This window comes from Winogradskyella sp. MIT101101 (assembly GCF_047126865.1).
In the GTDB taxonomy this organism is placed as follows: domain Bacteria; phylum Bacteroidota; class Bacteroidia; order Flavobacteriales; family Flavobacteriaceae; genus Winogradskyella; species Winogradskyella ouciana.
Genome location: NZ_CP138982.1, coordinates 692,057 through 749,727, shown reverse-complemented (window position 1 = coordinate 749,727; position 57,671 = coordinate 692,057). Strand labels below are relative to the sequence as shown.

55 protein-coding genes (2 of these 55 running past the window's edge) are annotated in these 57,671 nt (G+C 34.5%); 31 read left to right on the top strand and 24 right to left on the bottom strand.

Annotated features, from left to right (window positions below):
* The 4 genes from SIB89_RS03445 to SIB89_RS03430 all read left to right on the top strand — a co-directional run.
* A protein-coding gene (locus SIB89_RS03445; RefSeq protein WP_273292610.1) for a GNAT family N-acetyltransferase crosses the window boundary here: on the top strand, positions 1-515 show its 3' portion. The gene continues 10 nt to the left of window position 1, outside the view; the window shows 515 of its 525 coding nt (coding positions 11-525); its start codon lies beyond the left edge, outside the window; its stop codon occupies positions 513-515.
* Positions 516-518: 3 nt separating this feature from the next.
* Positions 519-1,562, top strand: coding sequence for an endolytic transglycosylase MltG (mltG, locus tag SIB89_RS03440; protein WP_412561175.1), 1,044 nt, complete (start codon positions 519-521; stop codon positions 1,560-1,562).
* Positions 1,563-1,564: 2 nt separating this feature from the next.
* Entirely contained in the window at positions 1,565-2,470 is a 906-nt protein-coding gene (locus SIB89_RS03435; RefSeq protein ID WP_412561174.1) for a DUF2279 domain-containing protein, read from the top strand.
* A gap of 117 nt (positions 2,471-2,587) precedes the next feature.
* Positions 2,588-3,244, top strand: a complete 657-nt coding sequence (locus SIB89_RS03430) for a peptidoglycan-binding protein LysM (RefSeq protein WP_155087167.1) — start codon at positions 2,588-2,590, stop codon at positions 3,242-3,244.
* Here SIB89_RS03430 and SIB89_RS03425 read toward each other — a convergent pair.
* The 4 genes from SIB89_RS03425 to dnaA form a co-directional block, all read right to left on the bottom strand.
* On the bottom strand, positions 3,241-3,957 hold the full coding sequence (locus tag SIB89_RS03425; RefSeq protein ID WP_412561173.1) for an SAM-dependent methyltransferase: 717 nt from the start codon (positions 3,955-3,957) through the stop codon (positions 3,241-3,243). The genes SIB89_RS03430 and SIB89_RS03425 overlap by 4 nt on opposite strands.
* Positions 3,957-5,360, bottom strand: a complete 1,404-nt coding sequence (locus SIB89_RS03420; protein ID WP_412561172.1) for a PQQ-dependent sugar dehydrogenase — start codon at positions 5,358-5,360, stop codon at positions 3,957-3,959. Before SIB89_RS03420 ends, SIB89_RS03425 begins: the two co-directional genes overlap by 1 nt.
* A 73-nt stretch (positions 5,361-5,433) precedes the next feature.
* Complete coding sequence (locus SIB89_RS03415) at positions 5,434-5,889, bottom strand: low molecular weight protein-tyrosine-phosphatase (protein ID WP_412561171.1); 456 nt, start codon at positions 5,887-5,889, stop codon at positions 5,434-5,436.
* Between the two features lie 14 nt (positions 5,890-5,903).
* Positions 5,904-7,331 carry a chromosomal replication initiator protein DnaA gene (gene dnaA / locus SIB89_RS03410; protein WP_155087171.1) on the bottom strand — a complete coding sequence of 476 codons (1,428 nt, stop codon included), beginning with the start codon at positions 7,329-7,331 and terminating at the stop codon, positions 5,904-5,906.
* 198 nt (positions 7,332-7,529) lie between these two features.
* Between dnaA and SIB89_RS03405 the strand changes: the two genes are divergently transcribed.
* Positions 7,530-7,937: an acyl-CoA thioesterase gene (locus SIB89_RS03405; protein ID WP_412561170.1), complete on the top strand. Its 408-nt coding sequence runs from the start codon at positions 7,530-7,532 to the stop codon at positions 7,935-7,937.
* Here the strand turns inward: SIB89_RS03405 and SIB89_RS03400 are convergent.
* The gene (locus tag SIB89_RS03400) at positions 7,932-8,540 is read right to left on the bottom strand and encodes an IMPACT family protein (RefSeq protein ID WP_412561169.1); all 609 of its coding nucleotides are present in this window, start codon (positions 8,538-8,540) and stop codon (positions 7,932-7,934) included. The genes SIB89_RS03405 and SIB89_RS03400 overlap by 6 nt on opposite strands.
* 179 nt (positions 8,541-8,719) lie before the next feature.
* Between SIB89_RS03400 and SIB89_RS03395 the strand changes: the two genes are divergently transcribed.
* Positions 8,720-10,315 (top strand): aryl-sulfate sulfotransferase, encoded by a 1,596-nt coding sequence (locus SIB89_RS03395; RefSeq protein WP_412561168.1) that lies wholly within the window; start codon positions 8,720-8,722, stop codon positions 10,313-10,315.
* Positions 10,316-10,319: 4 nt separating this feature from the next.
* On the opposite strand, the gene SIB89_RS03390 is transcribed toward SIB89_RS03395, so the two are convergent.
* Genes SIB89_RS03390 through SIB89_RS03375 form a run of 4 tightly spaced genes read right to left on the bottom strand, consistent with a single transcriptional unit; the run spans position 10,320 to position 13,266 of the window.
* Positions 10,320-11,165 carry an EamA family transporter gene (locus SIB89_RS03390; RefSeq protein ID WP_412561167.1) on the bottom strand — a complete coding sequence of 282 codons (846 nt, stop codon included), beginning with the start codon at positions 11,163-11,165 and terminating at the stop codon, positions 10,320-10,322.
* Positions 11,162-11,779 carry an HAD family hydrolase gene (locus SIB89_RS03385; RefSeq protein WP_412561166.1) on the bottom strand — a complete coding sequence of 206 codons (618 nt, stop codon included), beginning with the start codon at positions 11,777-11,779 and terminating at the stop codon, positions 11,162-11,164. Before SIB89_RS03385 ends, SIB89_RS03390 begins: the two co-directional genes overlap by 4 nt.
* Before the next feature lie 23 nt (positions 11,780-11,802).
* Complete coding sequence (ribD, locus tag SIB89_RS03380; protein ID WP_412561165.1) at positions 11,803-12,807, bottom strand: bifunctional diaminohydroxyphosphoribosylaminopyrimidine deaminase/5-amino-6-(5-phosphoribosylamino)uracil reductase RibD; 1,005 nt, start codon at positions 12,805-12,807, stop codon at positions 11,803-11,805.
* Positions 12,808-13,266, bottom strand: coding sequence for an LEA type 2 family protein (locus SIB89_RS03375; protein WP_412561164.1), 459 nt, complete (start codon positions 13,264-13,266; stop codon positions 12,808-12,810). It abuts the gene before it with no gap.
* A gap of 61 nt (positions 13,267-13,327) precedes the next feature.
* Between SIB89_RS03375 and SIB89_RS03370 the strand changes: the two genes are divergently transcribed.
* From SIB89_RS03370 to SIB89_RS03345, 6 genes are all read left to right on the top strand, one after another.
* A complete protein-coding gene (locus tag SIB89_RS03370) occupies positions 13,328-13,819 on the top strand; it encodes a GNAT family N-acetyltransferase (RefSeq protein WP_412561163.1) in 492 nt (163 codons plus the stop codon).
* Positions 13,820-13,821: 2 nt separating this feature from the next.
* Positions 13,822-14,709, top strand: coding sequence for a peptide chain release factor N(5)-glutamine methyltransferase (gene prmC, locus SIB89_RS03365; protein ID WP_412561162.1), 888 nt, complete (start codon positions 13,822-13,824; stop codon positions 14,707-14,709).
* A 53-nt stretch (positions 14,710-14,762) separates the two neighbouring features.
* On the top strand, positions 14,763-15,344 hold the full coding sequence (locus SIB89_RS03360) for a TIGR00730 family Rossman fold protein (protein ID WP_412561161.1): 582 nt from the start codon (positions 14,763-14,765) through the stop codon (positions 15,342-15,344).
* Positions 15,345-15,378: 34 nt separating this feature from the next.
* Entirely contained in the window at positions 15,379-16,419 is a 1,041-nt protein-coding gene (locus tag SIB89_RS03355; protein ID WP_273292595.1) for a hypothetical protein, read from the top strand.
* 43 nt (positions 16,420-16,462) lie between these two features.
* Positions 16,463-18,457, top strand: a complete 1,995-nt coding sequence (gene ligA / locus SIB89_RS03350) for an NAD-dependent DNA ligase LigA (protein ID WP_412561160.1) — start codon at positions 16,463-16,465, stop codon at positions 18,455-18,457.
* A 100-nt stretch (positions 18,458-18,557) separates the two neighbouring features.
* Positions 18,558-19,295, top strand: coding sequence for a hypothetical protein (locus SIB89_RS03345; RefSeq protein ID WP_155087182.1), 738 nt, complete (start codon positions 18,558-18,560; stop codon positions 19,293-19,295).
* Here SIB89_RS03345 and SIB89_RS03340 read toward each other — a convergent pair.
* From SIB89_RS03340 to SIB89_RS03330, 3 genes are read right to left on the bottom strand one after another with little or no spacing between them, the layout of a single operon-like run.
* Positions 19,284-19,676, bottom strand: a complete 393-nt coding sequence (locus SIB89_RS03340) for a DoxX family protein (protein ID WP_155087183.1) — start codon at positions 19,674-19,676, stop codon at positions 19,284-19,286. The two genes, SIB89_RS03345 and SIB89_RS03340, sit on opposite strands and share 12 nt — an antisense overlap.
* 59 nt (positions 19,677-19,735) lie before the next feature.
* Entirely contained in the window at positions 19,736-20,647 is a 912-nt protein-coding gene (locus SIB89_RS03335) for a bifunctional metallophosphatase/5'-nucleotidase (protein WP_412561159.1), read from the bottom strand.
* 2 nt (positions 20,648-20,649) lie between these two features.
* A complete protein-coding gene (locus tag SIB89_RS03330; RefSeq protein WP_412561158.1) occupies positions 20,650-21,411 on the bottom strand; it encodes a 5'-nucleotidase C-terminal domain-containing protein in 762 nt (253 codons plus the stop codon).
* A gap of 71 nt (positions 21,412-21,482) precedes the next feature.
* Here SIB89_RS03330 and SIB89_RS03325 point away from each other — a divergent pair, with 71 nt between their 5' ends.
* The 18 genes from SIB89_RS03325 (at position 21,483) to SIB89_RS03240 (ending at position 43,381) form a co-directional block, all read left to right on the top strand.
* Positions 21,483-22,001, top strand: a complete 519-nt coding sequence (locus tag SIB89_RS03325; RefSeq protein ID WP_412561157.1) for a DUF6913 domain-containing protein — start codon at positions 21,483-21,485, stop codon at positions 21,999-22,001.
* A complete protein-coding gene (gene dapA / locus SIB89_RS03320; protein ID WP_412561156.1) occupies positions 22,001-22,885 on the top strand; it encodes a 4-hydroxy-tetrahydrodipicolinate synthase in 885 nt (294 codons plus the stop codon). The genes SIB89_RS03325 and dapA overlap by 1 nt, the downstream gene beginning before the upstream one ends.
* A gap of 108 nt (positions 22,886-22,993) precedes the next feature.
* A complete protein-coding gene (locus SIB89_RS03315; protein ID WP_412561155.1) occupies positions 22,994-23,794 on the top strand; it encodes an outer membrane protein assembly factor BamD in 801 nt (266 codons plus the stop codon).
* Between the two features lie 11 nt (positions 23,795-23,805).
* Positions 23,806-24,132 (top strand): DNA-directed RNA polymerase subunit omega, encoded by a 327-nt coding sequence (locus SIB89_RS03310; RefSeq protein ID WP_155087189.1) that lies wholly within the window; start codon positions 23,806-23,808, stop codon positions 24,130-24,132.
* Positions 24,133-24,138: 6 nt separating this feature from the next.
* Positions 24,139-25,350, top strand: coding sequence for a bifunctional phosphopantothenoylcysteine decarboxylase/phosphopantothenate--cysteine ligase CoaBC (gene coaBC / locus SIB89_RS03305; RefSeq protein WP_412561154.1), 1,212 nt, complete (start codon positions 24,139-24,141; stop codon positions 25,348-25,350).
* On the top strand, positions 25,343-26,233 hold the full coding sequence (locus SIB89_RS03300) for a DUF4835 family protein (protein ID WP_412561153.1): 891 nt from the start codon (positions 25,343-25,345) through the stop codon (positions 26,231-26,233). The genes coaBC and SIB89_RS03300 overlap by 8 nt, the downstream gene beginning before the upstream one ends.
* 85 nt (positions 26,234-26,318) lie before the next feature.
* Complete coding sequence (recN, locus tag SIB89_RS03295; protein WP_412561152.1) at positions 26,319-27,971, top strand: DNA repair protein RecN; 1,653 nt, start codon at positions 26,319-26,321, stop codon at positions 27,969-27,971.
* An 81-nt stretch (positions 27,972-28,052) separates the two neighbouring features.
* A complete protein-coding gene (locus tag SIB89_RS03290; protein ID WP_412561151.1) occupies positions 28,053-28,871 on the top strand; it encodes an enoyl-ACP reductase in 819 nt (272 codons plus the stop codon).
* Between the two features lie 201 nt (positions 28,872-29,072).
* A complete protein-coding gene (locus SIB89_RS03285) occupies positions 29,073-31,259 on the top strand; it encodes a T9SS type A sorting domain-containing protein (RefSeq protein ID WP_412561150.1) in 2,187 nt (728 codons plus the stop codon).
* Positions 31,260-31,327: 68 nt separating this feature from the next.
* The gene (locus SIB89_RS03280; protein WP_273289857.1) at positions 31,328-33,034 is read left to right on the top strand and encodes an FG-GAP-like repeat-containing protein; all 1,707 of its coding nucleotides are present in this window, start codon (positions 31,328-31,330) and stop codon (positions 33,032-33,034) included.
* A gap of 86 nt (positions 33,035-33,120) precedes the next feature.
* Positions 33,121-34,854, top strand: a complete 1,734-nt coding sequence (locus SIB89_RS03275) for an FG-GAP-like repeat-containing protein (protein WP_273289858.1) — start codon at positions 33,121-33,123, stop codon at positions 34,852-34,854.
* A gap of 22 nt (positions 34,855-34,876) precedes the next feature.
* A complete protein-coding gene (locus tag SIB89_RS03270) occupies positions 34,877-36,586 on the top strand; it encodes an FG-GAP-like repeat-containing protein (RefSeq protein WP_412561149.1) in 1,710 nt (569 codons plus the stop codon).
* Positions 36,587-36,651: 65 nt separating this feature from the next.
* Positions 36,652-38,391 carry an FG-GAP-like repeat-containing protein gene (locus tag SIB89_RS03265; protein WP_273289860.1) on the top strand — a complete coding sequence of 580 codons (1,740 nt, stop codon included), beginning with the start codon at positions 36,652-36,654 and terminating at the stop codon, positions 38,389-38,391.
* Between the two features lie 75 nt (positions 38,392-38,466).
* A complete protein-coding gene (locus tag SIB89_RS03260; RefSeq protein ID WP_412561148.1) occupies positions 38,467-39,459 on the top strand; it encodes a glycosyltransferase in 993 nt (330 codons plus the stop codon).
* A gap of 25 nt (positions 39,460-39,484) precedes the next feature.
* On the top strand, positions 39,485-40,423 hold the full coding sequence (locus tag SIB89_RS03255) for a hypothetical protein (RefSeq protein WP_412561147.1): 939 nt from the start codon (positions 39,485-39,487) through the stop codon (positions 40,421-40,423).
* Position 40,424: 1 nt separating this feature from the next.
* Positions 40,425-41,012 carry a dephospho-CoA kinase gene (coaE, locus tag SIB89_RS03250; protein ID WP_412561146.1) on the top strand — a complete coding sequence of 196 codons (588 nt, stop codon included), beginning with the start codon at positions 40,425-40,427 and terminating at the stop codon, positions 41,010-41,012.
* A 71-nt stretch (positions 41,013-41,083) separates the two neighbouring features.
* Positions 41,084-42,658: a sensor histidine kinase gene (locus SIB89_RS03245; RefSeq protein ID WP_235898257.1), complete on the top strand. Its 1,575-nt coding sequence runs from the start codon at positions 41,084-41,086 to the stop codon at positions 42,656-42,658.
* A gap of 9 nt (positions 42,659-42,667) precedes the next feature.
* Positions 42,668-43,381, top strand: coding sequence for a response regulator transcription factor (locus SIB89_RS03240; protein WP_155087202.1), 714 nt, complete (start codon positions 42,668-42,670; stop codon positions 43,379-43,381).
* 36 nt (positions 43,382-43,417) lie between these two features.
* Here the strand turns inward: SIB89_RS03240 and miaA are convergent, their stop codons facing one another.
* The 9 genes from miaA to SIB89_RS03195 form a co-directional block, all read right to left on the bottom strand.
* Positions 43,418-44,320, bottom strand: coding sequence for a tRNA (adenosine(37)-N6)-dimethylallyltransferase MiaA (miaA, locus tag SIB89_RS03235; protein WP_412561145.1), 903 nt, complete (start codon positions 44,318-44,320; stop codon positions 43,418-43,420).
* The gene (locus SIB89_RS03230; RefSeq protein WP_273289865.1) at positions 44,313-45,182 is read right to left on the bottom strand and encodes an ion transporter; all 870 of its coding nucleotides are present in this window, start codon (positions 45,180-45,182) and stop codon (positions 44,313-44,315) included. Before SIB89_RS03230 ends, miaA begins: the two co-directional genes overlap by 8 nt.
* Before the next feature lie 25 nt (positions 45,183-45,207).
* Complete coding sequence (locus SIB89_RS03225) at positions 45,208-47,154, bottom strand: DUF3857 domain-containing protein (RefSeq protein WP_412561144.1); 1,947 nt, start codon at positions 47,152-47,154, stop codon at positions 45,208-45,210.
* On the bottom strand, positions 47,151-48,521 hold the full coding sequence (locus SIB89_RS03220; RefSeq protein ID WP_412561878.1) for an exonuclease domain-containing protein: 1,371 nt from the start codon (positions 48,519-48,521) through the stop codon (positions 47,151-47,153). The genes SIB89_RS03225 and SIB89_RS03220 overlap by 4 nt, the downstream gene beginning before the upstream one ends.
* Before the next feature lie 69 nt (positions 48,522-48,590).
* The gene (locus SIB89_RS03215; RefSeq protein ID WP_412561143.1) at positions 48,591-49,259 is read right to left on the bottom strand and encodes a YggS family pyridoxal phosphate-dependent enzyme; all 669 of its coding nucleotides are present in this window, start codon (positions 49,257-49,259) and stop codon (positions 48,591-48,593) included.
* On the bottom strand, positions 49,249-50,487 hold the full coding sequence (locus SIB89_RS03210) for a DUF1015 domain-containing protein (RefSeq protein WP_412561142.1): 1,239 nt from the start codon (positions 50,485-50,487) through the stop codon (positions 49,249-49,251). The genes SIB89_RS03215 and SIB89_RS03210 overlap by 11 nt, the downstream gene beginning before the upstream one ends.
* Before the next feature lie 55 nt (positions 50,488-50,542).
* A complete protein-coding gene (locus SIB89_RS03205) occupies positions 50,543-50,908 on the bottom strand; it encodes a four helix bundle protein (protein WP_273289869.1) in 366 nt (121 codons plus the stop codon).
* A gap of 74 nt (positions 50,909-50,982) precedes the next feature.
* Positions 50,983-51,873, bottom strand: a complete 891-nt coding sequence (locus tag SIB89_RS03200; protein WP_155087208.1) for a 3-hydroxyacyl-CoA dehydrogenase family protein — start codon at positions 51,871-51,873, stop codon at positions 50,983-50,985.
* 175 nt (positions 51,874-52,048) lie between these two features.
* Complete coding sequence (locus tag SIB89_RS03195; RefSeq protein WP_412561141.1) at positions 52,049-53,008, bottom strand: Gfo/Idh/MocA family protein; 960 nt, start codon at positions 53,006-53,008, stop codon at positions 52,049-52,051.
* A gap of 143 nt (positions 53,009-53,151) precedes the next feature.
* On the opposite strand from SIB89_RS03195, the gene SIB89_RS03190 reads away from it, so the two are divergent.
* The gene (locus tag SIB89_RS03190) at positions 53,152-53,793 is read left to right on the top strand and encodes a protein-L-isoaspartate(D-aspartate) O-methyltransferase (RefSeq protein WP_412561140.1); all 642 of its coding nucleotides are present in this window, start codon (positions 53,152-53,154) and stop codon (positions 53,791-53,793) included.
* Here the strand turns inward: SIB89_RS03190 and SIB89_RS03185 are convergent.
* The 3 genes from SIB89_RS03185 to SIB89_RS03175 all read right to left on the bottom strand — a co-directional run.
* On the bottom strand, positions 53,790-55,625 hold the full coding sequence (locus SIB89_RS03185) for a Xaa-Pro dipeptidyl-peptidase (protein WP_412561139.1): 1,836 nt from the start codon (positions 55,623-55,625) through the stop codon (positions 53,790-53,792). The two genes, SIB89_RS03190 and SIB89_RS03185, sit on opposite strands and share 4 nt — an antisense overlap.
* 158 nt (positions 55,626-55,783) lie before the next feature.
* Positions 55,784-56,311: a hypothetical protein gene (locus tag SIB89_RS03180; RefSeq protein WP_412561138.1), complete on the bottom strand. Its 528-nt coding sequence runs from the start codon at positions 56,309-56,311 to the stop codon at positions 55,784-55,786.
* Positions 56,312-56,372: 61 nt separating this feature from the next.
* On the bottom strand, positions 56,373-57,671 hold the 3' portion of the coding sequence (locus SIB89_RS03175; RefSeq protein ID WP_412561137.1) for a DUF5686 and carboxypeptidase regulatory-like domain-containing protein. Its footprint extends 1,164 nt past the window's final position; only the last 1,299 of its 2,463 coding nucleotides appear in the window; its start codon lies beyond the right edge, outside the window; the stop codon is at positions 56,373-56,375.

The window sequence follows — 57,671 nt, the reverse complement described above, 5'->3', positions numbered from 1 at the left end:
TAAAAGGCGAACATATCTATTTAAGAGCCTTGGAACCAGAGGATTTGGAATTTGTACACAAGGTTGAAAATGATACTGCACTTTGGCATTTAAGTGATACTCAGACACCCTATTCTAGGTTTTTGATTAAGCAATATCTCAAAAATGCCAAGCAAGATATTTATGAAGCTAAACAATTGCGTTTAGCTATATGCACAAATGATGACAATACAATTGGTCTGATAGACGTTTTTGATTTTAACGTTAAAAACAAACGTGCAGGTATAGGAATTTTAATTAAAGATGAGCCTAATAGGAGCAAAGGCTATGGTAAGGAAGCACTGCAAATACTGGTGAATTACTGTTTTGAAGCGCTTCATTTGCATCAGGTGTTTGCAAATATTTCAGAAAACAATGAAGCCAGTTTAAAACTGTTTGAAGGTAGCGGCTTTAAAAAAATAGGATTAAAAAAGGACTGGAACTTTGATGGAAAGCAGTTCTCTAACGTGTATATATTACAAAACATTAAAGAGTAACACATGTATATAAAAAAGATACTATGGGCAATAGCCTTAATCGGTTTGGTGATTTTTGCAGTCATTGCCTATTATATTTATGGAGCAATGTTTCAGCCCAATACCGCTTTTAACAATGAAACGGCCTATATCTATGTACCTACCAATGCAAGATATTCTGAAATAAGAGAGCAATTAGAACCTTTGTTAGATGATATCGAAACGTTTGATGCTTTGGCGCGTCAAAAAAAATACACTTCAAATATAAAGGCTGGGCGTTTTGCGATTGAAAAAGGAATGAATAATAACGAAATTATTAATTCAATTAGAAGTAAAAACCTACCTCTTAAAATAGCATTCAACAATCAGAACAGTTTAGAAGATTTAGCGGGAAGAATCAGCACACAGATTGAAGCTGATAGTTTGTCGTTAATCAATGCTATGACAGACGAGGATTTTTTAAGTGAGAATGGATTTACACGTGCTACAGCATTGGGCATGTATTTACCAAATAGTTATGAATTCTTTTGGAATACCTCTGCAAAAAATTTCAGGGATAAGATGCTAAAAGAATACAACCGATTTTGGAACGACAATAGAAAAGCTGAAGCTGAAGAATTAAACCTTACACCCAATGAAGTTATAACCTTGGCCTCTATTGTACATGAGGAATCTAAACAAGCTGACGAACAGCCAAGGGTAGCAGGAGTTTATCTCAACCGATTACGAATAGGCATGGCGCTACAGGCAGACCCAACTCTTAAATTCGCTGCCTACCAATTACCAAAATACAAGAATACAGTTATCAGACGTGTATTAAATGTACATAAAGAAATTGATTCACCTTATAATACCTATAAAAATAGAGGGTTACCACCAGGACCAATTGCCATGCCAGATTTATCCGCGATAAAGGCAGTTTTAAATCCTGAAAAGCATAGTTACCTTTATTTTGCTGCAGATGCCAAGCGTATTGGTTACCATAGGTTTGCTAAAACTTTGGCTCAGCATAACAATAATGCGAGGGAATATCAAAGGTATTTATCGTCTCAAGGTATCAATAGATAGATTTGAAATGGGCAAAATTCCATATCATTTTTATATGTTGCGTTTCAGGTTCACTCTTTTCACAATCTAAACTCAATCAATTTCTAAAGCCAAGTGATACTTTAAACAAGCCAAGACGCAATGCTGTTATCATTTCTGAAAGTTCTTTGGCGACTTTAGCTCTCATAGGCTTAGACCAATTATGGTATGCGGATTATCCTCGTTCTAGATTTAAAACCATTAATGACAGTGGCGAATGGTTACAGATGGACAAATTTGGTCATGTCTTTTCATCATATCAATTAGGTAGAATAGGGGCTAATACACTCAATTGGGCTGGTATTAGCAAAAAAGATCAGTTGTTATTTGGTTCAACTTTGGGTTTGGGTTTTTTAACAGCGGTTGAGGTTATGGATGGCTTTTCTGAAGAATGGGGTTTTTCATGGACGGATATGGTTGCAAACGTTACTGGTACTGGGCTTTACATTGGGCAAGAATTACTTTGGAAGGAACAAAGGATACTATTAAAATATTCATTCCATCGTACGGATTTTGCCAAACAACGACCAGATAAATTGGGGAATGGTTTGTTTGAAGAATTTTTAAAAGACTATAATGGTCAGACTTATTGGTTGAGTGCCAATCTCAATTCCTTTTTTAAAACAGATTATATTCCAAATTGGTTAAATTTAGCTTTTGGTTATGGCGCAGATGGAATGTTAACCGGTGATCCTAATGATCCTTTGTTTTTAAACCAAAATAGAACACGCCAATACTACTTGAGTTTAGATATAGACCTAACCCGAATTAAGACAAATTCCAACATCTTAAAAACCATTTTTGACGTTTTTAACGTAATTAAGATTCCTTTTCCAGCAATTGAGTTAAATAGTGAAGGTCGCCTAAAGATGCATTATTTCTACTTTTAACAAGTATTAATAACTGTTAATCGGTTGATTTTCAGTATTTAAATAAATGTCGTATATTTGCACGCGAATTTAGTAAGACCTTTTGGGGAAAGTTTTGCTAGTTTAAAATTAGCTGTTATGACAAAGAATAGCATTAAAAAATTTTTATTACCATTTGCAATTTGTTTATTAGTTGCAATGGGATTATATCCAGATTCTACGCTTAATACAGAGTTGTATTCTACAGAAGGGTTAGAGCTAGATTATAATATTTCTGCAGAATTGGCAATGGCAGATTTTTCAAAGGAATCTAAGTCAAATATATTCTCACCTCACTTGGGTAAATCTTTTGAAGGCTTTAAAGAAGCATTGGCTTTTAAAGAGTCTAGAGGTAATTACTTTACAGTAAATACATTAGGTTATTTGGGTAAGTATCAGTTTGGTTCCGAAACGTTGAAACTTATTGGAATCTACAACCCAAATCAATTTTTATACAATCCAGAATTGCAAGAAAAAGCATTTATTGCTAATGCGGCGCGTAATAAATGGATTTTAAGAAAAGATATTAAGCGTTTTGATGGAAAATTTATTGCTGGTGTAAAAGTGACCGAATCTGGTATTTTGGCTGCTGCTCATCTTGCAGGACCAGGTAGTGTTAAAAAGTTTCTTAGAAGCTATGGTGGCAATAATGTTGCTGATGCCTATGGTTCAACCCTTAAATACTATATGAAAAAGTTTTCTGGTTACGATACTTCTATAATTAAGCCAAATAAAAAAGCTAAAGCCAGACTTTAATCTTTTTGTATAATAAAGATAGCTGGTCTCTTATGTAGATCTTCTTTGTTGTGTTTCCAATCTTTGGCAGACATTGTCTTTATAAATTCAGTAGGTAGGGTTAAATCGCAAGCAACGCAAACTCTGGTTTGAGGTTGAAGTACACTAGACAAATCATCAAGCATTTTCATGTTTCTGTATGGTGTCTCAATGAAAATCTGTGCTTGATTATGTTCGGATGAAAATCGTTCTAAAGATTTTAGTTTAGACTTCCGCTCACCTTTATCTATTGGTAAATACCCATTAAAGCAAAAACTTTGACCATTCATCCCAGAAGCCATAAGTGCCATTATAATTGAAGACGGACCAACTAAAGGCACCACTCTTATATTCATTTGATGTGCCAAACTTACAATGTCAGACCCAGGATCTGCAATGGCAGGACAACCAGCTTCGGAGAGCAACCCTATGGACTCACCTTCTAAACATGGATTTAAAAAAGTGTTGCGCTCAGCTTCCGTAGTGTATTTATTGAGTATGCTTAGTTTTAATTTAGGCTGGGATTTACCTGGTGATATACGTTTTATAAAACGCCTTGCTGTTTTTTCATTTTCTACGATGTAGTAATCTATATCTTCGATTACTTTTTTTATTGAAATAGGTAACACCTCTAGTGGCGGATTGTCACCTAAACGTGTTGGAATGAGATATAGCTTACCAATTGTCTTACTCATTACTGTATAACAAGTTTATGGGTTATTTGTTCTCCGTTGTCAGCACGGATTTGCAATAAATATAGACCTTGCGACAATTGCGATGTGTTGATTTTTTGAACCGCATCAGAACTTTTATTTTTACTATTTATAATCTTGCCTTGTAAATCAAAGATTGTCATTTCGCTTTTTATGGTAGCATTCACTGATGAAAAATCAATTGTGATCTCATTTTCTGCCGGGTTGGGATAAATAGCAACATTGTTCAAATCAAAATCTTCTGTGCCAAGTGAGGTATCCACCAGCTTACTAATGTCCCCTCCAAGAGAGCATATATAAAGTTCTCCATTGATGTCTTCCCCAAAAGCGACCAAACTTCCTGAAAACCCTTCAAAAGTTGAGTTCCATGTTCCGTTTTCAAATTCTATATAACCTATTTCTTGGGTGCAAACATCTGCAAAGAAATACAATCCATTAAAACCAGGAAATTCTGATCCTCTGTATCTGTATCCTCCGGTAATTGAGCACCTACCACCAGAATGTGCATATTCGGCTACAGGAAATGTTAAAGAGCTCATAGGTGGACAACCAGATGTGTTGTAGGTATTATTACCTTCATAACATCTCCAGCCATAATTGAGGCCTGCTGAAGTTGATGGTGCATTGTTTATTTCTTCCCTTGCGCTTTGCCCTACATCAGCAATCCATATATCGTCATTCAAACGGTCAAAGGAAAATTTCCATGGATTACGTAACCCATAGGCCCATATTTCTCCTCTGGCACCAGCAGTGCCAACAAATGGATTGTCTGCTGGGATTGCGTATGGGTTAGACATAGTTGAATTATTAACGTCTATACGTAATAATTTACCTAGTAAAGTTCCTAAATCTTGACCGTTATCTTGTGGGTCGCCTCCCGAACCTCCATCTCCACTTGAAATGTACAGGTAACCATCTGGCCCAAACTGCAATTCACCACCATTATGATTTGTGAATGGTTGTGTATATGTGAGGATTATCAATTCAGAATTAGGATCTGCTTGTGATGAATCCGTACTACTACGGGTAAATCGGGACACCACAGTTTCATTATCAGTCTGTCCAACTACGTCTCTGGTGTAATTAACAAAAAAATAACCGTTTGTGGCATAATTAGGATGAAAGGCCAAACCTAAAAGTCCCTCTTCACTACCTCCACTTTCTACACGCGCCTCAATATCTAAAAACGGTGTAGTGTTTACAGAACCATCAGCATTAATGATTTTAATGATCCCGTCTTGCTCAGCAGCAAACAATCTATCGTCTCCAGCATGTTTAAGATTAACAGGTCTGTCTAGTCCAGATGCGAATAATTCCAATTCTAAATCTTGCGCATTGCCTAAGGCGAAGCATAGGCAACATATAAGTATGGTAATGTTTTTCATATCATTTTTTTAAGAAAGTTGTGACACTAAGATACAAAAAATAGAGCAGAGGTAAGAATTCCGTTACAGTTGATTATTCTTTTAATTTAGCTGAAAGTATTTTTGAAGTGGCTTCTAAAAGATCAAAAACATACTCAAAATCGCTTATGTCTCCATAATAAGGATCAGGGACATTTTTATCGGAAACTGAATTATTCTCCTCTAGGAACAGTTTCACTTTACCAATGTCATCATTATTTCTGGCGAGACTGATAATGTTGTTATAATTAGAAGCGTCCATAGCGTAAATATAATCGAAGGTATCAAAATCTGAAACCCTAAATTGCCTTGCACTTTGCCCACTTATGTCAACGCCATGTGTTTTGGCAACCTTTATTGAGCGATGATCTGGGCTATTGCCTATGTGATATGCTGCCGTGCCAGCTGAATCAACATAAAAACTATCTTTAGGAAGCTTTGATTCTAAGATACCATGTGCTAAGGGCGACCGACATATATTGCCGAGACACACCACAAGTATACGAGTCATTATTCTATTTGGGTTTAGAGCGCTAATTTTTTAGCCAAATCTTCAACATACTTTCTAAATTGTTTGTCAGTTGAAGACAAGTTATCTACTGTTTTGCAGGCATGAAGTACTGTAGCGTGGTCGCGCTGACCAATTTGTGAGCCTATACTAGCCAATGAAGCTTTAGTATATTTCTTAGCAAAGAACATGGCTAATTGACGAGCCTGTACGATGTGACGTTTACGTGTTTTAGATTGCAAAGTACTTACGTCCATTTGGAAGTAATCAGAAACTACTTTCTGAATATAATCTATGGACACTTCGCGTTTGGTGTTTTTTACAAACTTCTCTACGATATCCTTGGCAAGGTTTATTGTAATTTCCTTTTTGTTGAAAGAAGATTGCGCAATTAATGAAATGATAGCGCCTTCAAGCTCTCTTACGTTGGTTTTGATGTGCTTCGCAACATACTCAACAATTTCTTCTGGCATTTCCACGCCATCCCGATAAAGTTTGTTTTTAAGAATAGAAACTCTAGTCTCAAAATCTGGTGTTTGTAATTCGGCAGAAAGTCCCCATTTAAAACGTGATAATAAGCGCTGCTCAATATCCTGCATATCTACAGGTGCTTTATCACTAGTTAAAACAACTTGCTTACCATTTTGGTGTAAGTGATTGAAGATATGAAAGAATACATCTTGGGTACCAGTTTTACCCGATAAGAATTGTACGTCATCAATAATGAGCACATCTATAATTTGATAGAAATGGATAAAATCATTTCTATTATTCTTTTTTACTGAATCTATATATTGTTGTGTGAATTTCTCAGCAGAAATATATAGAACCGTTTTCTCAGGATATTTGTCCTTGATGTCCACGCCAATAGCATGCGCTAAATGTGTTTTTCCTAAACCGACACCACCAAAAATTAACAACGGGTTAAAAGAAGTGCCTCCTGGTTTGTTGGCTACTGCAATTCCTGCATTTCTTGCCAAACGATTAGAATCTCCTTCTAGGAAATTTTCAAACGTATAACTAGGGTTTAATTGAGATTCAATTTTTACATTTCTAATTCCAGGAATTACGAAAGGGTTTTTTAACTCAGGACTTTTGTTATCAAAAGGAACATCAACATCTTGAGATTTTACAGCACTTCTGTTTGAGCTAGGGATCTTTTCTGTAAACGGTTGCTTGTTGCCATAAGTGTTTTCCATCTTTATGACGTAAACCAGTTTTGCGTCTTCACCTAGTTCTTTAGTAAGCGATACTTTTAAAATTTTAACGTAATGTTCTTCTAACCATTCGTAGAAAAATTTACTAGGTACTTGAATGCTCAACGCATTTCCGGAAAGTTTTACAGCTTGTATAGGTTCAAACCACGTTTTATAAGCTTGTGGTTGTATATTATCTTTTATAAAGGCGAGACAATTACTCCATACAGATTCCGCTGTGATCTCCATTCGTTAAGTTAAATTATTTGTTGTTAGTTAGATTAGCAAAAAAAAAGAGAACTAGGATTCTCTTGCAGTTTTGAACACGACAAATATGTGAACAAAATTCTTAAAAAAAAAATCAATATCTGTTGAATTTTAAGAAATTTTTCCTCATGTTTAAAACATTTGAAAATTACAAATTTTTTCCTAAACACAAGCATATAATTGAATTTTAACGAAACAAGTATTAGAGTGCGCTATGGCGAGACAGACCAGATGGGTGTTGTATATCATGCCAATTACGCTGTTTATTTTGAAGTAGGTAGAACCGAGTGGTTACGGCAGTTTGGGCTGAGTTACAGTGGTATGGAGGCTGAAGGTATTATGTTGCCTGTAATTTCACTATCTATAAATTACAAAAATTCAGCACGTTATGACGACATGCTTAAAGTAAAAACTAAGTTAAAAAAAATGCCTTCGGCCTCAATAGAATTTGAGTATGAATTAAGAAGTGAATCTGATGAATTACTGGCAACTGGATCTACTATATTGGCGTTTATAGATATGAAACGAAACCGACCGACGCGTTGTCCAAAATATCTTTTAGACAAACTGCAAAATTATTCGTTATAATTCGCGTATCTCTACGCCAAAAAACTGATTAAAAAGTTCAAAAACCTTTAAACTGTCATTTTTTCTGACAGATATTTCCAACAAACAACTTAGCTGTAGGTTTTGTTTGTTTATTTTAACTTGATTTTCTTTTATCAACCGCATCACTTTACTCAGGTTTTTGTACTCAAATTTTAGCTGAAAAGTCGTCTTAATAGTTTTTTGAATAATTTTTGCAGAGTCTAAAGCTAACTGTGCTCCTGTTCTGTAAGCATTGATTAAACCTCCAACACCAAGTTTTACTCCACCGTAATATCTTATTACTACTATAAGAATATTGGTAACGTTGTAAGATTGTATTTGACCATAAATTGGCATGCCAGCTGAGTTATTTGGCTCACCATCGTCATTTGTTCTGTATTTTATCGTTTCAGTGCCTATTTGATACGCATAGCACCAATGTCTAGCTGCGTAGTGTTCCTTTTTTAAGTTTTCAAGATGAGATTTTACCTCGTCTTCATTAATAACCGGAAACGCAAACCCAAGGAATTTACTATTTCTGTCTTTATAAATATCTCCCTCAGAAGGTTTTGCTATAGTATAATATACGTCGTCATTTTGCATAAAAGTATTGCGAATATAATAATTGAATAAAAGAAAAACATATGTGAGCTATGATTATATATAATTATATCCTTGTTAGGAAATTGTAAGGACAGCGTCTAAGAAAATATGCATCTTATAATTAAGCCTGAGTTTTCAATTCTTATAAAGGTTGGTTATATTTGTTTAAAAAGAGCCCTATGAAAAAGATTACTTTTGTAGCCCTATTGATTGGGCTTGTTCAACTTGTATATGCGCAAGAGACTGTTGGATTGGTGTTTGATGACGTTAATCTAGAAAAATCCAATGGTTATACATTATTTAATGCACTTTCTGATGATAGAGTGTTTCTCATAAATAATTGTGGTGAAGCTGTTAAACAATGGGACTTCTCAGGCCAAATAAGTACTAATTTTTATATTCTAGAAAACGGGAATATCCTACAGTCTAACAGATTTAATGCAGATATAAGAGATTGGAATAACAATATTCTGTGGAGTATTGATTTTTTTAATGATTTAGGTTTTAGTATTCATCATGATATCGAGCCTTTACCAAATGGGAATTTTCTGGTATTAGTTAGAGATACTTATACGAATGCGGAAATGATAGCACAGGGTAAAGACACTTCTTTTGAAGAAGCTATTTTTGCTTTGGATAAAATTGTAGAAATACAACCCGTTGGCACCAACTCGGCCAACATAGTGTGGGAATGGAAGTTTTTTGATCACATGGTGCAAGAGTTTGATAGTAGCAAACCTAATTTCGGCTCTGTTGCTAATAATCCACAGCTGTTACATATGGATTATGATGATGGCAATCCCGTGGACTACACACATACCAATTCGGTAGATTACAACGAAGACTTGGACCAAATCATTATTTCTGCTAGACATACGCACGAAATTTACATAATTGACCATAGTACAACAACTGCAGAAGCGGCATCTCATTCTGGTGGTATATATGGAAAAGGTGGTGACTTTCTTTGGAGATGGGGAAATCCTGAAGTATATGATAAAGGTACTATAAACGATCGTAAACTAGGCAGTCAGCATGATGCTAAATGGATTCCTGATGGCCCACATGAAGGCAAAATATCGGCATTTAGTAATGATGGCTATGGCACTGATTTAACTGCTTCGTCTATTCATATCATAGATCAAAATGACACTAATGGTGTATATAGTCTTTCGGCAGGAGAGTTTTTGCCGAACGACTACTTCTGGTCTTATGATGGTACAATAATGGGTGAAGTAATGCAAGGTTCATCGCGTTGTGGTATGCAAATAATGTCTAATGGGAATGCGCTTATCAATGAAACCGACAAGGGCAGGATTTCTGAAGTTGATGGTTCTGGTAATGTAGTCTGGGTATATATAATTCCGGTTGCAAATGGATCTAATATAAATCAATTCGAGGATCCAGATGGTAATAGTGCGTTTAGAGCACATCGCTACCCTGAAAATTATGTTGGCTTTACAGGCTTAAGCTTTGATAATACAGGTATTATAGAAAATGTGAATTCTATTTCTGAGAATTGCAGCAATCTCCTGTCAGTTGAAGATACATTTTTTAACGACTTAAGCGTTTACCCTAATCCAACAAATGGTATTCTACATTTTGATTTCAGTAAACCTCTAGACCAAATAGAAGTTTACAGTATTACCGGTAAGATGGTATTGGCCAAAACGAATTCCGACTTTATTAATTTAGAAAGTCTAGCCAAAGGAATGTATATGGTTAAAATTTCTACAGATAGTAATTCTGAATTTATCAAAGTGCTTAAAAACTAAGCAGTTAAAGTGTTACTAAACCTATTGAAACTAGGGCAAGTATAATCCCTAACCAATTTTTTACGGATATATGTTCTTTAAAAAGAAAAAGGCCTATTAAAGTTGAAATAGCAACAATGGCTACATTGTTGATTGTAAAAACAGAGGAACTCTCAAATCCATCGACGCGCAATGCTTTTAATATGTAATGCATGGAAGCGTAGTTTACAATACCCAGAATAATACCAAAGGGTATGCTTTTTAATTTAAAATGGTCTTTTGCTATTATAGATTTATAGCTTAAAATTATAATTCCGATAATGCCAGCTATCCCAAAAATTATAGCTAAAAATAAGGCTTTATTTCCATCTGGTGCAAAGTGATTTACACTAGTGTCAATGATTCCAGAACCTAAAAACAATATAATAGGTAAATAGATGGATTTGGTTAAAACCACATCTGACTTTGGTTTAATTGAGGTTAATAATACAGCTATTAGTGCTAGAATTATGCCAATCACTTTTTGTAAACCAGTACTTTCGTTGTAAATAACAATTCCGAATAATACTGGGATTATAACACTCATCTTACTGGCAACTGAAGCTACTGAGAGTCCATTTTTTTGTGCGGTAAGCGCCAAAACATTAAATATTGCGATAAACATAAATCCTAATCCGATTGCTGCAATAAACCAATCTGCATTGATAATATTTAGATTTATTGTTTCATCATACAGAGCTATGCCAGTTATAAAAGCTATAACATAGTTTACAACAATAACCTGCAATGTGTTAACATTGTATTTGCTTAGAGTTTTGAATACAACAAATATTGCAGTAGAGGATAAGATGCTAAGGATTAAGTAAATCAAAAGAGGTCTTTTTTAATTTCAAATAAGTTGACTATATCTTCTTTGGTTTCATCTATATTCCAAATGTTAAATCCCATTGATGCTGCTGTCTCGGTATTTTCTTTTGTGTCATCTATAAATAGACATTCAGTAGGATTAAGATTATTTTCTTTTATAACAAACTCAAATATGTCAGCATTGGGTTTTCTTAGGTGTATTTCTTGCGAAAGATAAAACTTATGAAAACAGTTTTTAAAATCTTCATAGAACTTTACATTTGATTTAATAAAATCAATATGCATATCATTGGTGTTGCTCAATAGTACAAGCTTGTAATTGCCACTTTGAGCCAAATCTCTTACGAAATCCAAACGATTTTTCGGGAAATCCTTTAGGATATAATTCCACGCTTCTATGATTTGATTCTCGTTTAAATGCGGAAATTTTTTCAAGTAAAAGGCAATAAAATCTGAGGTGGAAATTTTTCCAATTTCATACTGAATATTTGCAGAAAGCATGTCGTCTTCAAAAGTTTTCAACCCAAAAAGCTCTAATGCATTTTGCATTGCACCTTGCTTGTCTAGGTTGATGAACACATCACCAAAATCAAAAATCAACGTTTTTATCATATTCATTTTCCGTGTAAACTGAAGTCTCATTATCTGTTCAAATAAATTTTTAGTGCGTCTTTACTAATTCTGGATTCCGAAATAAGTTTTCCTGTAAATAGCGGAGCTCTAACACCATCTTTAAACTCAACATTTCCGGTAAAAACACGTGCTTCGTCCCATAGGTTTTCATCGATAAAAGTTTGAAGTGTTTTTAAACCACCTTCAATTATTACAGAATTAATGTTCTCTCCATGTAAAAGATTGCAAATTTGTTGAGCTATTGGTTTTTCAAAATCAATAAGATTGTTCGTTATTCTAATGGTTTTTACTTTATCGTCAAACACATTAAAATCAGAATTTAGTTTCTCATCTTTATCTAAAACAATTCTAATAGGATTTGACCCTTTCCAATCCCTAACAGTTAAGCTTGGGTTATCTTCAATCACAGTATTTGTGCCAACTAAGATAGCTTGTTCTTCTGCACGCCATTTATGGACTAACTGCCTAGAATACGGGTTGGTAATCCAAACAGGTTTCTTTTCATTTTTTGTTTTTGGTGCGATAAAACCATCACGTGTTTCAGCCCACTTTAAGATAATATAAGGACGCTTTTTGTTATGAAAGGTAAAGAATCGCTTATGATGCGCTTTACATTCCGCTTCCATAACACCAACGGTTACTTTACAGCCTGATGCTTTAAGTTTTTCAACACCTTTACCAGAGACTTCTGGGTTATCATCAACGCAGCCAATGACTACGGCTGGAATTTTATGGGTAATGATTAAGTCACTACAAGGAGGTGTTTTGCCGTAATGACTGCAAGGTTCTAATGTTACATAGATGGTACTATTGCTCAATAGCGATTTGTCTTTCACCGAGTTAATGGCGTTAACTTCAGCATGGTTGCCGCCATACGGACTTGTAAAGCCTTCACCAATAATAGTATCATTGTAAACAATTACAGCGCCAACCGCAGGATTAGGTCTCGTGGTACACAATCCGTTTTTTGCGAGTTGTAAACAGCGATTTATATAGTATTCGTGACTGTGCAATTAAAGTTTAATTTTTACATTTTGAGTTTCATCGACGTTATATGTGGAAGAATAACCAAATACTTTATATTTTATTTCTCCTTTATACTGCACTTCTAGTTTTTGGGATATTAAACTGCCCAATAAACCTCCTAGGCTTTTTTTGTCAATGATGCTGTCTGTATCAAAAGCAACAGTAAGCGGAATTTTAAAGTTGTTTTTAGAAGGAACATCAAATGATTCCGAAACAATATTTGCGACTTCCGTATCGTTAATAAAAACTTTTAAATCATCGGTTTTTAGTGTGCCACCAACGTCATTCGGGTTAATGAACAAAGCATCTGCACTGAGTGTAATTTTATTAATGTTAGAATCAACAACTTCTATATTTTCCAGTCCCAAAAACTCAGGTTGCTTATTTACAGTACAGTTAAAAACCAGTGAACAAAACAGCGAAATGAATAAAATTCTTTTAAGCATAAAACGGTAATTATAACTATCTTCATACCGAAAAAAAGTCAGTATAAATTTCATAAATTAAGTGAGTAAAGATACTATTGTTATTCGAGAAATAGAACAAAAGGACGACCCTAAAATAGCTAAGGCCATTCGGTCTGTGTTAATCGAATTTGGTGTACCTAAAGTAGGTACAGCTTATGAGGATAAAGCATTGGATTGTATGACTGAAACTTACAGTAAGCCTCGAAAAGCGTATTTTGTGGTTGAAAAAGGAAACACCATTATTGGTGGCGCCGGAATTTCTCCTTTAGACAATTACGATGGCAACGTATGCGAATTGCAGAAAATGTACTTTATGCCAGAAGCTAGAGGTAAAGGTTTGGGTAGTAAAATGATGGAAAAATGTTTGGCTTTTGCAAAACAAGCTGGTTTCGATCAATGCTATCTAGAAACCATGCCATATATGGACGCTGCCAGAAAATTGTACAGAAAGGTTGGTTTTGAGAGCATAGAAAAACCCATGGGAGATACAGGTCATTACTCTTGTTCCGTCTGGATGCTTAAAGATTTATAGTATTGAAAGCACTCGAACTTAAACATATCTTCCACAAGGAATTAGATGCCATCTATGGTGAAAATGAAGTTGAAAGTTTCTTCTTTCTATGTACCGAACACTATCTTAATGTTCCTAGAATACAATTGACTTTAGAGCCTGAATTTACATTCACTAAGCCTGAAACAAATACCTTTTTTAATGTTCTCGAAGAATTAAAACAACAAAAACCAATTCAATATATTTTGGGAGAAACAGAGTTTTATGGTTTAAATTTTAAAGTAAATGAACATGTACTTATTCCACGCCCAGAAACTGAAGAATTGGTTGATTGGATTGTTAAATGTCATTCTGAGAGAAGCGAAAAAACCCAAATAAAGATATTAGATATAGGTACAGGTTCTGGCTGCATAGCCATTAGTTTGGCAAAGAATTTACCACATGCAAAAGTTTATGCTTTAGATGTAAGTAAAGAAGCATTAGCAATAGCCAGGAAAAATGCCGAAATCAATAAAGTTGACATTGAGTTTATTGAAGTAGATATCTTAAAGTTGAGTGAGGATTCTTTCCTTTGGGAAGATGTCGCTTTGCGACAGATGGGCTTATTTGACACAATAGTGTCCAATCCACCATACGTTAGAAACCTAGAAAAGATAGAAATAAAACCCAATGTATTAGACAATGAACCACATTTGGCGTTATTTGTTGAGGATGAGAATCCCCTTCAATTTTATAAAGCAATCACAAAGTTTGCTGTTAAAAACTTGAAGCCAAAAGGTCAACTATTTTTTGAAATTAACCAGTATCTTGGCGATGAAACTAAGCAATTGTTAATAGATTCAGGTTTAGGTGAAGTAGAATTGAAAAAGGACTTGAACGGCAACTATAGAATGTTAAAAGGAATAAAATAACAAGAAAATTAAAAGCAACATTTTCCTTCCATTGGAAGGATTAAGGAAGGCGTATGAAAAACATATCAGTATTTTGTGGAAGTAGTGAAGGAAACGACCAAGAAATTATTTCAATAGCCTATCAGCTCGGTAAAACTTTAGCAGATAGGAATATAGCATTGGTTTATGGTGCCGCAAAGATTGGTATAATGGGTAAAGTAGCCCAGGGAACTATTGATAATAACGGAAAAACGATTGGTGTAATTCCACATTTCTTAAAGACCAAAGAGATTGTTCATACACAGCTTACCGAACTGATTACTACGGACAACATGCACGACAGAAAAGTAATCATGTATGATAAAAGTGACGGTTTTATTATTATTCCAGGTGGCTTTGGCACTATGGATGAGTTTTTTGAAATCACAACTTGGGGACAATTGGGTTTGCATACCAAACCCATCGGAATTTTAAATATCAATGGTTACTATGATGCGTTAATAAGCCAATGCAAAACCATGGTAGAACGTGGATTTTTAAAACAAGAAAATCTAGATGCAGTAGTCATTGATGATACGATTGATGGTTTACTGGAAAAAATGAATAACTATGTGCCATTACCAGCACCAAAATGGTTGAATAAAGAGCGATTGTAAATTGTTATTCCTGCGCAGGCAGGAATCTCATGCTATGAAAAAAAATATTATAATATTAGTTTTAATTTGTTGTTTTTCTTGTGAAAATGGGAAGAAGCAAAGCCCTGTTTTTGTTGCTGAGGATAAAGTAATTGAGCCAATTGATTCTATGGTTTTTTATAAGGTTAAATCTACAGAAAAGGTTGATTTTAATAAGAGTCCGGTTGATATTAAATCTTTAACACTTAATAATGAGAAGTTTTGGATAACTTCTGGCATGGTAGATTCAAAACATTTAAATGAAGAATTTTGTGATTATAAGAACTACCATTTAGAACGAACATATTATCTATCAGATAAAGAGAACGATGGTTCAAGAAATATTTTGAAAGTATATGTTAAAGATGATGAACATAAATGGAATAGGGAAACGTCAAATGAAGAATTTAGCAAAGTATTAATCAGGGATGCGTCGATAAATCTATGGAATAATATTCATGTAGGAATGTCTATAGATTCACTCGAAAAACTAATCTATAATGAAGAGTATCATAAAGGCTATGGAGTTTATAAACTATATTCAAAAATATTTGAGGCCTCATTTTATTTTGAAAAAAACAATATTGATTCAATCAGAATCTCTAGAAGATGTTTTTCGAAAAGATTGCCCAGCTTATATTCAAAATATTTCAAAACAAATGGTTTGGATTCAAGCTACAATATTGCAGATCAAATAGAGCCAAATGTTTTTTATGCTGACTTTAATAGTGATGGAAGACAAGATGTAGTTTTCCTAATCAAAAACTCAATCAATAATAAAAAGGGTCTAGCTTTTTTTCATTCATTAAATGATTACCATATAGTTGGTTGTGGAGAGGTTACATCAGCTTTAAAGGTGGTCAATTATGATACTTTTGGTATTGACAACTCTAAAATTGCATATGAATCGGTTAACGATTCTACTTCAGGAGATATTATTGGATATAATAAAATAGAGCTAAAACATATTGCATTAAGCATGAAAGAAACGGAAGGAACATCAGGATTATTAACTTGGAATGGTGAGAAATATATTTATATACACACAGGCGACTGAAGTCAAATTTAAAAGATTTCTGCCTTTGCAGAAGTGATAGCAAATGAACGCACAACAAAAAATACAACAACTTCGCGAAGAACTTCGCCTACACAACTACAATTACTACATTCTCGATAATCCTACGATTACCGATTACGAGTTCGATATTAAGCTAAAGGAACTTCAGGCTTTAGAAGAAGCACACCCTGAGTTTTTTGATGCCAACTCACCGACACAGCGTGTAGGAGGTGCAGTGACCAAGAACTTTAATACGGTCGTTCATGATTTTAGAATGTATTCCTTGGATAATTCGTATTCCAAAGAAGATTTATTGGATTGGGAAAAACGCATCAAAAAAATGGTGGATGGTGAGGTACAATACACTTGCGAGCTTAAGTATGATGGGGCTTCAATGAACCTCACATATGAAAATGGTAAGCTGCTGAGAGCAGTAACACGTGGTGATGGAGTACAAGGTGATGAAGTAACGACTAATGTAAAGACCATTAATACAGTACCGCTTCAATTAAAGGGTGATTACCCAAAACGATTTGATATTAGAGGAGAAATCATTCTACCTATTGAAGGATTTTTTAAAATGAACGAGGAACGTATCGCTAATGAAGAGGAACCTTATAGAAACCCAAGAAACACAGCATCAGGAAGTTTAAAATTGCAGGATAGCGCAGAGGTAGCTAAACGACCATTAGAATGTTTGTTATATAGTATAAAAGGAAACAACTTAAATATTTCCACACAGTTTGAAGGTTTGCAAAAGGCTAGGGAATGGGGTTTTAAAGTGCCAAAGGAAGCAAAATTGGTCAACTCAATTGATGAGGTTTTGGAGTATGTTGAATATTGGGATAAACATCGCCACGATTTACCATACGAGATAGATGGTGTTGTAGTAAAGGTAAATAGTCTTTATCAACAAGATGAGTTAGGTTATACAGCAAAAGCACCACGTTGGGCAATGGCGTATAAGTTTAAAGCAGAGCAAGTTTCTACAAGACTTAATGAAATAACATATCAAGTTGGCCGCACAGGTGCTATTACTCCTGTTGCTAATCTAGAACCTGTGCAATTGGCAGGTACAATTGTTAAGCGAGCATCACTGCATAATGCGGATCAGATTGAAAAGTTGGATATTAGGGAAGGAGATGAGGTGTTTGTGGAAAAAGGCGGTGAAATTATTCCTAAGATCATAGCGGTTGATTTAACCAAACGACCAGAGAATTCCCAACCTACTGAGTATATTACTAGTTGTCCAGAATGTGAAACAGAATTGATACGGCCAGAAGGAGAGGCTAAACATTATTGCCCTAATTATAATGGTTGTCCACCTCAAGTTGTGGGACGTATTCAACATTATATATCCAGAAAGGCTATGGATATTGAAGGGCTCGGAGGCGAGACTGTGGCTCTTCTGGTTAAGGAAGGGTTAATTTCTAACTATGCCGATTTATATGAGTTGACCGTTGAACAAGTGATACCTCTGGAGCGTATGGCAGAAAAAAGTGCTGAAAATTTAGTGAATGGTATTGAAGCTTCTAAGCAAATCCCTTTTGAACGCGTATTGTTTGCCTTGGGTATTCGCTATGTCGGTGAAACGGTTGCCAAAAAATTGGCAAAGCACTATAAATCAATTGACGCACTGATGCATGCTCCAATCCTAGATTTGGTCTCTGTGGATGAGATTGGTGAGCGTATTGCAGAAAGTGTTGTGGAATTCTTTTCGTCCGAAGAAAATAAAATAATTATTGAGCGTTTAAAGTCATTTGGTGTGCAGTTGGAAATTTCAGCGGATAAGTTAGCTAATCAAACCGATAAGTTAAAAGGGTTATCGATTGTGGTTTCTGGTGTTTTTGAAACTGTGTCTAGAAATGAGCTTAAAAAGCTTATAGAAGATAATGGAGGTAAGGTATCCTCGTCTATTTCTTCTAAAACAAGTTATCTGGTGGCAGGAGATAAAATGGGTCCAAGCAAACGTACAAAAGCCGAGAGTTTAAACATACCAATAATCTCAGAACAGGAATTTTTAACTTTATTGAAGTAAATACTTACAAAAAAATATGCATTTCATCGATAAAATGTATTTTTTTATCGTTTATATGTATAATAATTATATATTCGCTTTATAAATAAGGGATTAATTAATGTTTGTAAATAAATTATTAAAAGTAATATTATTGCTTTTAGGTGGTGTCTTCATAATTCTTCAAGGCTTAGCTTATGAAAAAGAGGGTGCTGCGGTAAGTGCGTTTATGCTTGTTTTATTGACCATTCTATATTGTAGATGGACAACTAATAAGTCATTGTTCTTCTTTTGGTTTTTGGTCGCTTTTACGGCTGGGCAACTTTTAAGTTACATCTCGTGGTATGGGCCAGAGATAAAAGTAGGAGAGGTGGATTATTATTATTACGGTGCTAATGTCTTATATATTATATCCTATTTATTCCTAATAGTAAAAATTGCATCATCATTTAAGTTAAGAGATATATTTAAAGAATTATCAATACCAATAATGATTCTCTTGCTTTTGGATGTGTTTTGTGTTGTACTGGTTACGGATACTACTAAAGGAGCTCTCACAGGATATGAATATACATTGGAATTTACCTATAATGCAGTGATTATGGCTTTGCTTTCTGTGGCGTTAATTGATTATATGTATAGAGATGATAGAAAATCCATGCTGTTCTTAATAGGATCTATTTTTATTGTGTTTTCTGAAATTATTCAGCTAGCATATTATTATGTGTTAGAAGACAAAAGCTTGATTTTTGTTTACTCATTATTTTTAGTAGTTGCGTTTTTATTCTTTTATCTACAGTCGCAATTACAGCTTTCTGAGCCACAGCCAAACTATATAGATGAGCAATTAGAAGCTTAGTTTTTTACCGATAATAGGTATGGCTTTTCTTTGGTTGTACAAAATAATTGCGCTAAGAACAAACGTTGCAATGGCTGTGTAAAACAATGTGCCTCCATCTCCCTGCACTTCAATTCCCAATTTTGTAAGATGCATTACAATAGCACCACTCATTAAACCTAAAGCCAATAATGCACCAGCCCAAATGGTTTTTGGTATTAAAAGTAAAATACCAGCTATGAGTTCTAATATGCCAATACCTATTCTTCCGTAAGGTTCTAAACCAACAGTTTCAAATATATAAACACTGACGTCATCTGCAGTAAACTTAAAGCGAAGCGTTTGAATTAGAATTATGGCTACAACAATTCGTAGTACTAAAATGATTTTGTCAGATTTCATAATTTCAATGGTTGAATTGAAATCTTAGACGATTCTATTCTTTTAACTTACAAAAGAACTTATACGATTATTGAAGCACCATCTGATTTTACAGGTTCACCTGGTTCAAAATAGAAGTCAATTTTACCAAGGTACAAACCATAAGCACCAACCTGATTTATAAGTACATTTTTACCTGCGCTATTCTTTTCTATAGTTGGTTTTGGTAAGAAGGTGTGTGTGTGACCACCTATTATAAGGTCTATATCTTTTGTAGCTCTCGCTAAGTTCAAATCACTAACCCTCTCTGGTCTATTTCTATAATGATAACCAATATGAGACAAGCAGATTACTAAATTGCATTTTTGTTCTTCCCTTAGAATACGAGACATGTCTTGGGCAACCTCAATTGGATTATGGTAAACCGTTTCCTTATACATATTTTTATCAACAAGACCTTCAAGCTGAACACCTAAACCAAACACTCCTATTTTAATACCGTCTTTTACTAAGATCTTATAGGGTTTTACATGTGTGTCCATTACTGTGTTCGAAAAATCATAATTCGCAGAGACAAATTCAAATTTAGCATGTGGTAGTTGCGCATATAATCCATCTACGCCATTATCAAAATCATGATTACCAATGGTCGCCAAATCGTAATCTAACATGCTCATTAACTTAAATTCCAGCTCACCACCATAGTAATTAAAATATGGAGTACCTTGAAAAATATCACCAGCATCAAGTAAAAGTGTATGAGGATTTTCTTTTCTAATAGATTCTACTAAAGTAGCTCGTCTTGCCACACCACCTTTATTAGCGTTACGCTCATGGTCTGGTCCAAAAGGATCTATATGGCTGTGTACGTCGTTTGTGTGAAGTATGGTAATCTTTTTGGTTTCTGGCCCAAAGGATTGCAAACCTAATCCGCCCAAACCCAGTAATGCTGTTGCTGCCGTAGATTGCTGAATAAATTGTCTTCTTTTCATGTTTAATCCTCTAATTTTATAAAGCGATTATCGCGTTTCGGGTTGATCGTATCTTTCTTTTTAAAATAGTCAATAAGTACGTTGCGTATTTTATAATCCAATACGTATAAGCTGTCGTTGGGATGAAAAAACGTCATGCGATCACCACCATTATATAAATAGTCGTTTGTCGCGACATGATATATGGCGTCTTTATCGATAGGTTTTCCATTTAAAGTAGCAGAACTAATTTCAAAATCCTTTCCAAGCACCAATTGTAGGTGATTAGAAATGGGATGAGCACGCTTGGCTTGTGCTAAATATTGCATCATATCCAAAACTTGTTCTCCTTTCATCGCTACCACTACTACAGAATTTTCAAAGGGCATAACCTCAAAAGCAGTTCTAGTTGTAACATTTCCTTTGGAAATTATAGAACGAATCCCACCATGATTTAAGAGTACTAAATCAATATTTTTTCCTGTGCGTTGCTTAAAAACAGGATTGCTTTCTTCAAAAACAGCGTCAGCCATGAGGTTACCAATAGCAGTATTTAGTTCACCGTCAGTTTTAGAATAGGTTTCTGGTGCGTAGGATATTATACTATCTAGGTTCTTATTTACGTTTTCCCTGTAGGGTTTAATAAAATTTTCAATTGCGGTATCCGAAGCGATATCGGCATTGATTTCTATACGTTTACCTTCAATTTTAGAGATGTGCGTTTCGTTATGGCACGAAAAAATGAACAGTAAAATAAACAGTTTAAAAAGATGTTTAATTATCATTGAATAACTTCTATATAGTTAACGGATATTTGCAAGTGCTTTTAGTAAATTTGCACAAAGTCTAAAGATAAATGTTTTTAAAAGCTTTTAAGGAAAAATCGAACCGAAAGTACATTAATAAATTGTTAGATATTCCAAAAGCGGCTGTAAATAACAATAAGGTTAAGAATATCGCGGTTTTGCTTAATGCTAATGAATATGATGATTTTGAGTCGTTTAGACTGTATTTTAAAGAGCTGAATTTAACATCTCCAAAGCATAAAGTTGTTGCTTTTGTTAATGATGATAAATATGAATCTAGTCAATGGGAAACGTATTTTAGTCCAAAAGACTTCGGATGGAAAGGCAAATTGAACAATATAGATTTACAGTCTTTTGTTGATGAAGATTATGATGTATTAATCAGTTTTTATAAGCAGGAAAGTTTAGAATTGAATTTAATAACAGCACTTTCAAAAGCAAATTTTAAAGTTGGATTGGCCAGAAATGATGAACGGTTGTACGATTTGATTATAGATCTTAAACCAAAAGAAATAGAAACGTTTAAAAAAGAATTTAAGAAATATCTCAACATTTTAAATAAAATATAATGACCAAATTTATAGGTACAGGAGTAGCATTAATAACACCTTTTAAAGCAGATCTTAGCATAGATTTTGATGCTCTAGAACGATTAGTAGAACATAATATTGAAAACGGTACGGAATACTTGGTAATTAGTGGTACTACAGGAGAAAGTGTTACTATTACAGCAGAGGAGAAAAAGGAATTAACAAAGTTTATCATAAAAGTTAACAATGGAAGGTTGCCGTTGGTCTTAGGCATTGGCGGTAACAATACTAAAACAGTAGTTGATGAAATTAAGACAACAGATTTATCTGGTATTGACGGTATCTTATCTGTATCACCGTATTACAGCAAACCAACCCAAGAGGGTTTGTATCAACATTTTAAGGCCATTGCTGAAGCGACTTCAAAACCAATCATTTTATATAATGTCCCAGGTAGAACGTCTAAAAACATGGAGCCAGAAACAACTTTACGTTTGGCAAAAGATTTTGACAATATCGTTGCGGTAAAGGAAGCAGGTAATAATGTACATCAGTATTTAGAATTGTTAAGAACGAAACCAGATGATTTTTTGGTAATATCTGGCGATGATGATTTAGCCCTAGGAGTAGCCTTAGCAGGTGGTTCTGGTGTTATATCGGTAATTGGGCAGGCTCTACCTAAAGGGTTTTCAGAAATGATTAGATTGGGAATCGCAGGTAAGGCAAAGGAAGCTTACAAACTTCATTTTAATTTAATGCCAATCACCGGACTTATATTTTCTGAGAACAATCCTTCAGGTGTAAAAGCTGTTTTAGAAGCCTTAGATATATCAAAACCACATGTTCGTTTACCATTAGTGGAAGCGACGGACGGACTAAAGAAAAAAATCACAGAGGCTCTTAAAGTTTTAGGCAAAAGTTAAACTTAATCTAAATTACATTTCGCAATAAAAACTAAGGTTATTTTAGCATATAATATTTGTTTTTTAAATCCGTTAAAAATGCATACTTTTGCATCCTGTTTAAAATTTATGAAAAGAGGACTTTACATACTATTCACAGCCATTATATTGGTATCTTGTAGCGACTTTCAGAAAACGTTAAGATCTGATGATGTCGCTGAAAAGTTTAAAATGGGTACTGAATTGTTTGAAGCTGGCAAGTGGAGTAAAGCCCATAGGCTATTAAATCAGATTTTACCTCAGTATAGAGGTAAGCCTCAAGCTGAAAAGTTAACCTTTATGCATGCTATGTGCTCTTACCGAATGAGAGATTATTATATAGCAAGTTATCATTTTGATAAGTTTACGGATATTTATCCGCAAAGTGAAAAAGCTGAAGAAGCTGCTTTTTTAGCTGCAAAGGGTTATTATTATAATTCGCCTGTGTATTCAAAAGAGCAGAAGGAAACAGTAGAAGCTATTGAAAAACTGCAATTGTTCGTTAATGCTTATCCAAATTCGCAGTATCTGTCAGAGGCCAATACACTTGTTAAAGAATTGGATTTTAAACTAGAGAAGAAGGCTTTTGAGATAGCAAAACAGTATGATTTAATTAGAGATTATAAAGCTTCAATTAAATCATTCAATAATTTTTTACTTGAATTCCCTGGCACTACATTGAGAAATGAGGCCATGTTTTACAGGTTTGATGCTGCTTATAATTTAGCAATATTGAGTATAGATGAACTGAAAGAAGAACGTTTAAATAACGCTTTAGGTTACTATAACGCATTAAAAAAAGCTTATCCTAATTCAGAGTTTTTAGAAGATGCTGATAGAATGAAAGAGGAATTACAACAAGAGTTAAATACATTTACTACAAAAAGTTAATCATTATAAAGATGGATTTAAAGAAGACCGATGCACCAGTTACTACAGTAACTTATAACAGAAATGAAGTTGATGCTCCAACGGATAACATCTACGAAGCTATTTCTGTAATTGCAAAGCGTGCAGAACAGATTAATACAGACATTAGACGTGAGTTGATTGACAAGCTTGAAGAGTTTGCAACTTACAACGATAGTCTTGAGGAGATTTTCGAAAACAAAGAACAGATTGAAGTATCTAAGTTTTACGAAAAACTGCCGAAACCACATGCACTTGCAGTGAAAGAGTGGTTAGATGATAAAATTTATCACAGAAATACTGAGGATACTCAGGAATAATATTTCATGTCTATTCTAAAAGACAAAAACATTTTATTGGGCATTACCGCTGGTATTGCCGCTTATAAATCTGCTAACTTAGTAAGATTATTTATAAAAGCAGGCGCTAACGTTAAAGTAGTTATGACGCCTGCTTCTAAAGATTTTATAACTCCACTTACATTATCCACCTTATCCAAAAATCCAGTCTATTCGTCTTTTGTAGATGAAGAAGATGAGGGACAAGTTTGGAATAACCATGTCGATTTAGGTCTTTGGGCAGATTACTTTGTAATCGCTCCAGCTACGGCCAACACCATGGCCAAAATGGCAAATGGTGTTTGTGATAACATGTTGTTGGCTACATATCTTTCGGCTAAATGCCCTGTTTATTTTGCTCCAGCTATGGATTTGGATATGTATAAACACGAATCCACTAAAACTTCATTTGAAAAGTTAACCTCTTACGGAAATAAGATGATTCCTGCTGGTACTGGCGAATTGGCTAGTGGTTTAGTTGGAGAAGGCCGAATGGCAGAGCCAGAAGATATTATTGACTTTATTGAAAAAGATATTCTGAATCAATTGCCTCTTAGAGGAAAAAAAGTTCTTATTACTGCTGGCCCAACTTACGAAGCTTTGGACCCTGTACGCTTTATAGGAAACCATTCTAGCGGTAAAATGGGATTTGAAATTGCAAATGCAGCTGCTAATCTTGGCGCTGAGGTAATTCTGGTCACAGGACCCACACATCAAAAAAACGCACATAGTTTAGTAAAGGTTGTGCCTGTGGTTAGTGCAGAAGAAATGTACAATGAAGTACATAAACATTTCAAGAATTCAGATATAGCGATACTTTCAGCAGCTGTTGCAGACTACAGACCAAAATCTGTAGCAGATAAGAAAATAAAAAAGAAAGATTCAACGTTTAGTGTTGAGTTAGAGAAGACGAAAGATATTCTAAAATCCTTAGGAGAAACTAAGGAAGATCAATTTTTGGTTGGCTTTGCACTAGAGACTAATAATGAACTAGAGCACGCAAAAGGAAAATTAAAATCTAAGAATTTAGACCTAATTGTACTTAATTCTTTACAGGATAAAGGTGCGGGTTTTGGAGTATCGACAAATAAAGTTACATTTATAACATCGTCTAACGATATTATTGAACATCCGCTTAAGTCAAAGGCAGAAGTTGCTAACGATTTAATGAATCAGATTTTAAAACAATTACATGCGTAAGATATTAGTTTTATTGGCCTTTTTACTATCATCAACAGTTGTGCTTGCCCAAGAATTAAACTGCACGGTTAATGTTATAGCTCAGCAAACAGGTAACGACAATAATGTGGTTTTTAAGACTTTAGAAAAACAACTTAGTGAGTTTATAAATAATACACAATGGACGGAAAAATCGTTCAGCGCAGAAGAGCGCATTAATTGTAGTATGGTTATAAATGTAAATAATTACGAAAATGATAGATTTAGTGCAACGCTTCAAGTATCATCTTCTCGACCAGTATTTAATTCAACATACAGCTCGCCAATATATAACTACAATGACAGGGATTTTAACTTTCAATATTTAGAATTTCAGAATTTGGTATATAACCCACGTCAATTTGAGTCTAACCTTGTTTCGGTATTGTCATTTCATGTATTTATGATTTTAGGTATGGATGCAGATTCTTTTGCACTCAACGGAGGTGACGAATATTTTGCCCAAGCACAAACTATTGCTAATTATTCACAGCAATTAAATGGGCAAGGGTGGAAGTTAGAAGATGGCTTACAATCGCGTTTCGCCCTTATAGATAATTTATTGTCACCAACGTTTAAGGAAATTAGATCAACCATGTATAACTATCATATAGATGGTTTGGATATTATGGCAGATGATGCCAAGAAAGGAAAATCCCAAGTTGTTTCAACACTATCAGAACTACAAAAGATTCACAGAAGACGACCAAATTCCTATTTAATGCGTGTGTTTTTCGATGCGAAATCAGATGAATTAATGGATATACTTTCCGGTGGCCCAAGTGTCAATATTACCGAAGCGGTAGATATTTTAAACAAAATTGCACCGATGCACTCCCAAAAGTGGAGAAACATTAAGTTTTAATTTTTACATCATTACGAACTTGCTTTTACTGAACTTGTTTCAGTAACTCAGAATCGATACTTTTGTAATAACTAATTACAAATTATTGCTCACCTCACTTTACATAAAAAACTATGCGCTTATAGACGAACTCAATGTTCAGTTTAATAATGGGTTGACCATAATTACTGGTGAAACTGGTGCAGGTAAATCCATTCTTTTAGGTGGCTTGTCATTGGTTTTGGGAAAACGCGCAGATCTTAGTCAGGTAAAGAATACGGATGAAAAATGCATAATCGAAGCAACCTTCGATGTTGCCAATTACAATCTAAAAGCACTTTTTGCATCTTTAGACTTAGACTACGATGTGCAGACCATTATAAGGCGTGAGATTTTACCATCAGGAAAGTCGCGAGCCTTTATTAATGATACACCTGCGACCCTAGACAGTTTGGTTGCTCTAAGCTCATATCTTATCGACATTCATTCACAGCACCAAACACAGCAATTGATGCAAGACGACTATCAATTTAAGGTCATTGATGCATTGGCAGATAATGGTGCAAACTTAGAATTGTTTACTAAACAATTAAAGGCGTTCAGATCATTACAAAAATCTTTGGAAGATCTACAAACTTCTAAAGCAGAAATGCTCAAGGAGTACGATTATAACTTGTTTCTGACTAAAGAACTGAATGAGATTGATCTAGAATCAGTAAACCTTGAAGATTTAGAGTCGCAATATGAGCAGCTTAACAATGTTGAAACTATTGGAGAAAGGCTAGGTAATACCAGAGCTATTTTAAATACCGAAAATCAAGGTGTTATCGACCAATTAAATACTGCAAAACAAGAGCTGAATAAAATATCTACATTCGGAAAGGCCTACGATTCGTTATTAGAAAGGGTTTCGAGTGTAACTATTGAATTAGACGATATTTTAACAGAACTAGACAATCTTGAAGAACAATTATCCTCATATCCTCAAGAGCTAGAACGTATTAGCGCACAACTTCAAATCATTAACAATTTACTTCAAAAACATGCTTCTAGCACTATTGAAGAATTAATAGAAATAAGAAAAGAGTTAGAATCCAAAATTTCGAATACAGAAAATCTCGATGATGAAATTGCTGAAAAAGAGCAAGAAATTAAAAATCTTAATAAAGAATTGAATCAAGTAGCAGCAAAGATTCATAATAATAGAGAAGAAGTTATCCCTCTATTAGTACAAAAGTTGGAGGTTATTTTATCCGATTTGGGTATGCCAAATGCCAAGTTCAAAATAAACCTTGATGATTTGGGACATTTTACATCAAACGGAAAAGATAGCCTAGAGTTTTTATTTACAGCAAACAAAGGTTCAAACTTTAATGAATTGAAGAAGTCTGCTTCAGGTGGAGAATTATCTCGGATTATGTTGGCGATAAAGTCCATTCTATCTGAATATATGCAGTTACCGTCCATAATGTTTGATGAAATAGATACAGGAGTTTCTGGCGAAATTTCAAACAAGATGGGTGACATAATGAAGCAGATGAGTGGCAAGATGCAAGTCTTTACCATTACGCATCTGCCTCAGATTGCTGCAAAAGGAAATACACATTTTAAGGTGTTTAAAACAGATATGGATAATACAACGCATACACAATTAAAGCGATTGGATGAAGACGAGCGCATTGTGGAAATTGCTCAAATGCTAGGTGGTGTAAACATTACCGAATCTGCTATGGCACACGCCAAGCAATTGCTCAATTAAATATTTAGAATTCAAAGTTTAAAATTCAAAGTTTTGTTAACTTTGACTATATTTCAAATAACTGACAAACAACTAACAATTATGGCATATAACTTACTAAAAGGAAAAAAAGGAATCATTTTTGGAGCATTAGACGAAAACTCAATTGCATGGAAAACTGCAGAACGCGTCCATGAAGAAGGTGGCGAATTTGTACTGACCAATGCACCTGTTGCTATGAGAATGGGACAGATAAATGCCTTGGCCGAAAAAACAGGCTCTCAAATCATTCCCGCAGATGCAACATCTGAAGAAGATTTACAAAAACTTGTAGAGCAATCTATGGAAATTTTAGGTGGTAAATTGGATTTTGTATTGCATTCCATTGGTATGTCTATTAATGTGAGAAAAGGAAAGCACTATACAGATCAAAATTACGCTTGGACACAAAAAGGAACAGATGTCTCTGCAATGTCCTTTCATAAGGTAATGCAAACTCTTTACAAGGCGGATGCCATGAATGAATGGGGAAGCATTGTAGCCTTAACTTATATGGCTGCCCAACGCGTTTTTCCAGATTATAATGACATGGCAGATAACAAAGCGTATTTAGAAAGTATTGCACGTAGTTTTGGGTATTTCTTCGGAAGAGATAAAAAAGTACGTGTTAACACCATTTCTCAATCACCAACTCCAACAACGGCTGGTAGTGGAGTAAAAGGCTTTGATGGCTTCTTAGCTTACGCAGATAAAATGTCTCCATTAGGTAATGCAACAGCTATGGATTGTGCCAATTATACCGTTACCTTATTCAGTGACCTTACAAAACGAGTAACCCTACAGAACCTTTATAACGATGGTGGTTTTAGCAATATGGGAGTGAGTGATGCTGTTATGGATGCTTTTGTAGATAGTCAGTAATGAGAATAGAATTATAAATTTATCCAAAAGCTGTGTTGCAATTTGCATCACAGTTTTTTTTGTTTATAACATGTTAACAGTGATATATTTAACAGTATTTTAACGTTGTTATTTACATTTCATCGATTTGTGGTTAAGGCATAATAATCTTCTAGATAATTAACATATTTTTAATGAATTACTAACTTAAAATATGTTTTTATGAAGAAAATTACTTTACTCGCAAGCTTATTATTTGTATTTGCGATGGGTTATGGACAAACCTTTCCCGGAACTGGTACACCAACCGATACTCAAGGACCTGGAGGTGGTACAGCTGCGACTTGTGGTACCGCTAATGAGTTAAATCTTACTGTTGCAGTTACAGGAGTAGGTGTTTTAGGCGTAACCAATTTATTAGATCAAGTAGATATTGATATTACCCACACATGGGATGCTGATATAGATATCTTTTTAATTGCACCAGATGGTACTACTATTGTAGAATTGACGACTGATAATGGTGGGTCTGGAGACGATTATGCGGGTACTCAATTTAGAGATAATGCAGCTACTTCAATTACAGCTGGCTCTGCGCCATTTACAGGTCCGCACATGCCAGAACAGCCGCTATCAACATTTAATGGTGTAGATGCAGACGGTACGTGGACTTTAAATTTCTGTGATGATGCAGGCGGTGACACAGGGACTTTTAACAGTTGGTCATTAACTTTTGCTCCTGTACCAACTTGTACTCCTCCGGCAGGTTCAGCTACATTAGGTACTGTTGATTGTGGTGCTGGTACTTTTGCAGTGGATTTTGACGTTACGGATCTAGGAGACGGTAGTCCAGCAATTTTTGACGGTACAAATACTTTTCCTGTTACTGGTACAGGTCCTTTCACTCTAGGAGGATATACAACAGGAACACCTGTGACATTTACTTTGCAACATGGTTCTGATCCAGTGTGTGATGTTAATTTAGGTACTTTTCAAGACACATGTCCTCCTGTAGAGGATGTTTGTATGGGTGCTATAAATATCCCTGTAACAACGGATATGTGTACTGGTATTACTACAGGAAACAATACTAACGCTACAGATTCAGACTTAGATACACCTGCACCACCTGCTGCAACATGTACATCGTACGGTGGTGGAGATATATGGTTTAGTGTAACCGTACCTGCTAGTGGTAATGTTACTATATCTGGTGATACTTCTAATTGTTGTTCTTTTTTATGGTATGAAGTGTATGAAGGGGCTGATTGCTCTGGTTTAACGTCGATTGCTTGTTCCGCTACTTCTGGAAATGACCCTTCTGCGTATGAAATGGCGCTCTCAGGTAGAACTCCTGGTGAAACGCTTTGGATTAGAGCATGGGACTCTCTTAATGATGATGGGCCAGGCGATTTTAATTTCTGTGCTTATGAACCAAGTTGTGCTGCACCTACGGTAACTATACCAACTGACCCAATTGATTTTACTAATTGCCCTGCTACAGTGGATGTAACGATTTCTATTGATGATTTGGGAGATTCTAGTACTTTAACTATTTCTGGTGAGGATGATATGGGTAATCCAATTGGTACTGGTGGTACTGCAACTGCTACAGGATTATTCACAATTACAGGCGTACCTGTACCACAAACAGGGTTTTCTATTAATATTGAACACGAGTCAAATGCGACATGTGATGTTGTTCTTGGACCTTTTGTGTTAGATTGCCCTCCACCTAACGATTTATTTGCTGATGCTATTGCGATATCATGCGGATCATCAACTTTGGGCACTACTTTCTATGCAACACAAGATGAGGCTGGTGCATCAGATGTAGCTACTGTTGAAGCAGACACTCCAGCTGATAATGACTCTCCGTGGGTTTGGTATTCTTTTACAGGTAGCGGTGTAGCAGAGCGTATCACTTTATCAACTTGTAATCCAGGCTCAAGTTTTGATACTGAGATTTTTGTTTATACAGGAACTTCAGGGGCGTTGACTTGTATTGATGATGGCTACGATGAGTGTGGCTCACCAGACTTCTTTGCAGAAACTTCTTTCGATTCTGATGGTACAACTACGTATTATATTGCCATTGGTGGTTGGAATGTAGGTAATGAGGGTGATTTTGAGTTATCTGTGAGTTGTGCTACTTTGGGTGTTGATGATGTAGAAAATGAAGCAGCATTTACTTATTATCCTAACCCAGTAAAAAATACATTGACATTAAATGCTCAAAATAATATTGAGAATGTGACGATGTATAATATGTTAGGTCAAGAGGTATTAAGAGCTATGCCTAATGCTCTTGATAGTGATTTAGATATGTCTTACCTGCAGTCAGGAACTTATTTTGTTCGTGTTACTATTGGTGAAACGAGTAAAACAGTTAGAGTAATTAAACATTAATTTGATACATATTTATGAAAAAAGCTGCTTTTAAAAGCAGCTTTTTTCATTTACGTAAATTTAAGCTAATGAAATCATTATTACCTTACGTTTGGATATTAGTATCTTCGGTTTGTCTAAATGCACAAATTTCATTTGCAAACTTGGCAGAGAACTATGGTGTTGTTGTTAACTGTGGCAATTCTAATTTTGGTAGTGGTGTAAGTTTTTATGATTATAATAACGATGGTTTTGACGATTTAACATTAGCATCGGCAAATAATTATCCGATTCGATTCTTTTTAAACATTGGTGGATTTTTTGTAGAAGAGCAATTTAATTTTGATCATATAGGGACTAGCAAACAAGTTAATTGGGTTGATATAGATAATGATGGTGACGAAGATTTGTTTATCACGAGTAACACAAGTTCCAATAAATTATATCTCAATGATTCAAATTTTAACTTTGTTGATATTTCTGAGAATGCAGGAATACTTCAAGAGATAATGTTTACTTATGGATCTTCTTGGGGAGATTATAATAATGACGGTTATTTAGATTTATTTTTAAGTAATAGAAGTGAGTCAATACCTAACGTGTTGTATAAAAATAATGGAGATAATACATTTACAATTGTGAACTCAGAAGTAGGAATTATAAATTTTGGCAAACTTTCATTCTGTGCGGCATTTTTTGATTTTAATAATGATGGTTTTCAAGATTTGTATGTTGCCAATGATAAATCTATTTATAGTAATGATTTGTATAAAAATAATGGGGACGGAACTTTTACTGAAGTAGGGTTAATCACTGGTGCTGATGTTAGCATAGATGCCATGTCATTAACAATTGATGATTATAACAATGATGGTTGGTTAGATATATATATTACAAATGAAGCAGAAGGCAATGTGTTTCTTAAAAATAATGGAGACGAAACCTTTACTGATATAGCCCCATCGTCTCAAACATCAGTTTTTAGCGAATGTTGGGGTGCCGTTTTTTTAGATGCTGACAATGATAAGGATTTAGACTTATATGTCAGTAGTGATCATGATGGTACAAACCCAAATTTTTTGTCATCAGCTTTTTTTCAAAATAATGCCGATAGTACTTTTTCTTTGTTAAATAACGCAGTGCCCAATGATTTTGCTAAAAGTTATTCTAATGCCATAGGTGATATAGATAACGACGGGTTTCCTGAAATAGTTGTAAATAACGATAGTCATAGCAATATATTTCTGTGGAAAAATCAGACAGAAAATTCAAATAACTGGTTAAAGGTAAAATTAGAAGGGACTTTGAGCAACCGTAATGGAATAGGATCTTTTATTGAAATTTCTTTAAATGGAGAAAAACAATACAGATATACGTTATGTGGGGAAGGTTATTTATCACAAAATTCCGCTACTGAAATTTTCGGATTGGGTACAGCTGAAAACATAGATTACGTAAAAGTAAAATGGTTAAGCGGAATAGAAGATGTCATATATAATGTTTCTTCAAATCAATTATTAAACATCACTGAAGGTTCAACTTTATCATTGGATGAAGTAGAAAATGAAGCAGCATTCACTTATTACCCTAACCCAGTAAAAAATACATTAACATTAAATGCTCAAAATAATATTGAGAATGTGACGATGTATAACATGCTAGGTCAAGAGGTGTTAAGAGCTATGCCTGATGCCCTTAATAGTGATTTAGATATGTCAGAATTAGCAAACGGTGCTTACTTTGTTAAGGTAACTATTGCTAACACTACAGAAACGATTAGAGTAATTAAACAATAAGTTTCTAAAGAATAATAGACATTTAAAAAGCCGCTATCGATTAGCGGCTTTTTTTATTATCTTTAAAGATATATTATATACCTGTTATGATAGGGAAGAATGTTAATAACCATTTAATTAGTTTAATTATAGTGCTTGCAGCTTCGCCCTATAATCTATTCGCCCAAATTTCTTTTAATAATTTTTCTACCGAAGCTGGTGTTAATGTTGTATGTGGTAATACATATTTAGGCAATGGAATTAGTTTTTATGATTATGATAATGATGGGTGGGATGATATAACTATAGCATCTGCAGATGGTGACCCAATACGCTTTCTAAAAAACATTAATGGTAGTTTTGTAGAGCAAACCTTAAACATAGATCAAAATAATTGGCAAAACAGACAAGTTAACTGGGTTGATATAGATAATGATGGTGATAATGATTTATTTGTAACAAGCGATGACACTCATGTTAGGCTCTATGAAAATTTGGGTAATATGATTATGAATGATATTACTAACACAAGTGGAATGTTAATGGAAACATTTTATGTTTATGGTGCATCTTGGGGAGATTACAATAATGATGGGTTTTTAGATGCTTTTTTAAGTATTAGAGACTACGACACCCCCAATATTCTGTACAAAAACAATGGAGATAATACATTTACACTGGCAAATGCCGAAGCTGGCCTTCTAAGTGAAGGTATGTTGTCTTTTTGTTCAGCTTTTTTAGACTATAATAATGATGGTTATCAAGATATATATGTTTCAAACGACAAACCAAATACTCATAATCTATTGTATAAAAATAATGGTGACGGTACTTTTACGGAAGTAAGTCAAATTTCTGGATCTGATGTTTACATAGATGCAATGAGTGTAACCGTAGATGATATTAATTCAGATGGGTGGTTAGATATTTATATTACAAACGATGATTCCGACAGTGTTCTGTTATTAAATAATGGTGATGAAACCTTTACTGATATAGCAGTTTCTGCACAAGTTACATTTAATAGCTTAGGTTGGGGAGCTGTTTTTATAGATGCTGACAATGATAAGGATTTAGATTTATACGTTAGCGGAGAAACTAACGGTACTGTGCCTGGTTATTTATCTTCGGCTTTTTATATAAATAATAATGATGGCACTTATAGTATTAGTAACTCATCGGTTCCAAATGATTATGCCAGCAGCTTTTCAAATGCCATTGGTGATACTGACAACGATGGTTATCCAGAAATAGTTGTTAATAATATCAACCACGATAATATTTTTCTTTGGAAAAATAATACAGAACCTAATAACAATTGGCTCAAGGTAAAATTAGAAGGAACTCAAAGCAATAGAAATGGAATAGGATCTTTTATTGAAATTTCTATTAATGGCGAAAAACAATACCGCTATACGCTTTGCGGAGAAGGTTATTTATCACAAAATTCTGCTACTGAAAGTTTTGGTCTAGGTACTGCAGAAGTCGTAGATTACGTAAAGGTAAAATGGCTAAGCGGAATAGAAGACGTCATATATAATGTTTCTTCAAATCAATTATTAAACATTACCGAAGGCTCAAACACCTTGTCAATGGGAGAATTTGAAACTCAGAACTCTCTATTGTACTATCCTAACCCAGTAGAGAATACATTGACATTAACCGCTCAAAACGCTATTGAAAATATCGTTCTATATAATATGCTAGGCCAAGAAGTACATAGAACGACACCGAACAATGTTGAAAGTATATTAGACATGTCTACTTTACAAGAAGGAACTTACTATATTAGGGTAATTATCGCAGATATTACTGAAACGGTTAGAGTAATTAAACAATAGATATCAAAATTTAAATAATGAAATGCATTTTAGAATTACATTCTCTCTAATACTATTTTTTGTATTAAGTGATGCTATTGCACAGATAAGTTTTGAAAATCAAGCTACGGAAATCGGAATAAATGTTACTTGTGGAAATACGCTATATGGTAGCGGTATAACATTTTATGATTATGATAATGATGGTTGGGATGATATAACTATTGCTTCAGCTGAGGGTGACCCAATACGATTTTTAAAAAATATTAACGGAAACTTTGTAGAGCAAACCTTAAATATTGATTCCAACAACTGGAAAAATAAACAGGTTAATTGGGTGGATATTGATAATGACGGAGATAACGATTTGTTTGTCACTAGCGATAATAGTAGCAATAAGTTATATGAAAACCTTGGTAACATGATAATGGAAGATATCACCTTATCTTCAGGTATGTTAACAGATGTGCTTGTTACCTATGGAGCATCTTGGGGCGATTATAACAAAGACGGATTTTTAGATGTTTTTTTAAGTAATAGAAGTACTTCCATTCCTAATGTTTTGTATAAAAACAATGGAGATAATACATTTTCGCTTGTAAATACTGAAGCTGGAATTATTAATATTGGTACGTTGTCATTTTGTTCAGCGTTTTTTGATTATAATAATGACGGTCACCAAGATATTTATGTGGCAAATGATAAAATAGAGAACGCAAATACACTGTATAAAAATAATGGTGATGGTACTTTCACTGATGTTAGCGTGGAATCTGGTTCTGATATTACAATTGATGCTATGTCTGTGACCATTGATGATTATAATGCTGATGGCTGGATGGATATTTATATAACAAATGACGTTCCTGGCAATGTGTTTTTAAAGAACAATGGTAATGGCACATTTACCGATGTAGCACAACCTACAGGCACAACATTTAATAGTGTGGGTTGGGGAGCTGTTTTTTTAGACGCTGATAATGATACTGATTTAGATTTGTATGTAAGTGCCGAACACAATGGCTCTGTCCCTGGTTATTTATCTTCGGCATTATACGAGAATTATAATGATGGTTCGTTTAATATCATCAACTCTTCAATACCTAATGATTTTGCGATAAGTTATTCAAATGCTATTGGTGATACCGATAACGATGGCTATCCAGAAATAGTAGTTAATAATATTAATCACGACAATGTCTTCCTCTGGAAAAATAATTCTCCATCAACCAATAATTGGCTAAAAGTAAAACTAGAAGGAACAGAAAGTAACAGAAATGGAATTGGTTCTCTAATCGAAATATCTATAAATGGAGTAAAACAGTATAGATATACATTATGTGGTGAGGGTTATTTATCCCAAAATTCTTCAAGCGAATTTTTTGGATTGGGTAGTGCTACAGTCGTTGACTATGTTAAGGTTAAATGGTTGAGTGGAGTGGAAGATATCATCTACAATGTTGGAGTTAATGAACAAATACTTATTGTTGAAGGTTCTGCATTATCAATTAATGATAATGAATTGTCTTCAATGAAAATTTATCCAAACCCTGTTAAAGATAGATTTATGATTAATTCAGAAGCTGATATTGATAAGGTATTGATATTTAATGTGTTAGGTAAGGAGGTCTTAAGGGTTTACTCAACTGAATTATATGAAAATATTGATATAACTCATTTACAAGCAGGCACTTATTTTGCCAAAGTTACTTCGTCTAATCATTCTAAAACAATTAAAGTCATTAAATACTAATGGATATACTACGAATTGAATTAAATATTCTTTTTATATTTAGTGTAAAAGAATAAAACCCCTTGATGATTAGAATTATCTTTTTTTCATTGATTCTACCATGTCATTTGGCCTTTTCACAAATCAATTTTGTAGATAGGGCAAATATATTGGGTCTAGATGAGCATACTGGCAACTCGGTTTTTGGAGGTAGTGGCGCGAGTTTTGTAGATTTTGATAATGACGGATTGGACGATATAACATTAGCTACAGGAGCAGGTGTGCCTGTGCAATTTTATAAAAACATTAATGGTCAGTTTTTCGTAGAAACGTCTTTTTTTACCAGCCCTAATACATACAACTACAGAACGAGGAGCGCATGCTGGGTCGATTACGATAATGATGGTGACAAAGATTTTTTTCTCACTAGCGACACTGATGGCAATAGGCTTTTTAGACGAGAAAATAACTCTTTAGTTGATGTTACGGTATCTTCAGGTTTCCCATTGGATAATTTATACACCTATGGAGCATCTTGGGGAGATATAGACAATGATGGCTGTTTAGATGTTTATTTATCAAATAGGATTGGAGATACGACCATTACAAACTATTTGTTTAAGAATAATTGTGATGGCACTTTTTCTGAGGTTACAAATAGTATTGGGTTAAACAACTTACCAGCGCTTAGTTTTTGCTCAGGATTCTTTGACTTTAATAATGACGGTTGGCAAGACCTGTATGTAGCTAACGATAAGTTTAAACCCAATTACCTATATAAAAACAATGGAGATGGCACTTTTACGGATGTCAGTCAATCATCTGGTACAGATGTAGTAATGGACGCCATGTCAGTTACCATTGACGACTTTAATGCTGACGGTTTTTTTGATATTTACATTACCAATACACCAGAAACCATAAGTACACCGCAACCTGGTTGCGTATTGTTTAAAAATAATGGTGATGAAACATTTACAAATATAGCATTCAATTCCGGGACTGATTTGGATAGCTTTTCTTGGGGATCAAGTTTTTTGGATGCAGATAACGATAGTAACATAGATTTATACGTAAATACTCAATATAGCGGAGAGAATATGTACGCTACGTATGCATTTTATGTAAATAACGGCGATGAGACATTTGATAATTCCACCATTTCAGGATTTCAAACAAATGCCTATAGAAGTTATGCTTCTGCAATAGGTGATTATGATAACAATGGAGTAGTAGAAATTCTTGTTAATAATGATGTTGACCAAGAGCCATCACTTTGGGAAAACATCGAAGTACAGAGTAATAATTATATTTCAATAGATTTAGAAGGTACAGTTAGCAATAAAGATGCCGTAGGATCCATTATTGAGATTTCAGTTAATGGAACTAAACAATACCGTCATGTAATGTTAGGCGAAGGGTATTTGTCCCAGAATACCGAAACACATCACTTCGGGATTGGTAATGCTACAGTTGTTGATTATATAAAAATTAAATGGCTTAGCGGTATTGAAGACATTGTCTATAATGTATCGCCAAATCAAAAGATAAATATTATTGAGGGCACATTTTTGTCTGTTAATGAATTTAATGATGATTCTATAGTCAACTACTATCCTAATCCTGTAAATGAAGAATTATTTATTAATTCTAAAAAGAAAATAGATTCACTAGAAGTTTTCGATATCACAGGTAGAATAGTATTTGTGTCATACCCTTTGGTAAATAATACTAAGATAAATTTATCTTTAATAGAAAGCGGAAACTACTTTGCTAAATTGACCAGTAATGGTAAGTCAGAAATTATCAAATTCATTAAAAAATAGAAGTTGAAGCTCTATTGTTCATTTTATTATAAAGTTATGTGATAGCTTTAATTACCTTTGTGTTTTGCGCAAACTATGTTTTTTTCATTTATAATTCCTGTATTTAATAGACCAGATGAAATTAAAGAACTTTTAGAAAGTTTTTTAGGTTTAAATGTCGATTATAAGTACGAAATAGTTATCGTAGAAGATGGCTCTACAGAGACTTCAGAGTCGATTGTGAATGACTATAAGAAGCAATTAGATATTTCATATTATTTTAAACAGAACTCTGGCCCTGGTGATTCTAGAAATTTTGGAATGCAAAAAGCCAAAGGGGATTATTTTATCATTTTAGATTCTGATGTTATCCTGCCTTCAAATTATTTAACTGAAGTAGATACTTTCTTAAATAAGAACTATTACGATTGTTTCGGTGGGCCAGATGCTGCACATCCTTCTTTTACTAATCTCCAAAAAGCGATTAATTTTGCTATGACGTCTTTTATTACCACAGGCGGAATAAGAGGAGGTAAACAACAGGTGGAAAATTTTCAGCCAAGAAGCTTTAATATGGGCTTATCTAAAAAAGCGTTCTTGGATTCTGGCGGGTTTGGTAAAATACATCCCGGTGAAGATCCAGATTTATCTTTACGGTTATTAAATTTGGGTTATAAAACAACATTAATTAAAGATGCCTTTGTATATCATAAACGACGCATATCCTGGTCTAAATTTTATAAGCAAGTATATAAGTTTGGTATGGTAAGGCCTATCCTTAATCAATGGCACCCTCATTCCAAGAGTTTAGTATATTGGTTTCCAACTCTATTTAGTTTAGGCTTTTTAGTTTCAATATTGCTACTGGTTTTTAAGATAGCAATGCCATTTTATGCTTATCTTTTTTATTTTATAATAGCATTTTTAGTATCATTAATTGTGAACAAAAATATAATAGTGGCTTTTCAGTCTATTGTCGCAATTATAGTACAGTTTTTTGGATATGGTTTTGGGTTTTTTAAGTCAACATTCAATTTGGTGGTTTTGAGAAAACAGCCTCAAGAGGCATTTCCTAATTTGTTTTTCTAGATGACCTATGAACGCTAAGAAAAAAATGAAAATATCTGAGTATCTAAAGCGACGAAATGTTAAGCGCTTTAGTCTATTTGTGGTTATAGCTTTTGTGTTTCTTATTTTTTCTAAACTTTCTAATGATTACAAACAGACTATAAACTTAAAAGTAAACCTGATAAATATTGATGATGAAATTATTCTGAATAACGACTCATTAAACACCATGGAAGCTTTAATAGAAGCCAAAGGGTTTGCCTTAATACCATTTGTTTTTAAGGATTCTAAAGAGGTGGTTTTGGACGCAAAGACAGATATAGTGACAATGCCAGATTATTACATTTTTGATGTACAAAAACACAGGTTTTTAATAGAAGGACAACTTGGCTCTGCTTACAAAGTATTGTCCCTGAAACCAGATACTTTGCTGTTGTCTTATTCAACAAGAGCATCAAAGTATGTTCCTGTAGTTTTAAAAACCAGTGTTGATTTTGCTGCCGGATATGATATCATAGGCGATTATGAATTAAGCATAGATAGCGTTAAAGTTGTTGGGTCATCAGAGAAAGTAAATGAAATACAATCAATATCTACAGAAGAGTTAAGTCAACAAGAGGTCAATTCTAACATTAGCAGAAGTTTAAATTTTGAGAGGTTACAAGATATTGAGATCTTTCCTAAAAATATAAGCGTAAAAGCAGAAGTTAAACGGTTTACAGAGGGCACAATTGAATGTCCGATAACAATAATAAATAAACCAGATAATGTTGAAATTAATTATTTCCCAAAGACGGTGACAATTACATATTATGTAGATTTAGATAATTATAATGCTATTGACGCTTCAGATTTTAGAGTAGAATGCGATTATGAGGCTTTAGGAGATGACCAATCGTTTCTTGTTCCAAAAATTGTTAAAAAACCAGAGTTCGTTAAACGTACAGCTATGAAGCAAAAGCGTATAGACTTTATTAAATTATAAGATGATAGTAGTTGGTCTTACAGGTGGTATAGGTAGTGGTAAAACCACTATAGGCAAAGAGTTTCAATCTTTTGGCATACCTGTATATATTGCGGATGAGGAGGCAAAGGCATTAATGAATCGCTCTAAGGTTATAAAACGAAAACTAATTCAATTATTTGGTAAATCTGCATACAAAGACGATATACTAAATAGACCTTATCTCGCTTCAAAAATTTTTAATGATAAACAACTTTTAGTTAAGATGAATGCTATTGTTCATCCCAAAGTGGCCTCACACTTTAAGCGCTGGTTAAAAAAGCAGGAAAGTCCTTATGTTATAAAAGAAGCTGCAATTATTTTTGAAAACAACATGGAGAATCAATACGACTATATTATTACTGTTGTTGCTGACGAAGATTTGAGGATAGAAAGAGTAATGCATAGAGATAATGTTTCTAAGGAAAGAATAATAGCGATAATAGAAAATCAATTAACTGATTATGAGAAGATTGAGAAATCAGATTTTGTCATTGTTAATAACGATTTAAATGTGGCAAAGCAACAGGCTGCAGAAATCCATGAATCTATCCTTAAAAAAATTAAATAACCTTACTCTGCTTTTGTTAATGTAAGGTTAAACCTAATTTGTGCTAAATGTTAAAATGTTAAATTTGGCTGATGGGCAAAAAGCTATTCATCTTATTGGTGGTATTAATGAGTCTATCGCTCATTGGTATAATCTTTGTGCAATCATTTTTTATTAATAATAGTTTAGAAAATGAGGAAAAGAATTTTACGTTAAGTGTTACAAGAGCGCTCAGTTTTGTGTCGAGGGATATAGAAGAATTTGAGCTCAAGAAATACACTAGTTTTATTCAACCTTTTATTGCAGATAACAAAGTGCCGGATTCAACAATACTCAGGCAATTGTATATCACCACAGAAGATGACGTTAATGACGAAACCATAATTCATAGAAATACGGTTTTAGAGGAACGCTTTAAGGTGCCCTCATTGTTCTTTGAAATTGATGCAGACAGCATAGATGTTCCTAGTTTTACTAACGAGCGTGTGACAGAGTATTTTAGTAATAGAAGGCTAAGTGAGAATGATCTGAGTATAAAACCACAACGACGTTTGGTAGAATATTCTAGATTACCAGAAATTGAAAAGCAAATATATGAAGCCACTTTTAAGACGCTTCTTAAAGATGTGCCAATTCATAGAAGGGTATCGATACCATTTGTAGAAAATATGTTAGAACGGGAGTTGCGTAGCGAAGGTATAGATCTAGACTTTGATTTTGCGATATATGATGATGACTTGGCGACTAAGATTCAAACCTTGAATTTTGATAAAAACCCAGAAACAACCGTTGGGATACCAGTCTTTTTAGACAATAACAACGAAAGCAATTACACGCTTTATGTAGATTTTCCCAATAGAAAAAAATACCTATTGTCTTCAATAATGTGGATGGTGGTATTGTCTATTGTTTTTACGGGTATTATCATTTTGGCATTCTCTAGTGCTATTCACCAATTGATAAAACAGCGAAAAATATCGCAGATAAAGACGGATTTTATCAATAATATGACGCATGAGTTTAAAACGCCAATAGCAACTATAAATTTAGCGTTAGATGCCATAAGAAACCCTAAGATAATTAGCGACCAAGATAAGGTAAAGCGTTATTTAGGAATGATAAAGGATGAGAACAAACGCATGCACGCACAAGTAGAAAATGTGTTGCGTATTTCTAAGTTAGAAAAGAACGAGCTTAATATTAGTAAAGAGCGTATTGAGTTACACGACTTAATTGAAGATGCTATTACACATGTAGAATTAATAGTTGAGGATAGAAAAGGTTATGTAAAAACACATTTAAATGCTGCCATGTCATCAGTTTTGGCTAACGAAACACATTTTACAAATGTGATAGTCAATATATTAGATAATGCCATTAAGTACTCGGACGATGTACCTAAAATTGATGTTTATACCGAAAATATCGGTAATAATGTTATATTAAAGATAGCAGATCAAGGAAATGGTATGTCTAAGCAAGTTGCAAAACGTGTGTTCGAAAAATTTTACAGAGAACATACAGGTAATGTACATAATGTAAAAGGGCATGGGCTTGGATTAGCTTATGTAAAACGAATAGTAGATGATCATCAAGGTCATATATCAGTAGAAAGTGAAAAAGGAAAAGGCAGTACTTTTATTATAAAGTTGCCGTTAATATCATAAAAACGAATCATGGAAGAACAAAACAAGAAAATTCTTTTGGTAGAAGACGATCCAAACTTTGGAACCGTTTTAAAAGATTATTTAATGATGAACGATTACGACGTTGTCCATGCCAAGAATGGAATGGAAGGTTTTGAAAAGTTCAAAAAAGACGATTACGATCTTTGTATCTTAGATGTAATGATGCCTTATAAGGATGGATTTACACTGGCAAAAGAAATTCGTGAGAAAAATACAGACGTACCAATTATCTTTTTAACGGCAAAAGCCATGAAAGAAGATGTGCTTAAGGGCTATAAGGTTGGTGCGGATGATTATCTAAACAAACCGTTTGATAGCGAAGTCTTATTAATGAAGATAAAAGCCATTATGCAACGTAAAGCAACAGATTCTGTTGCAGATAGTAAACAGTTTGAATTTAAGATAGGTCGTTTTGATTTAAATTCTAAACTACGTTTCTTAAAGTTTGATGGTGGTGAACCAACAAAATTATCTCCAAAAGAAAACGAATTGTTACGCTTGTTGGCACTACATGAAAATGACTTAATGCCAAGAGAGTTAGCATTGACCAAGATATGGAGAGATGATAACTACTTTACTTCACGAAGCATGGATGTTTATATTGCTAAGCTTCGTAAATACTTAAAACCAGATCCAAAAGTTGAAATACTAAATATTCATGGTGAAGGATTTAGATTGGTAGTTAACGGTAACGACAAATAAAAAAAGAAAAAACCCAACTTGTTAAGTTGGGTTTTTTTATAGCTGTTTTTCAATATAGCTAATTATTTTATTCACATCGGTTTCAAAATCAAACCACACTATACTATCGTCTTTTTTGAACCAAGTTAATTGCCGTTTGGCAAAACGTCTGGTGTTTTTCTTTATTTCTGAAATTGCAAAATCCAAGGTAGAATTACCTTCAAAATATTGAAACAATTCCTTGTAGCCAACTGTATTCAGTGCGTTTAAATTTTTATAAGGCAACAAACTTTCAGCTTCTTCCAATAGTCCGTTTTCGATCATTATATCAACACGCTGGTTGATTCTATCGTATATGGTTTGGCGCTCTGCCTTAAGCCCAATGCTTATGGTTTTAAACTGTCGCTTCTTTTCAGGATTGGTTAAAAATGATGAGTATGGTTTCCCAGTGCCAATACAAATTTCTAAGGCTCTAACCAAGCGTTGTGGGTTATCAATAGCAATGATTTTGTAAGCAACTGGGTCTAATTCTTTAAGTTGGTTTTGTAAAGATTCTATTCCAATATCTTCAAATCTTTTATTGAGTTCTATCCTAATGTTTGCGTTTACATCAGGAAAATCATCCAATCCCTTTGTAACGGCTTTTACATATAAACCAGAACCACCAACCATAACGGCGACAGGATTATTTTGGTGAATATCTTTAATTGCAGAAATTGCATCACGTTCAAAATCTCCAACCGTATAGATATCTTTAATGGATTTATGTTGAATGAAATGATGGTTTACTGCGCTCAATTCTTCAGCAGATGGTACAGCGGTACCAATATTCATTTCTTTATAAAACTGACGAGAATCGGCAGAAATTATTTTGGTATTAAAATGTTGAGCCAGTTTGATACTTAGAGCTGTTTTGCCAATAGCTGTAGGCCCAACTATGGAAATGAGTGTGTTAGTCATAGTGTAACTTACATCCGCATTTATGGCAGAACTCTGCACCATCTTGATGTTTTACCGCAAGACAATTAGCACAGCATTGCGTGTTAAGTGTTACTGTTTTTAACTGCGTTTCTTCTTCTTTAGTAATTTTATCCTTGCTGTTAGTGGCTTTAGTATATTCAGCAGAAACAATTCCGGTAGGCACAGCAATAATACCATAACCCATAACCATAATCACCGCTGCAATAAATTGCCCTAAAGGAGTCACAGGTGCAATATCTCCAAAACCAACAGTAGTTAAGGTTACAATACACCAATAAACACTTTTTGGGATATTTGTAAAGCCACTGGCAGCTCCTTCCACTAAATACATTATGGTACCAAAAATTACAGAGGCAATAATTACGGCAAATAAAAAGACTGAAATTTTTGCTCTACTGGCTTTAATGGCACTTGCCAATTGGTTTGATGCGCCAAGGTAACGTGCCAATTTTAAAATTCTGAATATTCTCAGTAGACGCAAAGCACGTAAGGCAACAAGTGCTTGAGACCCTACGAAAAATAGTGATAAATATTTAGGTATAGTTGATAAAAGATCAACGATACCATAAAAACTTGTAATATACTTTATAGGCTTGTTTACTGTAATAATACGAACTATATATTCTATAGTAAACAATATGGTAATAACCCATTCACTTACATTTAAAAAAGCGTGATACTTTTCATCAAAACTGCTAATGCTTTCTAGCATTACTAAAACAATACTAGCGAGAATAGCAATGAGCAAAATGATATCAAATAATTTTCCAGCTCTAGTATCAGCTTCATAAATTATCTCATGCAGTTTGGTTTTCCAAGTATGTTTGTTGTCGTTTTCCACGTTTTAAAAATACAAAAAGAAAAGTTTAGATTTTCTCTAGGACTATTACCGTATTATTTTGTGTCTCAACAACAGTATCCATAAACGTTTTAAGGTAATCATAAAATTCTGGAGCATAGATAGCCTTATCAAATTTTACTTTAAAATATAATGTTAACTGATTGTCTTTATTTTCAACATTAAATAAAAATGTACCTGATTTGTTTGGTAGTGCATAGTTAACAGAACCAGGAATCTCTAAAATATTTAAGTCGTCTCCCAAGTCTATATTCATAATATAGGTATAGGTGTCTTTATAACCAAAGTCTATCGGGTAGGTGCGCTCTTGTAATTTAAATGGGTTCTCTTCAAAGAATTTTATAATAAAAGGATTTAAATAAATTTTATTACCAATAAACTCTGGTTCTAAGGTAAAGTGTATTTCCTCTTCAAAATCATAACTGTTTTTTTCTAAGTCAGAAACATTATGCTCTTCAATACTGATTTCCGTATACTTATCAGCTCTCTGTTCCTTGTATGTTTGAGAGTTTTCAGTATACATACGTTTTAGATCATGGGCTTGGTATCCTGTAGACTTACTTTCTATAACACCTCCAAAAACATCTTCTTCAAATGAGTCAATTTGTATGGTGTGTAGCCTTGTGGAATAATCTTTTATCTCAATATCCTCCCAATAACTACCATCTTCTAAATCCATTAACCTTCCATATTGATTAAGTACTCTAAACGGTAATTCGCCAAAAGACAAGTACGGTTCAGTGGCATCTAAAAAGTAATCTTTGCCATCTATGGTGGTTTTTAAAATTAAATAGTTGAAATCTGTTAAAACGGGATAGATCTTGGTAGCAAAACCATTACCACGAGTAGACACTAAAATAGGAAAGACTTTGAAACCTTCGGAAGATAATAGGTTTTCCAATAGCAAATTGATTTCAAAAGCATTTCCGATTTTTTCTTTAACTGTATTTTTTACAGATACTTCATGTCTCTCATATTTTTGGTTCCATTTGTAATTATCCAAAACAAATTGATGAATGGCCTTAGCTTTTTCTAAATTATCAGGCATTGAAGTTATATCGTCTGGGAGTATATTTTTCGCAAGACTTTTTTTGCTGATTTGCCTTCCGAAATCTTTGTCCGATTTTAGTTCCTTGTCAACATCTGCCCAAGTTTTTGTGAGCTTATCAACACTTCCATCAAATCCTCTTATCACGCTTAGTTCGTATTCAATTCTTGCTATATAGTTGAGTGGTGTAGTAGTGAAACCTTCTGGTTTATAAGCAGGAATATTTTTCATTACATATTTAGCTATAGCACAGTCAGCACCAACATCTCCTCTTAGATCAATACAGTTCTTTTTTAAGCTTGTTTCGTTAACCTCTAATGGTATAGAACCTACAAGCTTTATGTTATATTCGTAATTACCTGGGATGCTGGTGTTATATTCACTATATAATACAGGATCCGGACCTTGAAAATACCAAGGCTGGTACTTAGACATAAAACGAGATTGTGTTTCATAGCTGTAAGTAATAACACTTCCAACTTTTACATTGGGTAAGACAAACTTTACTAAGGTGTAATTTTCATTTTCTTCTTCAAAAATAGCATCTTGGGTTAATTCAGTTTTCACTGTTTTACCATTTTCTAGATTATAGGTAGCGCCTCTTATTTTAAGAATTTTTTCTTTAGAGGATTTGCCTTTATAAAGTTTTACTTCAACTTCACCACGTTCAATACCTTCTTTTCTTAGGATTTTTATTTTTTGCTCAAGCTGAAACCTAAGCCAGAATGTTTCTTCATCAACAAAACTATTACCATAATCATATATGACCAGTGCATTTGCAGTTGAATCTTTTGCATAAGATGTATATTCTAAGTCACTTTTAGAAACCTGCATAGCTACATTGTAGTTTTGGGCAAAGCAAAATGAGGAAAAAAGAATTGTAAGCAGCGTAAATTTTAATTTCATGCGTTTTGTAGTTCTATGATTTTTAGTCGTTTATTTCTGCGCATATAGCTCTGTATGATATGCTGTGTGTCCCTATTATTTTGCATCGGTGTGATAAGTGATTCAAGTATTTCGCGATTGTTTATCTGGTGATTAAGATCAAAAAAACCAATACCTTTAAAAATACCATCTTCAATAAGTATTACACTTTTTTCATGCACATCTCTCCCCTTATCAATAAGTATCATATCTTTATTATCATAACTGTTTTTTAGGATGACTTCATTAGCTCTTTTGTTGTAATCTTCAGGTGTTTCACCACCTATGCAAGCACCATGGCAACTTTCAATTCCATAATTAAAACAATTTGTTATAGATTTGTCTATGCCACAGAGTTTGTTACACAGCTCGTACACTTCAACCATTCTGTTCATAAAAAAAATACCACTTTTTCTATTGGTGAACGTCGTTATTGGTTTTTCGTTAGGCTTAATATGACTAATCCTAAGATTAACGTATCCATTTTCATCAACAAAACTATAAAGACCTTGAGTAAATCGATTACGTTTTAAAGCTCTATTTAATATAGGTTTGTTTTTCTTTATTTCTTCACTTTCCTTTAGGAGAGCAACGAGTTCACTACCGGTTTTTTCATAAGTAACAGCATTGACCTGTACTTGTATTTTCTTCGATTTAGAATTTTTATTAGTAAAGTGTTGTATAATTCGTTTTCTAATGTTGTTACTCTTGCCAATATATATAATATTGCCTTGCGCGTCATGGATATAGTATACTCCTGTATCGCTTGGTAAATCTTCTGTTATTTCTTTAAGATTCGGTGCTAATTTTGACTTCTGTTCAATTTTTACAGCATCCTTTATAATCTTTTTGCTAGTATCCTTATTCAACAGCATTTTAAATAACTTCACAGTAGCCATGGCATCTCCATTCGCCCTGTGCCTATCACTTACAGGTATACCTAGCGCTCGTGTCAGCTTACCTAAACTGTAGGATTCCATATCTGGCATAAGCTGTTGTGACAGTTCTACTGTGCAAAGTGTTTTGCGTTTAAAGGGAAAACCAAGACGTTTAAATTCTGTTTTAAGAATGCGATAATCAAAATCGGCATTATGAGCCACGATGATGCAGTCTTCCGTGATTTCTACAATGCGTTTGGCGACTTCATAGAATTTAGGCGCATTTTTGAGCATGTTAGAATTTATACCTGTAAGATTAACAACAAAGGGTTGAATTTCACGCTCAGGATTTACTAAGGAAATAAATTGATCGGTGACTTTATGACCATCAAATTGGTAAACTGCTATCTCTGTGATACCTTCTTCATTATACTTACCACCTGTGGTTTCTATGTCTAGTATTGCGTATATAATTCTAAAATTGGGAGTTTACTAATAAAGCACTAAGTTAAAAAAGTAAATGCTATCCGTATAAGAATATTAATTATAATTTCTAGCTCCAAAGATGCTGCTTCCAACTCTGATCATATTACTGCCGCAATCAATAGCTAACTGGTAGTCACCGCTCATGCCCATAGATATAGTTTGCAGTTGGCAGTTTTCTGTTTGCAGTGGTTTTAGCGCATCAAAGGTGGACTTTAAAAATTTAAATTCACTTTCTACTTGTTTCATGTCATCTGTAAACGTCGCCATTCCCATGAGGCCAACAATCCTAATATTTTTTAATTCTGAAAATGCTTCAGATTGAAGTAGGGAAGAAGCATCCTTAGCTGACATCCCAAATTTGCTATCTTCTTCAGCAATTTTAATTTGAAGTAAACAATCTATAACCCTATCATGACTTTTGGCTCTTTTGTTGATCTCTTTCAATAGTTTGAAGCTATCTACACCATGAATTAAACTCACAAACTCAGCCATATACTTCACCTTGTTACGTTGTACATGACCAATCATGTGCCATTCAACATCCTTTGGCATGTCCTCATACTTATCAACCATTTCCTGAATTTTGTTTTCTCCAAAAATGCGTTGACCTGCGTTGTAGGCTTCCATCAAATCACTAATAGGTTTGGTTTTTGAAACCGCAACTAGAGTAACTTGTTCTGGTATGGTAGATTTAATATTTTGTAAGTTCTCTTTAATACTCATAAATTGTTATTCCGCTTCTTAGTTTAGGTAATATATAAGTGCTTTTTGGTGGCATTTTTAAGCCTTCGTCAGCAATTTGCTTCATTTGTTCAACATTAGATGGGCACATACCAAAACCAACCACAAAGGCGCCACTGTCCACACTGCTTTTTATGGTAATCATCTCGTGCTGACCATTGACATACTCTATGCGATTGTCATTACGAAGATCTTCAATACCTAAAATGGGTTGCAATATAGTTTTGTATAATAATTGCGCATCTAGCTCATCTAAAGCGTTGTTGAACTGGTAATTGGTCTTCCTTAAATATAAAGAATAAAACTCACCATCTAAGTACATGCTAAAATGATGAGGTTTAGAAGGTTTGTATGGCATAATACCTCTGTTTTCTATTCGATAACACTCATCTAGTTTTATGAGAAACTCTTCTTTAGTAAGTCCATTTAAATCGGTAACCAACCGGTTAAATTCATGAATGACCAAATCCGATTCCGGAATTAAATACGACATAAAGAAATTATAAGACTCACTTCCATCATGGTTCGAGTTCTTTTCTTTTTCGTCTTTATACAACAAATACGATGAGGCAGATCTATGATGACCATCTGCTATGTAAATGGTTTCCATTTGTTCAAACTCACCTTGAATTGTCCTAATGGTATCTTCATCATCAATTTTCCAGAGATAATGCGTATCTCTGTAGGTCATTGTAAATTCAAAAATGGCATGACCTTTTTGAGCATTTTTAATTATGGAAGAAATTAAATCATTGTCTGGGTAGGTGAGGAGTACTGGCTCTGCATTAAAACCAACGGTTTTAAGGTAGGTTTTAAAGGTTTGCTCACGTTTGGCAATGGTATCTTCGTGCTTTTTAATGACATCATTTTCGTAATCTTCAGCACTTGTTGCAGCGATAATGCCGTTAAATTCTTGTCCGTGTCTATTTACGATTTTATAGACATACAGTGAAGGTTTTTTTTCTTGAACAAATACACCATCTTCCTTAAATTCCTCGTAGCGATTTTTTACCAACCTATACCGTTCCTTCCCGATGACTTCTTGGGCATACTTATAGCCAGGATTTACAATATGAAGAAAACTATAAGGATTATAATCCATTCGAGATTCGCGCTCATCTACTGTGTAACTCTGGTAAGGACGCGCCGCAACCAAGCCAACTATGGCTCTTGTTGGTTTTACGGCTTTAAATGGGATAATTTTTGCCATGCATTTAGTATGAAGTGTGGAGTGTAAAGTAAAAAGTATTAAGTATTGGTTTATATTAGTTTGAACCGAATTTTTTAGGATTTAATATCATGTAATTTAAAAGTTTAGCGACTTCCTCTGATGCATTATATAGTTCTTTAAATTGCTCTGTAGAAATATACTCGCACGCTAGAGCAAATTCCAACCATGTTTGGGTTTCTCCATTTTCTGCGTCGCTGTCTGTAAGTTTACTGATAAAGTGTTTTTGATAACGTCTTTTTCTGTAGGATTCAGATAGATTAGCACAAACACTTCGAGAGGAACGCCTAACTTGGTCTGTTAGAGAATAGGTTTCTTCTTTTGGAAAAGATTTTGAAATATGATAAATATCCATAGCCAATTTGAACCCTTTTTTATAAGCCAATAAATCTTGAACCTTCATGATTAAATATAATACTTTTCACTAGACACTAGACACTAGACACTAGACACTAGACACTAGACACTAGACACTTATCACTTTACAAACTGCTTAGAGACTTTCTCTGCCTTTCTACTTTCGGAATAATCATAAAAACCTTCACCAGATTTAACACCTAGTTTGCCAGCCTGAACCATATTAACTAATAATGGACAAGGTGCGTATTTAGGATTTTTAAATCCATCGTACATTACATTCAAAATTGATAAACATACATCAAGACCTATGAAATCCGCCAACTGTAATGGGCCCATTGGATGTGCCATACCTAGCTTCATAACGGTATCAATCTCTTCAACACCTGCAACTCCGTTGTAAAGTGTTTCAATAGATTCGTTGATCATTGGCATTAAAATACGATTGGCTACAAATCCAGGATAATCATTAACTTCCGTTGGGATTTTACCTAAGGTTTTAGATAAATCCATAATGGTTTTTGTGACTTCGTCACTTGTATTATAACCACGAATGATTTCTACCAATTTCATTATTGGTACTGGGTTCATAAAGTGCATCCCGATAACCTTTTCTGGTCTAGAGGTTGCAGCTGCTATTTGTGTAATGGAAATGGAAGACGTGTTCGTTGCCAAGATGGTATCTTCACCACAAATGTCATCTAGTTGCTTAAAGATTTTGAGTTTGAGGTCTACGTTTTCGGTTGCAGCTTCTACAACCAAATCGACATTCTGTACTCCAGATCCTGAATCGGTAAACGTTTCTATGTTACCAAGGGTTTCTGATTTGTCAGCTTCAGAAATTTTTTCTTTAGCAACCATTCTATCAAGATTTTTAGAAATGGTAGCCATGCCTTTTTCTAGTGAAGCTTCACTAATATCAATAAGGTTAACTTTAAATCCAGATTGAGCAAAAGTGTGGGCAATTCCGTTTCCCATTGTTCCTGCTCCTATTACTGCTATGTTTTTCATTTATAATGTATTTGTCATTGCGAGACTTTTCTAAAGTCGTGGCAATCTGTTTGTATAATAATTTAAAATAAAAATTGAGTTTCAATTAAAAAGATTACTTCAGTCATTGGCTACGCCATATACTTTCAATCAAAATATATTTTAATCTCAGTAATCTTCGTAATGACGTTTTGTTTTAAAACTGATTAATAATCATATTCGCTACACGCAATGCTTCAGTGCCATCGTGTAATGTCACGACTGGCTTTGTGTTGTTGTTAATCGCATCTGCAAAAGTTTCGAGCTCGTCTAAAATGGCGTTGTTGTTTTCAATTTCGGGATTGTCAAAATAGATTTGCTTTTTTACCCCTTCCGCATTTTGAAGAATCATATCAAAATCACCTGGATTTTCAGGTGCATCTTTCATTTTAACGACTTCACATTTCTTTTCAAGAAAATCAACCGAGATATAGGCATCCTTTTGAAAGAATCTTGTTTTACGCATATTTTTTAGTGAAATACGACTTGCGGTAAGATTGGCAACACAACCATTTTTAAATTCAATACGTGCATTGGCAATATCTGGCGTTTCACTTACAACAGAAACTCCACTGGCAGAAATATGCTTTACAGGCGAATTTACCACACTAAGGATAATATCAATATCATGAATCATTAAATCCAATACCACTGGCACATCTGTACCACGAGGATTAAACTCAGCCAAACGATGGGTTTCAATAAACATCGGATTTTCAATCTTATCCTTTACACCAATAAATGCAGGGTTGAAACGCTCTACATGACCAACTTGTCCTTTAACTCCATGTTCTGCAACCAATGTTCTTATGGTTTCAGCTTCTTCAACCGTATTGGTAATAGGTTTTTCTATAAATATGTGCTTCCCTTTTTTAATGGCTTTTTTGGCACAATCGTAATGTGAAAGGGTAGGAGTTACAATATCTACAACATCAACAGCATCGATTAAATCATCAATGGAATCAAAATACGTGTAACCGTACTCTTCAACAACACGTTTGGCGTTTTCTGGGTCAGCATCATAAAAACCTACAAGCTCATATTTTGTAGATTGTTTTAGTAGTCTAAGATGAATTTTACCAAGGTGACCAGCACCAAGAACACCAGCTTTTAGCATGTTTTTCAGTTTTTAACAAAAATAGGCGTTTTGAATCAGAAATTTAAAAAAGAAAATATAAAATACTGTGAATTCAATAATTCAAATTTAGGATTGGATTTTGCTTTTCTTTCAATTAATTTAGCGAGAAACTAAACTAAGATTTGAAAGATACATTTAAGCATCAAGGGATGCGACAGCAATTGGTTGAAACTCTTACAACAAAGGGTATTAAGGATGAAGCGGTTTTAAAAGCCATTGGTAAAATTCCGAGACATCTTTTTATGGATTCTGGATTTTTAGACCATGCTTATGTCGATAAAGCGTTTCCTATTGCTGCAGATCAAACTATTTCCCAACCTTATACGGTGGCTTTTCAGTCGGAATTGTTACAAGTGAAGCCTGGTGATAAAGTTTTGGAAATCGGAACAGGAAGTGGTTATCAATGTGCTGTATTGATTGAGCTTGGAGCTAAAGTTTATAGTATTGAACGACAACAAGAGCTATTCAAAAAAACCTCTAAATTCTTACCAAAAATAGGCTATAGAGCAAAAAAGCTCATTTTTGGAGATGGCTACAAAGGTTTGCCAGAGGAAGCACCGTTTGATAGTATTATTGTTACGGCTGGTGCACCATTTGTGCCTAAACCATTATTGAGCCAGTTAGCAATTAACGGACGCTTAGTAATTCCTGTTGGTGATGACGTGCAAGTCATGACCTTATTTATTAGAAAAGGTCCAAAGGAATTTGAAAAACATGAGCTTGGCGAGTTCCGATTTGTACCCTTGTTAGAGGATAAAAATTAATCAACAAACTTTTTATACGCTTCTTCGCCACCAACTATTGGTAACACCAACTTTGTTTTGTCTAACTCAATTGTCAACTCTGTACCTGGTTGTGGGTGCAGTGTAAACTCCTGATCACTAGAAAAAATCATTAACCCGATTTGTTGACCAGCCTTAATGATTTGGTCGTCTGGTTGCAAATCGAAAGTAAGACTGTAAGAACGGCCTGGTACCAAATCCTCTTCTTCTGTTAGAGATTTATAGTTCTTCGGATCTGCCCATCCACGCGTAATGATGTTGTCGGTAATTTTCACATCACTTCCTTCTTGCCATGGCAACGAAACCAACCAAACAGATAGATTTGCAGCTGATTTGTTGCTAGAAAGCGTGATACTCACTTTAGGTACACCTGATATATGGAGGTCGTTTTTTAATACTGGCGTTACGTATAACAATCTGTTTTCAGAACTTTTAGCAGTTGCCAAATCTTTTCCAGAAAATGACACATCGTCGATTAAGGTTTCTCCAACTTCTGCTGTATCATCTAAGGATAACCCTCCAACACCATTACCACCTGGTGTAAGCCTTAACGTAACGTGTGTGGCACTCGGATTTGGATAATCTGCATATGCAGTTGGTTGTTGCCTGTCATCATGTTCTCTTACGATATGAGCTTTGTGTTTTTCTTTATCAACACCATTATCTACACCATGCAGATATTTAGTAAACCATTTGTTCATCATTGAAGTAGGAGGTGGTCCACCATGACCATTTTGGTGATAATAAATTTGTGTTGTTAAGCCTTTGTCCTTTGCTGCTTTATATATTCTGTAACTGTGTTCTGGCATCACGTTCCAGTCGTTAAAACCATGAGACATTAGCATTGCGGCTTTCATATTATCCATTTGGTTCAAATAATCACGACCAGCCCACCAATCATTGTAATCACCAGTCTGTCGGTCCATATTGTCCATCATTTCGGTATCTCGTACTACTTTATTGTTGTGTGCACGCTTATCTTCATCTCCACTATGCACAAAATCGTATAGTACATCTATATCTTCACCTAAATAACCACCAGGCGAACGTACCAATCCGTGTGAACGATAGTAATGATAATAGGAAGTATTTGGCGCAATAGGAATTATGACTTCTAAACCTTCAACACCAGTTGTGGCAGCAGCTAATGGTAAAGTTCCGTTATAAGATGTACCTGTCATACCAACTTTTCCTGTAGTCCAATAAGCTTTAACTTCTTCGTTGCCATTACGCTCCGTATAACCTTTTGCACGTCCATTTAGCCAATCGATTACCGCTTTAGGAGCTAAAGATTCGTTTTTACCACCAATGGTTGGCGCTCCGTCAGATAAACCTGTTCCTGGTGATGAAGAGTGAACCACAATATAGCCTCGTGGCACCCATTTTCTAATGTGTGAATTTGAAATGATTGGTCGTTCACCGCGTCGCTTTACTTCTGGGTGGAAACGTTCTTTTGATTTACCTCCTAGCTCATGTTTTACATCCCACATTGTCCCAGGCGCATCGGCTGCAACTCCAGCAAAGTATGGGCTTGTGACATAAATGACAGGAAGTTTTAAGCCTTCTGTTTCGGTTTGTTCTGGTCTAGTTACCGAAACATGCATTCTGTCTTTTTCTCCATCTCCATCGGTATCAAATTCGGTTTCAACCCAAAGATCGTGTCTTAACCAATTATCTGGGTTATTGAAGGCTTCTACGATTTGAGCTTCCCCATCCTTAAAAATGGGCTTAGCGTTTTCTGTAGTGGTTTGGGCAAAGCTTAGGATTGAAATTGCTAATGCTATGATTAGGCTTGAAGTGGATTTGAATATCATCGGTGTGTGGTGTTTTTCTTGTTATAAAAGTAAGGAGTTATTGTTAGACCTCAAATAGGTTTTTAAGACTAATTCTACAAATTTTGTCATTCCGCACTTGATGAGGAATCTATTTTTAAGGTGGATTCCTGCCTTCGCAGGAATGACAATCAACATCATCAATTCTTAGGCAAATACTCCTCAGGAATTGGATTCTCTTTAGTCTCCTGCATCCAGTAGATATTGATAATCCACCAGCGTTCTCCATCGTTCATTAATTGGATGCTATTGATGCCTCGCATAAAAGGCTTTTCGTCGTCTTTGTTTTTAAAGGATTCGTAGGTGCTGAATACCTGGGTAATGTTTCCAAAGGTGTCTGTTTCTCGTTTAATTTCCACCTCGTGAAAACCGTTTTCAAACAGCCATTTCCCAGAGGATTTTATATAATCATCTGGTGTCATATAACGTGCTATTGTCTCACCTTCTTGGGTTTTACCTGTTGGAATGAGCTTCGCGTTTTTGTGAAACAGATGTTTAAACAAATCCCAATCGCGCTCAATCCCAGCATCACCAGAGATAACCGAATATAAAGTTTCGATGGTGCTGTCTAATGTAGCGACGTTTTTACTGTAGTCTTTGGTTTCTTCTTCTTGTGCTGGAAGGCTAATTGAAGCAAATAGAAATAGTAAAAGGATATATTTTTTCATGATTATTGATTTTATTCATATGATAGATTCCTGCCTATGCAGGAATGACAACTTGATAAATTTAAAAGAATTTCAGCCCAAACAAAATAGCATCACTTTGAAATCCACTTTGGTACGAACGGATGTAATCCACTCTTAAGAAACGCCATTTTCCCCAACCTATATTATCGACTCCTATGCTGTATTCTTGGTAAGGCTTAAAATCTGTTGTGGCCAATAAATGTGCTCCGACAACCAAATTAAAGTTGAGCTTGTTCAGCAAAGGTACTTTTCCTAAAATAAAACCATTAAAATCGTGCTCTGCATGTGCTTCTAAATAAGCATCATTGGTACTGCCAGCATAATATGGTAAGTTGTTGAAGATATTGGTATAATTGCCTTCTGTACTCACATGGGTTTGGTTACCATTAAAGTGTTGGTAGTCCACAAAGGCGATATCATCAGCATTAAAAAACTTGCCTGCTCTTAGGTTGTATCTAAACCGTCCTTTATCAGCGATGTTAAAAGATTGATACAATCTTGCTTTGACTTGGTCAAAATTATAATCGCTATTGGTGGCGCCAAAGCCTTTTTCGTAACTCAAGACCAGAGTAGGGAAGGCGTCATTTCTAATATTGAATTTACTATCAGGATAACTGAGATACTCTTGTCCAAAGTTGATTTGCGCCGTCACATTGGCTTTTAGAATATTATGGGTTTCAAAAGGAGCCACTCCATAAGCGGTTTCATCCAATGGATTATTACTCGTGTACATATCATCGTCTTCATTGATAAAGACTTGATCTGTAGTGTTGAAGAGTGCTTTTCGTCTGTCGTAGCTTAAGGTGGTGTAAAACCTAAAACCATTAAACAATTCTTCGGAATAGCTGAGCTGTAAAAAACTTCTATCATACAGTTTCATATAGTTGTCTTCAAAAAACAAGGTGCTAACACTATTGATAAGTGGTGAAATTGGTTCTGAAGGATTAAACTGTTCTGCACTCACACCTCCCGAAAGCGTTAAAAACCGTCGGCTTATATTGTTGAATTTATAAGTTAAGGAACCTGTTGCCCTTAAACGCTCGTCAGAAAATCCATATTCTAAATTAGCATTGGCTCTAAAAAAGCGTTTAAATTCGTCATAATTTTTGATGTAGAACAGATTTGCTTTTGCTGTGTAGCCTTGAACCGTATTAAACTGAGGAACAGTTGGAATATCCCATCCAGCTCGAAAATCCTTATGCGAATTTTGATAGGTGTAGCCCAAGATACTTCCTAATTTGAATTTATTATTGGCTCGATCAATAGAATCAAGATAGGGTTTAGATTCCTTCACAATTTGAATACTATCCTTTTTGATGTAATCCGTACGTTCTTCAAT

Coding starts and splice junctions, on each gene's coding strand:
- dnaA (WP_155087171.1), bottom strand. CDS start 7,331: ATGGAGATCACAGCGGAATCTGTATGGAGTAATTGTCTCGCCTTTATA.
- SIB89_RS03400 (WP_412561169.1), bottom strand. CDS start 8,540: ATGCAAAATGACGACGTATATTATACTATAGCAAAACCTTCTGAGGGA.
- SIB89_RS03265 (WP_273289860.1), top strand. CDS start 36,652: ATGATTAGAATTATCTTTTTTTCATTGATTCTACCATGTCATTTGGCC.
- SIB89_RS03315 (WP_412561155.1), top strand. CDS start 22,994: ATGAAAAGAGGACTTTACATACTATTCACAGCCATTATATTGGTATCT.
- SIB89_RS03285 (WP_412561150.1), top strand. CDS start 29,073: ATGAAGAAAATTACTTTACTCGCAAGCTTATTATTTGTATTTGCGATG.
- SIB89_RS03330 (WP_412561158.1), bottom strand. CDS start 21,411: ATGATAATTAAACATCTTTTTAAACTGTTTATTTTACTGTTCATTTTT.
- SIB89_RS03385 (WP_412561166.1), bottom strand. CDS start 11,779: ATGAATATGATAAAAACGTTGATTTTTGATTTTGGTGATGTGTTCATC.
- SIB89_RS03395 (WP_412561168.1), top strand. CDS start 8,720: ATGAAAAAGATTACTTTTGTAGCCCTATTGATTGGGCTTGTTCAACTT.
- SIB89_RS03425 (WP_412561173.1), bottom strand. CDS start 3,957: ATGAGTAAGACAATTGGTAAGCTATATCTCATTCCAACACGTTTAGGT.
- SIB89_RS03270 (WP_412561149.1), top strand. CDS start 34,877: ATGCATTTTAGAATTACATTCTCTCTAATACTATTTTTTGTATTAAGT.
- dapA (WP_412561156.1), top strand. CDS start 22,001: ATGACCAAATTTATAGGTACAGGAGTAGCATTAATAACACCTTTTAAA.
- coaE (WP_412561146.1), top strand. CDS start 40,425: ATGATAGTAGTTGGTCTTACAGGTGGTATAGGTAGTGGTAAAACCACT.
- SIB89_RS03225 (WP_412561144.1), bottom strand. CDS start 47,154: ATGAAATTAAAATTTACGCTGCTTACAATTCTTTTTTCCTCATTTTGC.
- miaA (WP_412561145.1), bottom strand. CDS start 44,320: ATGACTAACACACTCATTTCCATAGTTGGGCCTACAGCTATTGGCAAA.
- SIB89_RS03195 (WP_412561141.1), bottom strand. CDS start 53,008: ATGCTAAAAGCTGGTGTTCTTGGTGCTGGTCACCTTGGTAAAATTCAT.
- SIB89_RS03335 (WP_412561159.1), bottom strand. CDS start 20,647: ATGAAAAGAAGACAATTTATTCAGCAATCTACGGCAGCAACAGCATTA.
- SIB89_RS03375 (WP_412561164.1), bottom strand. CDS start 13,266: ATGCTTAAAAGAATTTTATTCATTTCGCTGTTTTGTTCACTGGTTTTT.
- SIB89_RS03420 (WP_412561172.1), bottom strand. CDS start 5,360: ATGAAAAACATTACCATACTTATATGTTGCCTATGCTTCGCCTTAGGC.
- SIB89_RS03215 (WP_412561143.1), bottom strand. CDS start 49,259: ATGAGTATTAAAGAGAACTTACAAAATATTAAATCTACCATACCAGAA.
- SIB89_RS03300 (WP_412561153.1), top strand. CDS start 25,343: ATGCGTAAGATATTAGTTTTATTGGCCTTTTTACTATCATCAACAGTT.
- SIB89_RS03260 (WP_412561148.1), top strand. CDS start 38,467: ATGTTTTTTTCATTTATAATTCCTGTATTTAATAGACCAGATGAAATT.
- SIB89_RS03360 (WP_412561161.1), top strand. CDS start 14,763: ATGAAAAACATATCAGTATTTTGTGGAAGTAGTGAAGGAAACGACCAA.
- SIB89_RS03185 (WP_412561139.1), bottom strand. CDS start 55,625: ATGATATTCAAATCCACTTCAAGCCTAATCATAGCATTAGCAATTTCA.
- ligA (WP_412561160.1), top strand. CDS start 16,463: ATGAACGCACAACAAAAAATACAACAACTTCGCGAAGAACTTCGCCTA.
- SIB89_RS03210 (WP_412561142.1), bottom strand. CDS start 50,487: ATGGCAAAAATTATCCCATTTAAAGCCGTAAAACCAACAAGAGCCATA.
- SIB89_RS03245 (WP_235898257.1), top strand. CDS start 41,084: ATGGGCAAAAAGCTATTCATCTTATTGGTGGTATTAATGAGTCTATCG.
- SIB89_RS03290 (WP_412561151.1), top strand. CDS start 28,053: ATGGCATATAACTTACTAAAAGGAAAAAAAGGAATCATTTTTGGAGCA.
- SIB89_RS03355 (WP_273292595.1), top strand. CDS start 15,379: ATGAAAAAAAATATTATAATATTAGTTTTAATTTGTTGTTTTTCTTGT.
- SIB89_RS03310 (WP_155087189.1), top strand. CDS start 23,806: ATGGATTTAAAGAAGACCGATGCACCAGTTACTACAGTAACTTATAAC.
- mltG (WP_412561175.1), top strand. CDS start 519: ATGTATATAAAAAAGATACTATGGGCAATAGCCTTAATCGGTTTGGTG.
- SIB89_RS03275 (WP_273289858.1), top strand. CDS start 33,121: ATGATAGGGAAGAATGTTAATAACCATTTAATTAGTTTAATTATAGTG.
- SIB89_RS03280 (WP_273289857.1), top strand. CDS start 31,328: ATGAAATCATTATTACCTTACGTTTGGATATTAGTATCTTCGGTTTGT.
- SIB89_RS03240 (WP_155087202.1), top strand. CDS start 42,668: ATGGAAGAACAAAACAAGAAAATTCTTTTGGTAGAAGACGATCCAAAC.
- SIB89_RS03325 (WP_412561157.1), top strand. CDS start 21,483: ATGTTTTTAAAAGCTTTTAAGGAAAAATCGAACCGAAAGTACATTAAT.
- SIB89_RS03200 (WP_155087208.1), bottom strand. CDS start 51,873: ATGAAAAACATAGCAGTAATAGGAGCAGGAACAATGGGAAACGGAATT.
- SIB89_RS03255 (WP_412561147.1), top strand. CDS start 39,485: ATGAAAATATCTGAGTATCTAAAGCGACGAAATGTTAAGCGCTTTAGT.
- coaBC (WP_412561154.1), top strand. CDS start 24,139: ATGTCTATTCTAAAAGACAAAAACATTTTATTGGGCATTACCGCTGGT.
- SIB89_RS03345 (WP_155087182.1), top strand. CDS start 18,558: ATGTTTGTAAATAAATTATTAAAAGTAATATTATTGCTTTTAGGTGGT.
- SIB89_RS03340 (WP_155087183.1), bottom strand. CDS start 19,676: ATGAAATCTGACAAAATCATTTTAGTACTACGAATTGTTGTAGCCATA.
- SIB89_RS03205 (WP_273289869.1), bottom strand. CDS start 50,908: ATGAAGGTTCAAGATTTATTGGCTTATAAAAAAGGGTTCAAATTGGCT.
- SIB89_RS03415 (WP_412561171.1), bottom strand. CDS start 5,889: ATGACTCGTATACTTGTGGTGTGTCTCGGCAATATATGTCGGTCGCCC.
- SIB89_RS03180 (WP_412561138.1), bottom strand. CDS start 56,311: ATGAAAAAATATATCCTTTTACTATTTCTATTTGCTTCAATTAGCCTT.
- SIB89_RS03430 (WP_155087167.1), top strand. CDS start 2,588: ATGACAAAGAATAGCATTAAAAAATTTTTATTACCATTTGCAATTTGT.